Below are 56,272 nucleotides of genomic sequence, written 5' to 3'. Positions count from 1 at the left end.
GCTGCCGGTGTAGGTGGCGTGGCGCTCGATCAGCATCTTGAGCAGGGCTTCATCGGCCATGCCCAGGTGACGCACATCGACGCGGCCGTGGGACTCGAGCTCGTCGCCGGACTCGGACCCCTTGCGGGCCTCGATCTCCTCCTCGACCGGCTCCAGGGCCACCTGGGCCATGTTGCAGCGGGACTCGAAGGTATTGTCTTCGTCGAACACGTAGGCCACGCCGCCGGACATGCCTGCCGCGAAGTTGCGGCCGGTCATGCCGAGCACCACCACGGTGCCGCCGGTCATGTATTCGCAACCATGGTCGCCCACGCCTTCCACCACGGTGGTGGCGCCGGAGTTACGCACGGCAAAACGCTCACCGCCGACACCCGCAAAGTAGGCTTCACCTTCGGTGGCACCGTAGAGCACGGTGTTGCCGATGATGATGTTGCTCGGCGTATCGCCACGGAAACCGGCCGCCGGACGCACGATGATGCGACCACCGGACAGGCCCTTGCCGACGTAGTCATTGCCTTCACCCACCAGTTCGAGGGTCAGGCCGCGGGACAGGAAGGCGGCGAAACTCTGGCCAGCCGTACCGTTGAGGCGGATATGCACAGTGTCGTCGGGCAGGCCGGCGTGACCGTACTTGGCCGCGAAGCGCCCTGACAGCATGGCGCCGACGGTGCGGTTGATGTTGCGCACGGGGATCTCGAAGGAGACCTTCTCGCCGTTCTCGAGGGCCGGCTTGGCCAGCTCGATGAGCTTGTTGTCCAGCGCCTTGGCCAGGTTGTGGTCCTGGGTTTCGGTGTGGATGCGCGGCACATCGGCAGGCACGTTGGGCATGTGGAAGATGCGGCTGTAGTCCAGGCCACGGGCCTTCCAGTGCTCGATGCCGGCACGCATGTCGAGGAGATCGGCACGGCCGATCAGGTCGTCAAACTTGCGCACGCCCAGTTGAGCCATGAGCTCGCGGACTTCTTCGGCAATGAAGAAGAAGAAGTTGACCACGTGCTCGGGCTGACCGGAGAAGCGCTTGCGCAGGGTCGGATCCTGCGTGGCCACGCCCACCGGACAGGTGTTGAGGTGGCACTTGCGCATCATGATGCAGCCTTCGACCACCAGCGGGGCGGTGGCGAAGCCGAATTCATCCGCACCCAGCAGGGCGCCGATGACCACGTCGCGACCGGTCTTGATCTGGCCGTCCACCTGCACGCGGATACGGCTGCGCAGACGGTTGAGGACCAGGGTCTGCTGGGTTTCGGCCAGGCCGAGCTCCCACGGCGAACCGGCGTGCTTGATGGAGGACCAGGGCGAGGCACCGGTACCACCGTCATGGCCGGCGATCACCACGTGGTCGGCCTTGGCCTTGGCCACACCGGCCGCCACGGTACCCACACCGACCTCGGACACCAGCTTGACGGAGATATCCGCCACGGGGTTGGTGTTCTTCAGGTCGTGGATCAGCTGGGCCAGATCCTCGATGGAGTAGATGTCGTGGTGCGGCGGGGGCGAAATCAGGCCGACGCCGGGCACGGAGTGACGCAGGAAACCGATGTACTCGGAGACCTTGTGGCCGGGCAGCTGACCGCCTTCACCGGGCTTGGCACCCTGGGCCATCTTGATCTGGATCTGGTCGGCGTTGACCAGGTATTCGGTGGTGACACCGAAGCGGCCGGACGCCACCTGCTTGATCGAGGAACGCAGGCTGTCGCCGGCCTGCAGCTGCAGGTCACGCTCGATACGGCTGGCACCGATGATCTCGGACAGCATGGTCGGCTGGTTGATCGGGATGAAGCGCTTCGGATCCTCGCCGCCTTCGCCGGTGTTCGAGCGGCCGCCAATCCGGTTCATGGCCACGGCCAGCGTGGTGTGCGCCTCGGTGGAGATGGAACCCAGAGACATGGCGCCAGTGGCAAAGCGCTTGACGATCTCCTTGGCGGGCTCGACCTCTTCCAGCGCCACCGGAGCACCGGCGGGCTTGAGTTCGAACAGGCCGCGCAGGGTCATGTGACGCTTGCTCTGATCATTGATGATCTTGGCGTATTCCTTGTAGGTGTCGAACTTGCCAGAGCGGGTGGAGTGCTGCAGCTTGGCAATGGCGTCCGGCGTCCACATGTGTTCGTCGCCGCGGATACGGTAGGCGTAGTCACCGCCGGCGTCGAGCATGTTGGCCAGCACCGGATCGGCGCTGAAGGCCTGCTGGTGGAGGCGGATGGCCTCTTCCATGACCTCGAACACACCAATGCCCTCGACCTGCGAGGAGGTGCCGGTGAAGTACTTCTCGATCAGACCCTTCTGCAGGCCGATGGCCTCGAAGATCTGCGCGCCGGTGTAGGACATGAAGGTGGAGATGCCCATCTTGGACATGACCTTCATGAGGCCCTTACCGACACCCTTGATGAAGTGCTTGGTGTACTTCTCGGCGGTTTCGACATCGCCACCAGCGATCTGGGCCAGGGTTTCCAGGGCCAGATAGGGGTGGACGGCTTCGGCACCGTAGCCAGCCAGCACGGCGAAGTGGTGGGTTTCACGGGCGGAGCCGGTTTCCACGACCAGGCCGGTGCGGGTGCGCAGGCCCTTGGCCACCAGGTGCTGGTGAACCGCGGAGGTGGCCAGCAGGGCCGGGATGGCCACGTGCAGCGCGTCCACCTTGCGGTCGGAGACGATCAGGATGTTGGAGCCATTGAGCACCGCGTTCTCGGCTTCCGCACACAGGGAGGCCAGACGGGCTTCGACACCTTCCTTGCCCCAGGCCAGCGGGTAGCAGATGTCCAGTTCGGCCGAACGGAACTTGTTCTCGGTGTAACGGGCGATCTCCCGCAGCTTCGCCATGTCGGAGAAGGTCAGCACCGGCTGGGGGACTTCCAGGCGGTACGGGGGATTGATCTCGTTGATGCCGAGCAGGTTGGGGCGCGGGCCGACGAAGGACACCAGCGACATGACCAGTTGCTCGCGGATCGGGTCGATCGGCGGGTTGGTCACCTGGGCGAAGAGCTGGCGGAAGTAGTTGTAGATCGGCTTGGACTTGGCGGACAGCACGGCCAGCGGGCTGTCGTTACCCATGGAGCCGGTGGACTCTTCACCGCTCTTGGCCATCGGCTCGAGGATGAACTTGATGTCTTCCTGGGTGTAGCCGAAGGCCTGCTGACGATCCAGGACGGACGCGGCGTACTCGGGGGCCACGACGCTCTCGGGCTCGGCACAGGCGTCGAGGCGGATGTTGATGCGGCTGATCCACTCCTGGTAGGGCTTGGCGGCGGCGAGGGAATCCTTGATTTCCTTGTCGTCGATGATGCGGCCCTGCTCCATGTCGATCAGGAACATCTTGCCCGGCTGCAGACGCCACTTCTTGACGATTTTTTCGTCGGGGAAGGGCAGCACACCGGATTCGGAGGCCATGACCACGTAGTCGTCATCGGTGACGAAGTAACGGGCGGGACGCAGGCCATTACGGTCGAGGGTGGCGCCGATCTGGCGGCCGTCGGTGAAGGCCACCGCAGCGGGGCCGTCCCACGGTTCCATCATGGCCGCGTGGTATTCGTAGAAGGCGCGACGCTTCTGGTCCATGAGGGTGTGCGATTCCCAGGCTTCGGGAATCATCATCATCATGGCGTGGGCCAGGGAGTAACCGCTCATCACGAGCAGTTCGAGGGCGTTGTCGAAGGACGCCGAGTCGGACTGACCCGGGTAGATCAACGGCCACAGCTTCTGCAGGTCATCACCCAGCAACGGAGAGTGAGTACCCTTTTCACGGGCACGCATCCAGTTGTAGTTGCCGCGTACGGTGTTGATTTCGCCGTTGTGGGCGATGTAGCGGAACGGATGAGCCAGGTGCCAGGTGGGGAAGGTGTTGGTGGAGAAGCGCTGGTGCACCAGGGCCAGCGCGGAGATGCAGCGCGGATCCTGGAGGTCGAGGTAGTACTGACCAACCTGATCGGCCAGCAGCAGACCCTTGTAGTTGATGGTCCGCGCCGACATGGACGGCGTGTAGAACTCCTTGGAGTGCTTCAGCTTGAGGCTGCCAATGGCGTTGGCAGCACGGCGGCGGATCACGTAAAGCTTACGCTCGAGGGCTTCGGTGACCATCACGTCGGGGCCACGACCGATGAAGATCTGACGGATCACCGGCTCCTTGGCCTTGACGGTCGGCGACATGGGCATGGCGGGGTCGGTGGGCACGTCGCGCCAACCGAGCACCACCTGGCCTTCGGCACGGGCAGCGCGCTCGATCTCTTCCTCGCAGGCGAGGCGGGAGGCGTGCTCCTTGGGCAGGAAGACCATGCCGACACCGTAATCACCGGCGGGCGGCAGCGTCACGCCCTGCTTGGCCATCTCTTCGCGGAAAAGGGTATCCGGAATCTGGATCAGGATGCCGGCGCCATCGCCCTGCAGCGGGTCGGCACCGACCGCACCCCGGTGGTCCAGGTTCTTGAGGATCTCGAGACCTTGATTGACGATCTCGTGAGTTCGGTTGCCCTTGATATGTGCGATGAAGCCGACACCACAGGCGTCATGTTCGTTGGCGGGGTCGTAAAGACCCTGCTCCAGGGGAAGATCCATCTTGTTTTTCCTCGACACAACACACACCGGCACCAGCATTCCTGCGGCACCGGACATTCAAACTGCGGAAAGTCGCCCCGTCCGAACCGTGAAAAAGCCGGCGGATGCTGGCCAGCCGGCTACGCTCGATCCCGACGAGGAGACCGTTCAAACACATTGGGCGAGGGTCGAATATACCGCCGCAGGCGCCCGTTCTTCAAGGAATTTTTGCGCTGCCGCATGGCAGCCCGGCCTCAATGGATCTCGCCGACGGCAAACAGGCGCCGATGCTCACGCATCGCATAGCGATCGGTCATCCCGGCGATGTAGTCAGCGATGGCCCGTGGCTTGTCGGTACGGGCCATCAGCTGGTATTGGGGCGGCAGCAGGCGGGGATCGCTCATGAACGCCCCGAAGAGGTCCTGGATGATGCGCCGCGCCTTGTCGGTCATGCGCAGCACCTGATAGTGATGGTACAGGTTGTCACGCAGAAAGGTCTTGAGAACACGCAGCTCGGGCAGCAGGCCAGGGCTGTAGGCTACGAGCCGCGGAGCGGCCCTCACGTCATCAAGGGTGCCGACACAGGCGTCGGCGATATTGCTGCGGGTCTGCTCGATCAGGTCGACTGCCATCATGTTCACCATCCGCCGGATGGTTTCGTGAATCAGCCGCCGACCACCAATGCCCGGATAAGCCGCTTCGACGATCTGCCGCTTATGTACGAATATTGGCACGGCTTCGAGCTGTTCGAGCGTGATCAGCCCGGAACGCAGGCCGTCATCCACATCGTGGTTGTTATAGGCGATCTCGTCAGCCAGATTGGCCAGCTGGGCCTCGAGGGAGGGCTGACGCCCTTCGATAAAACGCCTGCCGATGTCACCGAGCAGCTCGGCATTCTTGGGCGAACAATGCTTGAGAATGCCCTCCCGGGTCTCGTGCATGAGATTGAGACCGTTGAATTCGGCGTAGCTTTCCTCAAGCAGATCAACGGTTCGAAGGGACTGGAGGTTGTGCTCAAAACCGCCAAAATCCTTCATGCAGGTATTCAGCGCCTCCTGGCCGGCATGGCCGAAGGGGGTGTGACCGAGATCGTGGGAAAGGGCCACAGCCTCGGCCAGATCCTCGTTGAGGTGCAGGGCGCGGGCAATGGAGCGGGTGATCTGGGCGACCTCGATGCTGTGGGTCAGGCGGGTGCGAAACAGATCCCCTTCATGGTTCACAAACACCTGGGTTTTGTATTCAAGCCGCCGAAACGCGGTGCAGTGCACGATCCGGTCCCGATCACGCTGAAACTCGCCCCGAGCCGTAGGGGGCGCTTCAGCAAGCTGGCGGCCCCGGCTGTTGGCTTCCGTGACGGCGTAGGGCGCCAGCTGCGTCATTGCCTGGTCAACCGGATCTAGGCGCAACACGCTTCAATGCTGGCCCGCATCTGGGCCGGGCTTGCCTCGGAACTGATCACCGCCCGGCCAACCCCCTTGAGGAGCACGAGCCGGAGCGTGCCATCCGACACCTTTTTGTCATGGGACATGAGTTCCAGGTAGCGATCAGCGCCAAGCGCCGGTCCGATCACGGGTAGCCCTGCCCTCTCGTGGATGAGCTTGACCCGCACCACTTCATCGTCGGTGAGCCAGCCGAGTCGCCGGGAGAGATCGGCGGCCATGATGGTGCCAGCAGCGACGGCTTCGCCGTGCAGCCACTCGCCGTAACCCAGCCCCGTCTCGATGGCATGACCAAAGGTGTGGCCGAGGTTGAGCGTCGCCCGCTCACCCTGCTCGGTTTCGTCAGCGGCCACCACCTCGGCCTTGTTGCGGCAGGAGCGTTCGACCGCCTCCGCAAGGGCCTCCGGATCCCGCGCGAGGAGACGCTCCAGATGGGATTCGATCCAATCGAGAAAGGGCAGATCACGGATCAGGCCGTACTTGATGACTTCAGCCAGCCCTGCCTTGAGCTCCCGATCCGGCAGGGTATTGAGAACTTGCGTATCGGCGAGGACCAGCCGGGGCTGATAGAAGGCGCCGATCATGTTCTTGCCGAGGGGATGATTGATGGCGGTCTTCCCCCCCACCGAGGAATCCACCTGAGACAGCAGTGTTGTCGGTACCTGAATGAAGGGCACGCCCCGCTGGTAGGTGGCAGCGGCAAATCCGACCATATCCCCGACCACACCGCCGCCGAGGGCGATCAGGGTGGTGCTGCGGTCACAGCGCGCGGCGAGCAGTCCGTCGAAGATGAGGTTCAGAGTCGGCCAATCCTTGTTGGCCTCGCCATCGGGCAGAACAATCTCAGTCACCTGCAGCCCCTGAGCCCGCAGGCCCGCTACGAAAGCTGCAAGGTAGAGCGGACCGACCACATCGTTGGTGACAACGGCAACACGCCGCGTCTTGAGATAGGGCAGGATGAGAGCCGGGTCACCGATCAACCCAGCGCCGATCCGGATCGGATAGCTTCGCTCGGCGAGCTCGACGTTCAATGTGCGCATAGGATCTGCAGTTCTTTCTCGATCATCCGGACCATGGCATGGGGCGTTCCTCGCCCACCTTCGACGATGATGTGTGCGGCTTCGCGGTAAAGAGGATCGCGGGCAACGAAGAGTTGCTGGAGGCGCCCCCGCGGATCGGGCACCTGCAACAGCGGACGACTACGGTCGTGACGGGTGCGCTCCCAAAGTATGTGCGGAGGCACATTGAGGTAGATCACCACCCCCCGCGCCGACAACAACTCCCTGTTGATGGGGTTGATCACCGCACCACCACCGGTGGCCAGCACCAGGCCGGATTCCTGGGTGAGCGCGTCAAGGGTGCAGGTTTCGCGTTTGCGAAACCCATCTTCCCCCTCGATCTCGAAAATCGTCGGAATCTTGACGCCGGTACGCTGTTCGATTTCGTGATCGCTGTCGACAAACCGAAGGCCGAGGCGCTTGGCAAGCTCCCGGCCTACGGTTGTCTTGCCGGAACCGGGCATTCCGACCAGAACAATACATTTGGGATGATTCATGCCCCGCCCCATGGGACCGGGGCTCGGCTAGGAATCCCCGGAACAGTCATCAGTTAATCGTAAGGTTGGCGCCGCTTGCGCTCCCGCTCGGAGAAGTCACGGTGATGCCGATAGAGCCGGTCAACGGCGTCGTGCACTTGGAGCCTTCGACTATGACGGAGTGGAAAGTCCCCCCCGGTGCATTGGTATTCGATATCTTGTCGTTGCCCGGGGGGAACGAAACCGTAGCCTTTACCGTTTCTCCCGTGTCATTCGTGTAGGTCACATTCGAAGTGGCCGTCAGCGTAGCCCCTGCAGGGAGCGGGTTGTTGTTGATGTCCGACATGCGGAACGTAAACGAACCCGTACAAACCTGCGGCACCGTTCTCGGGAAGGTGAAAGTAGACGGGGTCACGGTCCCGATTACATGACTGGAGAGCACGAACACCAGATTCCGGCGTACGTGAGCGTTGCCCCACACTCCATCACAAGTACCCGCCTTGTAGGGCGCGCTGGCATATCGCCCATCACCTGGATAAGCCGGGCACGCGGAGGTGTTCAAGGCACTGAACTGGATCTCCCGCTCACCTGAAGCCCACACCTTGTCCTCGGTGTTATCGACGAAAGCATCACCCAGATCGCGGAAAACCTCACCCGAATCATAGATGTTGTTCTGATTCTGATCGTCAAAGCTCTCCTCGCCTTGGGCATAGGCAAGGATGGTCACTCGACCGGCCTTAACAGAAAAAGTAGAGGGCTCGCTATCGACACGAGGACGGAACTCGCCGCTGGTAACAGTGACGCTGCACGAGCCGGCTGCAGTGACGCAGGAAGGCTGAATGCCCGCACCTTCACTGATGAAATTGATAACCGTCCCATCGGCCACCGGGTTTCCCAGCCGGTCGAATGCGAACACGTTAGCACTTGTCGTCGTACCATCCCGATTCCACCCCTCGATATTGAAGGTCCCGATCGAAAGGGAGAAACGATCCTGAGTCGGACGGCCCGTAGAGATCGTGAGATTGGTGGATTGCGTGACGATGGTCGGATCATCCACCAGCGCTGCAGTCACCCAGACCGGTGTCGGTACGGAACCTGCAGAGACCGTTACGCTCACCAGACCGGAGGCATCGGAGGTTGCCTGCACTGCGCCTGAGCTCTGATTGTTAAGCTTGATTCCACCCACACGAGTGGAAAGATCGAAACTGACAGCCTTGGAGGCAACCGGATTGTTTGTGCTGTCCACAACCTTGAAGGTCACGACAGAACTGGACGACAACCCTGCTCCGCCCGTACCCGCAAGGGCCATCGAGGAAGGATTGGCCGAAACGTAACCGATGTTCGACGCCTTCGGCGCAGCCACAGCGATCGTGGTCTGAGCCGATGTTCCCTGCAGGGAGGCGGTGATGATGTCGGAGCCGGCACAGCCTTTGTCGGTGTAGGTCGCTGTTGCAACACCATTGATCGTCGCAGCGCTCTTGGTGATGCTGGCCTTGCCGTTGCTGTCACAGCCTGACGAGAAGTTGACTGTAAGTGGCGTCGTCGTAAGTGCACCATTGAAGAACACCTGGACCGAGACTGAGGTGCTGCCGTAGGCACTCAGAGAACTGGAGTTCGCCGAGAGATTGGACAGGGTCACAGAGCCCGGGCTGACGGCATACGCAATTTTCTGAGTGACCGAAGCTCCATCCACATCGACGGTGGCGGTAACCTCTGCGGCCCCGCTGGACGCCAGATCGGCAGCCAGCAGATTGATCGTGGCGAGACCATTCGCATCGGTCAGGCGGGTACCCGAGGCCGGGTCAAAGATCGCCAGGGACGAATTGGTGGAAAACGTGACCACCCGGTTTGCCAGCGGCAGCCCGGTGGCCGACACTAGCACCGCGCGAACCGTCAGCGGCTTTCCCGATGTCAGGTTATTGGTGGCTACGCCCGTTCCGGCGTCCACCAGAGTCATGGTGACCTTCGGAGTCTGCGTGGTCGTGCCGCCGTCGGTTCCCGTCCCATTGCAAGTCAGAAAGCCCCCAGGGCAACTGGTGGAACCACCGCCTCCGCCGCCGCCGCCGCAACTGACCAACGCCAGCGCAATCAGGGACGGGCCGATGAGTCGGGCATGGGAGCGGACAGCCGCTGAGAAAAATTCACGCATTGAAAAATCCATTCAGGCCAGTGATCAGCGCAAACCCAGCTGATCGTTGATGATGCGGGGCGTAATGAAAATGAGCAGCTCGGTCTTGTTGTCGGTCCGCTCGTTACTGCGGAACAGGTAACCAAGCACGGGAAGATCGCCCAGGAAAGGAATTTTAACCGTATTGTTGGACACGTCCTGCGTGTAGATGCCGCCAATCACGATGGTGCCACCATTTTCCACCACGACTTCGGTCTTCACATGCTTGGTGTCGATCGGCACGTTGCCGTTGGCCACAGGACGATCGTAACGGGGTTGGTCCTTGTTAACCTCGATACTCATCATCACCTTGCCATCCGGCGTGATCTGAGGCTTGACCTTGAGCGCCAGGTTGGCCTTCTTGAAGGAGACGGTAGGCGCTGTTGTTCCACCCCCCTGGGTCTGGAAGGGCACCTCCGTACCCTGCTCGATGAGAGCCTCGACCTTGTCTGCCGTCATGACGCGGGGCCTGGACACCACCTTACCCCTGCCATCAGCCTCGAGTGCAGACACCTCCATGTCGATGAAACGGGTTGCTGCGCTGTTCCACAGAGCAAGGGAAAAAGCGCCAGCCTGTTTGCCGTTAATGGTCGAGGCCGGCAGGTTAACAGCCAGCGACTCGTTGAAGTTGGGCACCGTGGAGATTTGACCCGCCTGATAGCCCGTCGAGGATAGCGTCCCGGACCCGAAAGTATTTCGGTACACAGAAACGCCACCATCCGTCTTTCCAAGCAGCCCGCCGGTCTTGCCGCCAAAACCGAGGCGCACGCCAAGGTTTCGGGTAAAGGTGTCCGTGGCCTCCACAATCTGCGCCTCGATAAGCACCTGGCGCACCTCCACGTCGATCTCGGCGATCAGGCGGCGCAGTTCTTCCAGCCGCGAGGCCACGTCATTGACGAAGATCTTGTTGCTACGCTCATCGGGTACTACGCTGCCGCGCTTGGAGAGCACGCTTTGATCCTTGCTTTTAAGGAACTCCGCAACGTTCTTGGCCTTGTGATAATTGATCTGGAAGCTCTCCGTACGCAGAGGCTCAAGATCACCGATCTGCGCCTTGGACTCGAGATCAAGCTTTTCCCTGGCTGCGAGTTCGTCCCGCGGTGCAATCCAGATCACGTTGCCGTTCTTGCGCAGATCCAGGCCACGGGCCTGGAGAATGATGTCCAGAGCCTGATCCCAAGGCACGTCCTTCAGACGCAGGGTCAGGTTGCCCTGAACGGAATCACTGGTGATGATGTTGAAGTTGGTGAAGTCGGCAATCACCTGAAGCACCGAACGCACGTCGATGTTCTGGAAATTGAGGGACAGCTTCTCTCCACCGAAGCGCGCCTTGCCCGCCCCCTGAGTCAGCTTGTTCGGGTCTTCCTTGACAGGCTTAACCTCAAGCACAAACTGGTTGTCGCTCTGGTAGGCGTTGTGCTCCCAGAGGCCACGGGGCGTTACCGTCATGCGCACATTGCCGCCCTGGGCCTGGGTAACCACCGATGAAACCGGCGTACCGAAATCCACTACATCAAGTTTGCGGCGAAGCTGCTCGGGAACGTCTGTCTTGAGGAAGTCGACGATCAGGCTGGTTCCCTGCTGGCGGATGTCGATACCCGCATTGGGGTCGGAAAGATCGACCACCAGACGGCCCTCTCCATCTTTCCCTCGACGGAAGTTGACGTCACGGATAGCGTGTTTCTCGTTTTGTCCGGCCACCGCCGGCGCAAACTGGGTGGCCTGGGGAACCATCCCCGTGGCTTCCTTGAAAGGTCCGGAGGCCAGGGTGATGAAGACATCCCGCTCCTCGATCCGCGTCTCGTAGGGATAAACCCGGGAGAGGTTCAGTACCAGCCGGGTACGATCCCCCACCTGCACGATATTCACGCTGCGTAGATCACCGGTATTCAGAACCTGACTGTTCCGGCCAAGGCCATTGGCCGTATCCGGAAAGTCGAAGGCAATCCGCGCAGGATTGGCCACACTGAAGCTGCCAGGCGCCGCCGCCAACGGCTGCGCCATGGTCAGTTTGAGAACGATGCTGCCTCCCTGCTCTGCAGCAACCATCTTCTCGATTCGATTGCCAGCCGGTACGGCAGCCTCGGTAACTTGAGCTAGCACAGGCGCCGCAGGGGCCATGCATCCCAGCACGGCCGCTACGGCCAATGCGCCAAACCTGAAGCTACAACGTCCCATTTTCATTTCTTCGCCTCCTGAGGCGCCTGCTCCTGCAGTTGCAGCGTGCTGATACGCTCGGTCCATTCGCCACCGGCGTCCTCGACGAGCTCTTTCAAAGTGATTTCGGACTCGGATATGGCCGTGATCTGGCCGTAGTTCTGCCCGAGATAGTTTCCAAGCTTGACCTGGTGCAGGGTTTTGTCTGCCGCGACAATGGCATGGGACTGGCCCCGTTTGATCAACACCCCTACCATCTTCAGTGACTCGAGAGGGAAGGACTCCAGGGGCTCCTTGCGACGATTGGCATCGGGCATGAACATTCCCGACTTCTTGTCCGGCTCAAGCTTTGCCGCGCGGAAGGGATCAACCTTGGCCGCCCCCTCGTAAAGCACCTCTGTCGCCTGCTGGATCGGGGGCAGAGGCTTAAGGTTGGGCTTGAGATCTTTCGAGGACTCAGTCATCCAGTGCCGCAGATCATCTTGCTGATCCGAGCACCCCGGAAGAACGAGGAGGGCTGCCAGGGGCAGCATCAAGGTCAGTCGCATGATCCTCACTTGGGCGCCTTTTCCTTGGCTTTTTCCCTGCGCAGCCGGGCAACTTCCTCGTCATCCAGATAGCGGTAGGTGATGGCAGTGGCGTCGAACTTCAGGTTGCCCTCCTTCATGGCCTCGATGGCAATGTCATTAAGGGTCACGATACGAGGCATCTGGGCAACGTCACTGACAAACTCGCCAAGATCGTGGTAGTTGCCGGTAACACGCACTGCAATCGGCAACTCGGCATAGAAGTCCTTTGAACCTTCGGAACCCGGCTTAAACAACTCAAACTGAAGACCACGGCCCAGACCTGCCTGGTTGATGTCGGCCAGGAGCGACTCGATCTCGGAACGATTGGGCAATTGCTTGAGCAAGGCACCGAACTGCCGATCAATCTCGCTGAGTTGCCTGCGGTACTCTGCCAGATTCACGGCCTGCCGTTTTTTGTTCAGCCAGTCTTCCTTGAGAGCCAGTTCTTCCCTTTCCCGGGTCTCCAGCATTGCAAACTGATCACTCCAGTCAAACCACCATCCGCCTGCAACGATTGCCGAAAACAGGGCGAGCAGGGTGACCACCCGCGGCAGCACGGGCCACTGTCCGGGATCATTGGGATCAAGCCCCCTGAAATCCCGCTGCAGGGTCTGCAGATCGAAATTGCGCAGGCGCTCCAGCGACTCTTTAAGGCCCATTATGGTTTTCCCTTCGGGGCCGGTGCAGACGCACCCTTTTCCTTGACCAGATCGACGTCTGCCGCCTTGGCGCGTTCGATGTTTACGTTGAGATTGAATTCGCTCACCCGGCGGGTGTTCATTACTGCAGCCTTGACCTCAACAAGATCGGCGCGCTCCAGATGGGGCGATGCCTCAAGATTACGCATCAGATTGGACACCCGGGCGTTGGACTGCGCGTAACCAATCAGGTTGATCTTCGCGCCTGTCTGCTTGAGCGACTTGAGGTAGACACCTTCAGGCATCTGTTGGGCAAGTTCGTTGAATATCTGCACGGTTTCAGTCCGGTTGGTCTGCAGAGACTCGATGACCTGCTTGCGCGACAGCAGCGCTTCGGCCTGCTCGCGCAGACCCTTGATCTCGGAGATTTCCTTGTCGAGGACGGCGATCTCCCGCTTCAGGAAAGCGTTCTTGGCTTCCTGCCCCTCGACATAACCCGTAATGATGGAGTGGCCGACAAACCAAACCAAAAGACCGGCCAATGCAGTCAGCGCAGCCAGCAAAACAAACTGCTGGCGCCGAGCCTTGCGTTTTTCCTCCCGATGGGGGAGCAGGTTGATGCGGATCACGAATCAAACCTCCGCAGGGCGAGGCCACAGGCCACGAGCAGCGCCGGGGCATCCGCCGACAGATTCTTGGGACGGATTTTGGAGCCAAGGCTCATGCCCGCAAAGGGGTTGGCAATATGCGTATCAACCTGAGTCCGACCCGCAACGGTTTCGGCAAGCCCTGAAATCACCGCACACCCTCCCGCCAGGACGATGTGATCCACCTGATTGAATTGGGTCGAGGTAAAGAAGAACTGCAGGGCACGGGACACCTCCAGCGCCATGGCATCCATGAACGGCCTGAGAAGATCCCCCTCATAGCTCTCTGGGAGAGCTCCCGTCCGCTTGCTACTTTCGGCCTCTTCAAGCGACATACCGAAGTGCCGCATGATGTCCTGGGTCAGCAGGAAACCGCCAAAGGCCTGCTCACGGGCATAAACCTGCACGCCGTTGCGCAGGACAGACACGTTCATGACGTTGGCCCCCGCATCCACGAGGGCGATGATCTTGTCGTGACCAGCATCAGGAAGATCGGCCTGAACAAGATCGAATGCCGAAAGCGCGGCGTATGACTCGACGTCCATCACCAAGGCCTTGAGCCCTGCGGCCTCCGCCGCGGCGACCCGATCTTCAACCTTTTCCTTGCGTGACGCGGCAATCAGCACCTCATCCTCGTCGGCACCGGAAGCTGCCGGCCCCACCACCTGGAAGTCGAGATTGACCTCGTCAAGGGCAAAAGGGATGTACTGGTTGGCCTCTGACTCGACCTGAACTTCCAGCTCCTGATCACGCAGGCCCGCCGGCAGAATGATCTTCTTGGTGATGACCGCAGATGCCGGTAATGCGAGGGCCACGAACTTGGTGCTGGTGCCCAGCCTGCGCCATCCCCGGCGAATCGCATCGGAGACAGCCTCCAGATTGGCAATGTTGCCATCCGAAACGGCATCCCTGGGCAGGGCCTCGATCGCGTACCGCTCTACCCGGAACCCTCCCCCGGAAGCGGCGGCCAACTCGACCATCTTGACCGACGACGACGAAATGTCGACACCGATCAGGGGGCGCGCCCCGGGGCTGAGAAAGGATAGGTCGATCACAAAAAGTCCTGAAAATTCTTTACGTTAGGCGCAATTACAACAATCTACTTGAAATCCTAACAACAACCATGACAGGTGTAAAGCAAGTGCCGGTAAAACACCGATTCATGCAACGGGCGTCAAAACGCCCCGCCTCGTATAATGCGGGACTTTTATCTGCTTCCCGCTCCCGACATGCGCTGGGTACTCTACCCCTTCGTTGCCCTCCTCGGCCTGATTGCCATTGGCGTCGCGGTCCTCGCCCTCGCCGTGGCTTTCGCCTGGCCCACCCTGCCGTCGCTGGAAGCTCTTACTGACTACCACCCCAAGATCCCGCTGCGGATCTACACCGCGGACGGTGAGCTGATCGGCGAGTACGGCGAGGAGCGTCGCGCCTTCATCCGCATCCAGGATGTGCCGCCCGTTCTCAAGCACGCCATCCTCGCGGCGGAAGACGACCGCTTCTACCAGCACCCTGGCGTGGATTTCGCCGGCATCCTGCGCGCCGCCGGCGCCAACCTGGCCACCGGCAGCAAGCGCCAGGGTTCGTCGACCATCACCATGCAGGTGGCACGCAATTTCTTCCTGACCCGGGAGAAGACCTATTCGCGCAAACTTTACGAGGTCCTCCTCGCCTTCAAGATCGAACAGAACCTCACCAAGGACCAGATCCTCGAGGTGTACATCAACCAGATCTTTCTCGGGCGACGGGCCTACGGCTTTGCTGTGGCCTCGCACACCTATTTCGGCAAGTCCATCCGTGATCTGAACGTGCCCGAGGCCGCGATGCTGGCCGGCCTGCCCAAGGCGCCCTCCGCCTACAACCCCGTCGTCAATCCAAAGCGGGCGGCACAGCGCCAGCAATACGTGCTGCGTCGCATGGCCGAACTGGGCTTCATCAGCGACACCGAGCATCGCCAAGCCGTGGAAGCGCCCCTCAAGGTGGTCAGCAGCGCTGCCGACCTGGGGGGCAGCGCCGACTACATTGCCGAGATGGCCCGGCAGATTGCTTACGAACAATATCGGGAAGAGGCCTACACGAAGGGCATCAAGGTCATCACGACCATTCTCAAGGCCGAGCAGGAAGCCGCCTACAAGGCGCTCCGCCGCGGCATCCTGGACTACGACCGACGTCACGGTTATCGCGGCGCTGAAAGCTATGCGGACCCGAGCCGCCTGAACACCCAGCACACGGAATCGATGGACGAGATCCTGTCCGAGATCCCCGACTACGACGACATGCTGGCCGCCATCGTCACCCAGGCGGGAGGCGGATCGGTCACCGTATACCGCTACGGGGAATCCATCCGGATCAACGGCGAAGGCCTGCGCTTTGCATCCAGCATGCTCGGTGACAAGGCCCCGCCCAACAAGCGTATCCGGCCCGGCGCGATCGTACGCATCACCCGGGGGGAGAACCGCTGGGAGATCACCCAGCTTCCCGAGGTCGAAGGCGCGCTCGTGGCCGCCGACCCCCAGACCGGTGCCGTACGCGCCCTGGCCGGCGGCTTTGACTTCAACCGCAACAAGTTCAACCACGCCACTCAGGCCTGGCGGCAACCCGGTTCGAGCTTCAAGCCCTTCATCTATTCCGCTGCCTTCGAGAAGGGCTACGGGCCAAACAGCGTGGTGGACGACTCCCCCCTCTCCTTCCCGGCCGGAGAGACCGGCAGCCAATCCTGGGAGCCCAAGAACTACGACGGACGCTACGACGGCCCGATCTCGATCCGCTCAGCCCTGGCACGCTCCAAGAACATGGTGTCGATCCGCCTGCTCAAGTCCATCGGCCCCCGCTACGCCCAGGACTACATTTCCAAGTTCGGCTTCGATCCGGAACGCCACCCCCCTTACCTGACCATGGCACTGGGTGCCGGGTCGGTGACGCCATGGCAGATGCTGCGTGGCTACTCCGTGTTTGCCAACGGCGGTTACCGGGTGGAGCCCTTCCTGGTCAAGGAGATACGCGACGAGGCCGGCAACGTGCTCGCCCGCGTGGACCCACCGATCGCGGGCGAAACCGCCGAGCGGGTCATCGATGAACGCAACGCCTACCTCATGGATTCGGTCATGAAGGATGTCGTGCGCCGGGGTACGGCAACGAAAGCGATGGTGCTCAAGCGCGGCGACCTGGCCGGAAAGACCGGCACCACCAACGAATATGTCGACGCGTGGTTCTGTGGCTACCAACCCACTGTCGCGGCCGTCGCGTGGATCGGCTTTGACCAGCCACGCAAGCTCGGCAATGGCGAAACAGGGGGTGCAGCGGCGCTCCCCATGTGGATCAACTACATGCGCAAGGCCCTCGAAGGCGTCCCGGAAACTTATCCGCAAGCACCCAAGGGCCTGATCCGCATTCAGCCGGCGGGCAGCCCGAGCGAAGAAATGATCTACCAGGAGAACCTGCCCGCAGCCCCTCCGGAAGCACCGCCGGAACCCACTGGCGTGCCGACCGAAGAAGCGCCGGCCGCACCGGGAGCCGCCACCAACTGACCGGAGGGGATCAGCCCGCCAGGCTGATCCCCTCCCCCGCCTGCTCGGACATGCAACGGGACAACACGGCATAGAAATCAGCGCCATCGCGGGTCCCCACCCAGCGCCCCTCGACGGGTCGAAAATGGAAGCCGCCGGACTTGGCGGCCAGCCAGATCTCCCGGGCAGCAGAGTGACGATTCACGATGATCTTGCTACCGTTCTCGAACTCGATCTCGACGATCCCACCGGGCTTGACCTCGTAATCGATGTCCGCCGTACAGTCGTCCAGGAGGCGCTCCAGGCGGTCCAGCTCCGCTTCCGCCAGGGCATTGAAGTCTGCTTCATCCATCGTCTGATCCCTTGTTCTGTTAACATTCCCGTTTTTGCGCGGAACCCATGCGAACCTTCGCCATTGCCGCCGCGGCCTGCGGCTTACTCATGCTGACCGCTTGCGGCATCAAGGGCCCGCTGCATTATCCGCAGATTCCCAAGCCCGCAGCCAAGGCCACCACACCTGCCGATACAAGGCCGACGCCCAGCCGGGCGCCTGGCATGGATCATAACAAACCCGTCTCCCAGGACCCCGCCCAATGACGACTGCCCTGCCCGTGCCGACGCTAGAAGCCGGCCCCGCCGGCCTGACCCTTGAAGGGGTTGCCCTCGCCGACATCGCCGAGCGCTTCGGCACACCCACCTACGTCTATTCCCGCGCCGCCCTCACCGCCGCCTACGAGGCCTACCAGCAGGCCCTCGGCCAGCGCAAGGCGCTGGTCTGCTATGCCGTCAAGGCCAACTCCAGCCTCGGCATCCTGTCGGTCTTCGCCCGGCTTGGCGCCGGCTTCGATATCGTTTCAGGGGGCGAACTGGCGCGGGTGCTGGCGGCCGGTGGCGACGCCGGCAAGGTGATCTTCTCCGGCGTCGGCAAGACCCGCGATGAAATGCGCTACGCCCTCGAAGCGGGAATCGGCTGTTTCAACGTTGAGTCCGCCGCCGAACTCGACCGACTCAACGAAGTCGCCGCCAGCATGGGCAAACGTGCGCCGATTGCCTTCCGCGTGAACCCGGACGTCAATCCCAACACTCACCCCTACATCTCCACCGGCTTGCGCAGCAACAAGTTCGGCGTCGCCTTCACCGAAGCCCTGGACCTTTATCGCAAGGCCGCCACGCTGCCCCACATCGAGATCAGCGGCATCGACTGCCACATCGGCTCCCAACTCCTCGATCCCGCTCCGATGGCCGAGGCCACCGACAAGATCCTCGGTTTGGTGGACCAGCTGGCCAGTGAGGGCATCAAGCTCGACCACATCGATCTGGGCGGTGGCCTCGGCATCCGCTACCGGGACGAAGAGCCGCCCACCCCCACCGAGTATCTCAAGCCGCTGCTGGAGCGCTTTGCCGACCGCGACGAAGCCCTGTGCTTCGAGCCGGGCCGCTCCCTGGTGGGCAACGCCGGCCTGCTGCTGACGCGCATCGAATACCTCAAACCCGGCGTCGAGAAGAACTTTGCCATCATCGACGCGGCCATGAACGACCTGGCCCGGCCGGCGCTTTACGACGCCTACCACGAGATCGTCGCCGTCGCCCCGCGCAGCCTGCCCGCAACCCGCTACGAAGTGGTCGGCCCGATCTGCGAGAGCGGCGACTTCCTGGGTCACGACCGGGATCTTGCCGTTGATACAGGTGACCTGCTGGCCATCCTCTCTGCCGGCGCCTACGGCATGACCATGAGTTCCAACTACAACACCCGCCCGCGGGCTGCCGAGGTGCTGGTGGACGGGGACACGGTGCATGTCATCCGCGAGCGGGAGACCCTCGAACACCTGCTGAGGGGCGAACGCCCGCTTCCCTGACCCCCCACTCCTGCCGCCCGATGGCCACGATCATGCGTTTCGCGCCCCGCGTCACCCTGCTCTTTGCCCTCGGGCTTGCCGGCTGCGGCAACAAACCCGAGCCGGCATCCGACAAGCCCGCCGGCCCGCCGCCCACCCTCATCACGGCGACCGTCGCCCGCAGCGCGGCCCTCGACATCACCGAGGACACCCTGGGGACGCTGGAGGCCCTGATCGACCCCAGCATCGGCGCCGAGGTGGCAGGTCGGGTCACCCGGGTGGTGGCCCATAGCGGAGACAAGGTCAGGCGCGGACAGCTGCTCGCCGAACTGGATGCCTCCGACTTCGCCATCCAGACCCGGGTCGATGGTGCCGAGATTGCCCGCCTGGAAGCCCTGGTGGCCCAGGCCGAGCGCTTCGCCGAACGTCAGCAAGACCTCGTCGCCAAAGGCTTCATCTCGCGCAATGGCGCCGAAGACAGCCTGGCCCAGCGGGATGCCCTGCGCGCCCAGCTGGCCACCGCCCGGGCACGGGAAAGTGCTTCCAGAAACGATCTCGGGCGCACCCGGGTCGTGGCGCCGGTGGATGGCATCATCGAAACCCAGATCGTCTCCCCCGGCGACTATGTGAAGGTGGGCGATCCGCTCTTCCGCCTGATCTCCAACCGCATCCTGCGCGCCCACCTGCCCTATCCGGAATCTGCTGCAGGCCGCATCCGCGCCGGCCAGCCGGTACGTCTGAGCCTGCCCCACCTGCCGGGCAAGGTGATCGAGGGCACGGTGGAAGACGTGAAGCCCACCATCAACGACAGCAGCCGGGCCCTGGATGTCCTCGTCCGGGTCAGCAACGACGGCAGCCTGCTTTCGGGGGGCACCGTCAATGCGTCCATCGTCACCGGGCACAAGGCCGCAGCGGTGATGGTGCCCGAACAGAGCGTGGTGCTACGCCCGGCCGGCAAGGTGGTTTATGTGATCGCCGGCGGCAAGGCCGTCCAGCGGGTGGTTGAAGTGGGCGCCAAACGCGATGGCCGGGTGGAGATTGCCAAGGGTCTGGCCGATGGCGAAACCGTCGCCGAGGACGGCGCAGGCTTCCTGAGTGACGGTGCCGCCGTCAACGTCAAGGCAGCGCCCGCCCGCAAGCCATGACCCTGCCCGAGCTTTCCATCAAGCGCCACGTGCTGGCGTGGATGATGAGCGCCGTGCTGGTGCTGGTCGGGGTGATCGGCTACCAGCGGGTCGGCATGGACCGCTTTCCCTACATCGAATTTCCGGTGATCTCGATCACCACGGCACTGAAGGGCGCCAACCCGGACATCGTCGATTCGAGCATCACCAACGTGATCGAATCGGCGGTCAACAGCGTGCCGGGCATCGAGCACGTGCAGTCCACCTCATCGCCCGGCGTCTCGGTGGTCAACATCACCTTCGCCCTTGAAAAGAAGGTGGACGTGGCCTTCAACGAGGTCCAGTCCAAGGTCAATCAGGTGCTGCGCCGCCTGCCCAAGGATGTGGACCCGCCGGTCATCGCCAAGGTCGAGACCAACGCCCAGCCCATCATGTGGCTGGCCCTGCAGGGCGACCGCACCCAGCAGCAGCTCAACCAGTACGCCCTCAACGTGCTCAAGAAGCGCCTGGAGACCATCGACGGCGTGGGCGAGGTGCGCCTCGGTGGTCGCCGTGACCGCACCATACGGGTCAACCTGCTGCCGGACCGCATGGCAGCCCATACCATCACTGCCCAGGACATCAGTGACGCCTTTGCCCGGGAGCATGTGCAGCTTGCCGGCGGCTTCGTGGTCGGCCAGAAAACCGAAAGCCTGCTCAAGCTCGACCTGGAGTTCCATCAGGTCGGCGAGCTACGGGGCCTCATCGTTGCCTGGCGCAACAAGGCACCGATCCGTCTGGGTGACGTGGCCGAGATCGAGGACGGCCTCACCGACAACCGCCAGCTGGCCCGCTTCAACGGCAAGACCACCGTGGGTCTGGGCATGGTGAAAATCGCCAACGCCAACACGGTGGCCATCACCGAGCGCATCCTGGAGCGTGTGGAACGGGAGCTGCGCCCGGCCCTGCCACCGGGCATGAGCCTGTCGGTGGTCTCCAATGATGCGGTCTTCATCCTCGAGATCGTGGACTCCCTCAAGGAGCACCTGATCGAGGGCACCCTGCTGGCCTCCCTGGTGGTTTGGATCTTCCTGCGCTCGGTGCGCTCCACCCTGATCATCGCCCTGGCCATCCCGGTGTCCCTGATGGGCGCCATCGCCGTCATCTATTTTGCCGGTTTCACCCTCAACTCCCTGACCATGCTGGCCCTGCTGCTGCTCATCGGGGTGGTGGTGGACGACGCCATCGTGGTGCTGGAGAACATCTTCAGGCATCGGGAAGAGCTGGATCCGGACCCGGTATCGGCCGCCATCAATGGCAGCAACGAGGTGGTCTTCGCCGTCATGGCCGCCACCCTGTCGCTGGTGTGCATCTTTGCACCGGTGGCCTTCATCTCCGGGATCATCGGCCAGTTCTTCCGCAGCTTTGCCCTGGTGGTCACCTTTGGCGTGCTGGTTTCCCTGTTCGTGTCCCTCACCCTGACGCCCATGCTGTGCGCCCGCTACCTGCGGGTCGAGAAGCAGCACGGCCCCATCTACCGGGCCTTCGACCGCCTTTTCGCCGGCCTGGACGCCATCTATGTGCGCCTGCTGGAAGGCGCCCTCACCCATCGCCTGTGGGTGCTGCTGGCCACCCTGGCCGTGGTGGGCTCCAGCGCCTTCTTCTTCACCCATGTGGGCAAGGCCTTCACTCCGGAACAGGACGAGGGACGCTTCCTGGTGTCCCTGCGCACGCCCCTGGGCTCGAGCATCGACTACACCGACAGCAAACTGCGCGAGGTGGAAGCCATCCTCGACCAGCACCCGGAGATCCGCTCCGAGTTCGCCCTGATCGGCCTCGGCACGGCCGGGCAGGTCAACCAGGGTACGGTGGTGGTGCGCATGGTTCCGCGGGAGGAGCGCAGCGTGAAGCAGCAGGACGTGATCCCGCTGCTGCGCAAGGAGTTCAGCCAGGTCGCTGGCGCCCGGGTGTTTGCCGCACCGTATCCGATGGTCCAGGGGCAGCGGGGCGAGCCGCTGCAGTTCGTGCTGACGGGTGAGAACCTGCAGGAACTCGGCCGCCATGCGGTGGCCCTGCAGCGCAAGCTGGCCACCATCCCCGGCATTGGCCGCATGGACACCGACCTGCAGCTCGACCTCCCTCAGCTGGCCTTCGCGCCCGACCGACTGCGCATCGCCGACGCCGGCCTGAGCACCCAGGACGTGGCCCTGGCCATCAACATGCTCACCGGCGGCGTGGACATCGCCAAATACAGTGACGAGCCCGGCGACGGCCAGCGCTACGACATTCGGGTGAAGGCTCGGGAAGGCAGCTTCACTCAGCCATCCGATCTGTCGAAGATCTTCCTGCGCAACAAGTCGGGCCAGCTGGTGCGCCTCGACAGCGTGGCCAGCTTCCGGGAAACCCTGGGGCCGGCCGTCGTCGGGCGATTCGACCTGCAATACGCCGCCACTTTCTACGCCTCCCCGACCCTGCCCCTGGGTGAAGCGGTGGACGTGGTCAAGCGCAGCGCCGCAGAGCTGCTGCCCACGGGCTACCAGGTCAAGCTGATCGGCCAGGCCGAGGAGTTCGGCAAGACCCAGAAGTACATGAGCTTCACCTTTGCCCTGGCCCTGACCCTGCTCTACATGGTGCTGGCCAGCCAGTTCAACAGCTTTGTCCAGCCCTTCATCGTGATGCTGGCCCAGCCCCTGGCCATCGTCGGCGGCGTGGCGGCCCTGTGGGCCACGGGCCACACCCTGAACATCTACTCGATGATCGGCCTGGTGCTACTGATCGGCCTGGTGGCCAAGAATTCGATCCTGTTGGTGGACCTCACCAACCAGCGTCGCGACGAGGGCCTGCCCGTGGACACCGCCCTGCGCAATGCCTGCCCGATCCGCATGCGTCCGGTGCTGATGACGTCCGCCACGGTGATCCTGGCCCTGGCCCCGGCGGCGCTGGGCTTTGGCGCCGGCAACGAGACCAACCAGCCCCTGGCCATTGCGGTGATCGGCGGCATGGTCAGTTCGACCCTGCTGACCCTGGTGGTGGTGCCGGCGGTGTATTCGCTGGTGGAAGGCTGGCGCGAGCGACGCCGAAAGACTGTGCCGGATCCGGCGCGGGGGTAGATCGGGGGCGCGGGGCGGTGATGGCCGCCCCAGGGCTCATCCGGCTATGCCGGCGCCCCGGACACGACGCTGACGGAAGCCTTGCCAGCAGGCGTCTCAAGCCAGCGCAGCAGGATGCGATAGGTATCCAGGTCAAAGGATCGGGCTGGCGGTGCGGCGATGAGCGCGGCCAGGGCAGATTCGTCTTCCACCGTCCCCAGCACACACCACGCATCCAGCAGGTGGAAGGCCAGGCGGCCGGTCTCGGGGTGCGCCTCCCGGACTATCACCGCCCCCCCCCAGGGCCAGCGCTTCAGGCGCAGGCTCTCCAGCACCTTAAGAAGGCGTTCGTCGTGCTCCGCCGGGCTTTCCTTGCCGGCGCACACGCCGGCACAGCGTTTGGCCGAGTGGGCCAGGCAGGGGCCGTCATTCCAGGGCTCCGTGCCAAGGCGCCTGGGGCACAGACGGTAGAGACTGGCGAATTCGCGCAGGGCAGCGTCCGCCTCCTTCTTGCTGCGAAACGCCCCATATAGCGCAGCCCCGGCCAGGGGGTCGGCACCATTCAGGCTCTCCCGCAGCAACACCGGGCCGCGTTTGCGGGCCGGGTCATAACGCAACCCGAACACCGCCTCTGCATCCCGCAACTGGCGATTCTCGGCGGGTTTCAGCTGACGCAGCAAGCGAGATTCAAGGAGCAGCGCCCCCAGCTCACCCGCTGTCACATGCCAATCCACCCGCCGCACGTTCTGGGCGATCTTGGCTTCCTTGCTATTGCGATGCTCGGACGAGAAATGGCTCATCACCCGGGAGCGCAGGCTGACGCCGCGGCCCACATAAACCGGAAGATCATTCTCGCCATGAAAAACATAGACCCCCGGACCTTCGGGGATACCCTCGAGCACGCCCTCCGGCAGACCAGCTGGCCGACTTGGCGCCTTCATGGCCTTGACGATGGCCATGTCGAGCACATTCCGCTCGAAGGTGGCGGCGACGATGCCGGCAAACTGGTAGAGGGCTTCGGTATCGCCCATGGCCCGATGGCGGGCCGAGCAGGTGAGGCCGTGACGCTCGATCAGCGCGTCCAGCCCGTGCTTGTGGTGCTGGGGGTACAGGGCGCGGGACAGCTTGACGGTGCACAGCACCGGCGCGTCGAAGCGCTCGCCAATGCGCTGGAATTCGTTCTTGATGAAACCGTAATCGAAGCGGGCATTGTGAGCGACGAAGATGCAGTCGGCAAACAACCGCCGGACCTGTGCGGTCAGCTCGGCAAAGGCCGGCGCATCGGCCACCATGTCATCGGTGATGCCGACCAGGGCCTGGATATTGTCAGGAATGGGAATGCCCGGATTGACCAGGCTTGACCAGCGTTCAACCAGCTCGCCGTCCTCGACCCGCAGGACAGCAATCTCGGTAACTCGATCAACCACCGGATTGGCTCCGGTGGTTTCGACATCAATGAAGGCGAGCCGTGGCGCGAACAATCCGCCGCTTAACCTTCAGTCGAGTAGGGATAGGCCTTGGTCGGAACCTGGCCCTCGGCGTACTGCCGGGTGGTCTCGGCGTTCTGGGGCTTGTCCCACCACAGGGCACGGCCCTTTTTCTGCTCTTCGCGCTCTTCCGGATGCTTCTCCATCCATTCGCGCATGAACTTGGTGTGCTCGGATTCGTAACCTGCCATGTCTGATCTCCCTTTTAGCGGCGTGGATTCTAGCAGCCTCAGGCGCTTTTCTGGTCGCCCTTGAGACGGTTGATACGGACCACCTCGGGGATGTTGCGCATCCCGCGGATGACCTTTGCAAGGTGCAGGCGATGGGTCACCTGCAGGGTGATGTAGATGGTGGAGTAGGCGCCCTGCTCCCCATCGGTGCTCACGTTCTGGATGTTGCAGTCCTGCTCGGAGATGGCGTTGGCGACCTTGGCCAGCACCCCGCGCACGTTCTGGGTGAGCAGTTTGAGGGTTACGTCGAAGAGGCGGTCGGACGACGCCTCCCACTCGACATCGATCCAGCGATCCCGCTCGCTGCGCAGCTTGCGGGCCTGGGGACAGTCGTGCATATGCACTTCGAGGCCCTGGCCCTTGCGGATGATACCGACAATGGGATCGCCCGGAATGGGGCGACAGCAGCGGGCCAGCTGCACCGCCACACCCTCGGTGCCACGGATCAGGATGGCGCCGGCGGGCTTGGGTTTGACCACGTCGGCCCGGCCCGACTCCACATCCTGGATCTCGGCCAGGCGGCGCGCCACGATGGCCGGCAGGCGGCGCCCGAGACCAATGTCGGTCATCAGCTCGCGGCGATTGGGCAGTGTGAATTCCTTGAGGAAGCGGTCCCAGGCAAACATGCTCACCTGGCCCAGGGTCAGGCCATGGGGCCGCAGGGCCTGGTTGAGCAGGCGCTCGCCCAGGGTCGACGCTTCTTCCTGCTGGGCGTTCTTGAGGAAATGCCGGATCTGGGCTCGCGCCTTACCGGTACGCACATAGCTCAGCCAGGCCGGATTGGGGCTGGCGTGGGCCGCAGTGATGATCTCGATCTGGTCACCGTTATGCAGCTCGGTGCGAAGGGGCATCAGTTCGCCGTTGATGCGCCCGGCCACGCAGCGGTTGCCCACATCGGTGTGCACTGCATAGGCAAAATCCACCACCGTTGCGCCCCGTGGCAAGGCAAAGATCTTGCCCTTGGGGGTGAAGGCGTAGACCTCGCCGGGAAAGAGATCGACCTTGACGTGCTCCAGGAATTCGCTGGAATCGCCCGAGGTGGACTGGAGCTCGAGCAGGGACTGCAACCAGCTATGGGTCTTGTGCTGGAGCTCGGTGAGGGTCTTTTCGTCTTCCTTGTACAGCCAGTGGGAGGCCACGCCGCTTTCGGCGATATGGTTCATCTGGTGGGTGCGGATCTGCACCTCGACCGGGGTACCGAAAGGCCCGATGAGCGTGGTGTGCAGGGACTGGTAGCCGTTTCCCTTGGGGATGGCGATGTAGTCCTTGAACTTGCCGGGCACCGGCTTGTAGAGGGCATGCAGCGCACCGAGGGCCCGGTAGCACGTCTGGATGTCGGGGACGATGACGCGGAACCCGTAGATGTCGAGCACCTGGGAAAAGCTCAGGCGCTTCTCGGCCATCTTGCGGTAGATGCTGTAAAGGTGCTTCTCGCGCCCGCGCACCTCGGCCTGGATGTCCCACTGGGGGAGGCGCTCCTCGATGGCGACGAGGATCTTGCCGACCACTTCACGCCGGTTGCCGCGGGCCGCCAGGATGGCCTTGGACAGCACGCTGAAACGCATCGGGTAGCGGTGCTTGAAGGCCAGCTCCTGGAGCTCGCGATACAGGCTGTTGAGCCCCAGCCGGTTGGCGATGGGCGCGTGGATCTCCTGGGTTTCGCGGGCGATACGGCGTCGCTTGTCGGGACGCATGTGGTCGAGCGTCCGCATGTTGTGCAGACGGTCGGCCAGCTTGATGAGGATCACCCGCAGGTCGCTGGCCATGGCCAGCAGCATCTTGCGGAAGTTCTCGGCCTGGGCTTCTTCCTGGGACTGGAACTCGATCTTGTCGAGCTTGGAGACCCCATCAACCAGCTCTGCCGTGGTGCGTCCGAAGCGCTCGGAGATCTCGGCCTTGGTGATGTGGGTGTCCTCCATCACGTCATGGAGGAGGGCCGCACACAGGGCCTGTGCATCCAGGTGCCAGCCAGCGAGAATCTCGGCAACAGCAACCGGATGGGAAATGTAAGGCTCGCCGCTCTTGCGCACCTGCCCGTGATGGGCATCGGCAGAAAAATGGTAAGCGGCTTCGATGCGGCCCACGTCCTCCGGACGAAGGTAGGCCGCTACCTGGGCCCTCAGGCGTCCGAAATCGAGGGGCAGGACACAGGAGGGAGGAGGCTGGAAAACGCCGCTACCACTGACGGGGATCGGGGCGGCGGATTCCATGACATCACTCTCTCGGGAAAGGCGCTCAGGCCTGACCGCGGTTGAGGATTTCAGCCCCGACCTTGCCGGCGGCAATTTCGCGCAGGGCGATCACGGTGGGCTTGTCCTTGTCGTGGCGGTCCAGGTCCACCTGGGGGGTGGCGCCGGCCGTCAGCTGACGGGCACGATAGGTGGCCGCCAGGGTGAGCTGGAAGCGGTTGGGAATTCTTTTCAGGCAGTCGTCGACGGTAATGCGGGCCATATCAATCCTGTTCCAGGTAATGGAAAAACTCCGGCTTGCGTGCCTCCTGGTTGGCGTAGCGAAGCCGTGATGCTCGCACCACCGCAACCAGATCTTCGAGGGCGACGGGCAAGTCTTCGTTGATTATAACGTAGTCGAACTCGGCCACATGGCGCATCTCGCCCCGGGCGCCAAGCACCCGGCGTGCAATGACATCCTCGGAGTCGGTGCCACGGCCGCGCAGGCGTCGCTCCAGCTCCTCCAGCGACGGGGGCAGGATGAACACCCCAACCGCCTTCGGGAAGACCTTGCGCACCTGCTGCGCGCCCTGCCAGTCAATCTCCAGCAGGATATCGTTGCCACCCGCAATCTGCGCCTCCAGCCAGGCCCGGGAAGTCCCGTAGTAATTGCTGTGGACCTCGGCCCACTCAAGGAATTCACCCTTGTCGCGCAGGGCGCGGAAGGTGGGCACATCGACAAAATGGTAATGCGTGCCATCCACCTCGCCGGCGCGCGGTTCGCGGGTGGCGTAGGACACCGAGAGCTTGACCAGGGGGTCGCGGGCCAGCAGGCCGCTGACCAGGGTGGTCTTACCGGCGCCGGAGGGGGCGGTAACGATAAACAGTGTGCCGGGCATGGGGCCTTCTCCTACTCGATGTTTTGCACCTGCTCGCGCATCTGTTCGATGGCCAGCTTGAGTTCGACGGCAATGGCCGTCATGTCGGCAGCCATGGCCTTGGAACCCAGGGTGTTGGCCTCGCGGTTCAGCTCCTGCATCAGGAAATCCAGGCGTTTGCCGGCCGAACCACCCACCTTCAGGATCCGCTCCACCTCATCCAGGTGGGTGGACAGGCGGGACAGCTCCTCCGCCACATCCACGCGCTGGGCGAAGAGTCCGACCTCGAGGCGGATGCGGTCGTCGTCGAGGGTAGCTGCCGCATCCCGCAGGCGGGTGGCAAGCTTTTCCTGATATTCGGCGACCAGCGCCGGCACCCGGGGCTGCACGGTAGCCACCAACTGACGCATGTGGGCGATGCGCCCGCGGATCATCTCGGCCAGCTTGTCGCCCTCACGCCGACGCGTGGCAATCAACTCATCCAGGGCCACGGCAATGGTTGCGGCGATTTCCGGCTGCATGGCCTCGAAGGTCACGCTGTCGTCAGCCAGAATACCGGGCCAGCGCAGCACTTCGACCACCGACAGGGGTGCCGCCTGGGGCAGCTCGGCCTGGATGGCGGCCTGGGCCGCCTTCAGTTGTCCCAGCACCATGCCGTTGATGGAAATGTCGCGCGCTGCGTTATCCTTGGCCTGCAGATTGAAACGGCACTCCACCTTGCCCCGCCGCAACTTGGCGGTGATCGCCTCGCGCAACATGGGCTCGGCCTGGCGCAGGTCATCATTGATCCGGAAGGCAAGATCGAGATAGCGGGAATTGACACTCCGCAGTTCGAGATGCAATGCCACGCGGCCCAGGTCGCGAGTCTGGACGGCATAACCCGTCATGCTGTGAATCATCATTTTTTCCCGAGATAGAGCGGCAATCCGCGGCTACACTAGCGAGTCAGATTGCCACCAAAAGACGAAGTGTAGCGCCCCGCCTGATGGCCACTCAACAGAACTGCGCCCTCCCGTCCGGATTTCAGCTCGACCACTACCGGGTCGAGCGGCAGCTTTCGCTGGGTGGTTTTTCCATTGTGTACCTGGCCTACGACCAGGACGGCACGCCTGTCGCCATCAAGGAATACCTGCCCAACTCCCTTGCTCTGCGGGCCGAGGGCGAAGTCACGCCCCATGTCACTGAAGCCCACCAAGGGGCCTTCCGCTACGGCATGAAGTGCTTCTTTGAAGAAGGGCGGGCCCTGGCCAAGCTGGTGCACCCCAATGTGGTGCGGGTGCTCAACTTCTTCCGCGCCAACGGCACGGTGTACATGGTGATGCAGTTCGAACGAGGCCGGACGCTCCACGACTACGCCCAAAAGAACAAGAACAACGTCCGCGAGCGCTTCATTCGCGGTGTCTTCACACGCATGCTCAATGGCCTGCGCGAGGTGCACGCCCACAAGCTGCTGCACCTGGACATCAAGCCCTCGAACATCTATCTGCGGGCCGATGGCACCCCGGTGCTGCTCGACTTCGGCGCGGCCCGGCAAACCCTGATGTCGGACACGCCCATCCTGAAACCGATGTACACGCCCGGCTTCGCTTCCCCGGAGCAGTTCAACAACCGGGACGCCCTCGGCCCTTGGAGCGACATCTACAGCGTAGGCGCCAGCATGTACGCCTGCCTGGCTGGCAACTCACCTCAGCGCTCGGATGAGCGCGTCAACAGCGACAACGTCGTTCCAGCAACCGAGCAGTGGGCGGGCAAATACTCCCACCACTTTCTGGCGACCATCGACTGGTGCCTGCAACTCGATCCGCTGAAGCGCCCGCAGAGCTGCTTCGCCCTGCAGAAGGTGCTTGCACAACGCCACCGCGAAGCGCCCCCCGTTCAGAAAACCTGGCTTGAAGGGCTGGGCTCACGATTAAAGACAATGATAGGCCGTACATGAGATTCACCATTTTCCAGGAGAGCCGGGTCGGCAAGCGGCGCACCAACCAAGACCGCGTCGCCTATTCGTACACGCGGGACGCACTGCTGCTGGTCCTGGCTGACGGTATGGGCGGCCACCTTTATGGCGAAGTCGCAGCCCAGATCTCGGTGCAGTTCATCGCCCAGTCCTTCCAGCAGGAAGCCCGCCCCAAGGTCACCGATCCGATCCTGTTCCTGTCGCGGGTGCTCAGCAATGCCCACCACGCCATCCTCGATTACGCCTTCGACAAGCACCTGGCCGACATTCCCCGCACCACCATCGTTGCCTGTCTGGTGCAGGAAGGCGTGGCCCACTGGGCCCACGCGGGCGACTCGCGCCTCTACCTGATCCGCAAAGGCAAGCTGGTTACCCAGACCCGAGACCACTCACGGGTTCAGCTGATGCTCGACCAAGGCCTCCTCGACGCCGAAAGCGCCGCCGTGCACCCGGGCCGTAACCGCATCTTCAGCTGCCTGGGCGGCAGCCACCCGCCACAGATCGAATTCTCCCGAGGTACCCCCCTCATCAATGGAGACGTCATCGCCATCTGCTCGGACGGCGTCTGGGGGCCTCTCGATAGCGACACCCTGGTTCAAACCCTGGCCGACGGCCGGGTCATGGACGGTGTCCCGCAGCTCATGGACGAAGCCGAGGCCCTCGGCGGCGCCCAGTGCGACAACATGACCCTGATCGCCATGACCTGGCACGACGACCACCAGGAAGACACCCCCGACACGGTCTCCACCCGTACCATGCCCGCCGATGCCTTCACCACCCAGATGGAGGGCTTCGGACGTAACAAGCGCGACCAGGAAGATCTCAGTGAAGACGAGATCGAACGCGCCATCCGTGAAATCAACGCAGCCATCCATAAATTCAAATGACCGACACCCCCTTCGCCCGCCCCAGTGGCCGCACGCCTGCCCAGCTCCGCCCCGTCCGCATCACCCGCGGCTTCACCCGCCATGCCGAAGGGTCGGTGCTCATCGAGTTTGGTGATACCCGCGTGCTGTGCACCGCCAGCGTCGAAGAGTCCGTGCCCCCTTTTCTGCGCGGCAAGGGTCAGGGCTGGTTGACCGCCGAATACGGCATGCTGCCCCGCTCCACCCACACCCGCAGCGCCCGTGAAGCCGCCAAGGGCAAGCAGAGCGGTCGCACCCAGGAGATCCAGCGCCTGATCGGACGCAGCCTGCGTGCCGTGGTGGACATGGCCGCCCTGGGCGAGCGTCAGATCACCATCGACTGTGACGTGCTGCAAGCCGACGGCGGCACCCGCACCGCCTCCATCACCGGCGCCTGCATTGCCGTCCATGAAGCCCTCGACGGCCTCGTCAAGGCCGGCAAGCTGCCCGCCAACCCGATGCGCGACTTCGTCGCCGCCATCTCGGTGGGCATCTACAAGGGCGTCCCTGTCCTCGACCTGGACTACCCGGAAGACTCCGACTGCGAAACCGACATGAACGTGGTGATGACCGGCTCGGGCGGCTTTGTTGAAGTCCAGGGCACCGCCGAAGGCGCGCCCTTTTCCCGCACCGAACTGAACAGCCTGCTGGAACTGGCCGGCGCCGGCATTGCCGAACTCGTCGTGGAGCAAAAAAAGGCTCTCGGCATTCCAGCCTGAGCGCCACGAAAGCGAGGCACCCCATGAAACAACTCGTCCTGGCCAGCGGCAACGCCGGCAAGCTCAAGGAACTCTCCGCCCTGCTCGCACCCCTCGGCATCGAAGTGCTGCCCCAATCGGCCTTCAACGTCACCGAGGCCGAGGAGCCCCACCCGAGCTTTGTCGAGAACGCCATCGCCAAAGCCCGCCATGCCGCCCGCAGCACCGGCCTCCCGGCGCTGGCCGATGACTCGGGCCTGTGTGTCGAAGCCCTGGGTGGCGCACCGGGCGTGATCTCGGCACGCTTTGCCGGCGAACCCAAGTCAGACGAACGTAACAACGCGCTACTGCTTGAAAAGCTCGCCGGCCAGGCCGACCGCCGGGCGCGCTTCTACTGCGCCCTGGCCCTCGTCCGCCATGCTGACGACCCACAACCCCTCATCGCCTGTGGCGAGTGGCACGGCGAGATTCTCGCCACACCCCGCGGCACGGCCGGCTTCGGCTACGACCCACTCTTCCTCGTCAGCGAGCTTGAGCAGACCGCCGCCGAGATCCCCGCCGAGCTCAAGAACGTCCTGTCCCACCGGGGCAACGCCTTCCGGCAACTGCTCGACAAGCTGCGCGCCGAACCCATCTGATGAACCCCGGCGCCAACAAGGGCGCTGCCACCCACCCCGCCCCGATGTCCGAAGCCCGCATCATCCCGATCACGCCCCGAGCCACCCCTCGCCCGCCCACCGCGGGCCAGTGGGAATCCCGGCTCACCGCCTCGCCCCCGCTGGCGCTCTACGTGCACTTTCCCTGGTGCGTGAAGAAGTGCCCCTACTGCGACTTCAACTCCCATGGCGTTCGTGATGATGGCATTCCCGAAGCCGCCTATATCGAAGCCCTGATCGCGGATCTGGAGGGAGCGCTGCCCCAGGTGTGGGGCCGGCGTGTACATAGCATCTTCATCGGCGGGGGCACCCCCAGCCTGATGAGCCCGGATGGGCTGGACACCCTGCTCACCGCCATCCGCATGCGCGTGATGCTCGACCCGATGGCCGAGATCACCCTCGAGGCCAATCCGGGCACCGTCGACGCGGGCCGCTTCCGGGCCTTCCGGCAGGCCGGCGTCAATCGGCTTTCAGTGGGCATCCAGAGCTTCAACGAAGGGCATCTCCAGGCCCTCGGGCGCATTCACGGCCGTGCCGATGCCATCGCCGCCGCCGAAGCGGCGCTCACCCATTTCGAGGCGGTCAACCTCGACCTGATGTATGCCCTGCCCGGCCAGAGCCTGGCCGAAGCGGAAGCCGATCTCGCCATGGCCATCGCCCTGGCGCCCCAGCACCTGTCCTGCTATCACCTGACCCTGGAGCCGAACACCGCCTTCGCCGCCAACCCGCCCGCCATCCCGGACCCGGACGCCTCCGCCGACATGCAGGACCTGGTGGAAGCCCGGCTGGCCGGGGCCGGCTATGGCCACTATGAGACGTCCGCCTTCGCCCGCCCCAACCGGGAATGCCGGCACAACCTCAACTACTGGACCTTTGGTGATTACCTGGGGATAGGTGCCGGTGCCCACGGCAAGCTCTCTTCCCACGAAGGCATCGTTCGGGAAGCCCGGCCGAAGCACCCGGCAGCCTACCTGGCGGCGCGGGACACCGGCGCCTTTGTCCAGGAAAGACGCGCCATCGGGAGCGCCGAACTGCCCTTCGAGTTCATGATGAACGCCCTGCGCCTCAATCAGGGCTTCCCGCGCCGGCTGTTTGCCGAGCGCACCGGCCTGCCCTTCGAAGCCGCCGAAGCTGGCCTGATCAAGGCCACCCGGCAAGGGCTGATTGAAGCCGACGGAGAGACCCTTCGCCCGACAACACAGGGACGCCACTTCCTGAACGAGCTGCTGATGCTCTTTTTGCCAGGCTGAACCGTCAGCGCGAAGCCAGCGCGCCAATTCCGGCAGGTGCAGCCCCAAGCCTCACCACCTGCGGCATAATCCGCGGTGTTCCTGCCCGACCTTCTCCATGCTCTCAGCACCCGCTTCGTCTGTCGTTGCTCCCGACCCTTCCAGCCTCGGGCAAGTCTTCACCCCCGAACGCGTCGTCCGGGCCATGCTGCGCCTTCGCCACAATGCTGGCCGAGTGCTGGAACCCTCCTGCGGTGACGGCGCCTTCCTGCAACACCTGCACCGCGCCGTGGGCATCGAGCTGGATGCACGTCAGTGCCCACCAGGCGGCCACAACATGGACTTCTTCGCTTACCCGGAAAGTGAGAAGTTCGACACCGTGATCGGCAACCCACCCTATGTGCGCTACCAGGACATCGCCCCGAGCACCCGGGTCCTGCTGCACCAGGACGGTTTCGATGGCCGCAGCAACCTATACCTCTTCTTCATCGAGAAATGCGTACGGCACCTGGCGCCAGGGGGCGAGCTGATCTTCATCACCCCGCGGGATTTCCTCAAATCCACCAGCGCCCGTCGCCTCAACCGCTGGCTCCATGAGCGCGGGACCATCACCCACGCCATCGAGCTGGGTGACGCCCGCGTCTTTGCCGACGCCCTGCCCAACTGTCTGATCTGGCGCTACGAGCTCGACAACCTGTCCCACAACACCGCCTGGGCCCAGATTGGCCAGGGCGATGACGTCGCCCACAGCCTGGACCACCCCCACTGGCAATACCGGCACTTTTCCGAATGCGCGGGCCACCTCCTGTTCAGCCGCGGCGAGTACAGCCTCAGCTTGGCCGATGTGGCGGCTGTTAAGGTGGGGGCCGTGTCAGGTGCCGACCAGATCTACGTCAGCGACCTCCACGGCAACCGGGATTTCGTCAGCTCCGGCACCATCGCCAGCGGGCAGACCCGCCGCATGATCTGGTGCGAACCCGGCCAGCCCGCACCCGATGCACTGCTCCCCCACCGGGATCGCCTGCTGGCCAGGCGCATTCGCCCCTTCGACGCAACCAACTGGTGGCAATGGGGCCGCGGCTACCCGCAGACAGCAGCACCGCGCGTCTACGTGAACTCCAAGACGCGCCGGCCGCAGCCCTTCTTCACCCACCCCTGCCCGAATTTCGACGGCGCCGTGCTCGGCGTGTTTCCGCATCGGACAGACCTGGATCTCGCCGCTTTCCGGGATGCGCTGAACACCGTCGACTGGGCCGATCTGGGCTTCGTCTGCGATGGCCGCTACCTGTTTACCCAGCGCAGCCTCGAGAACGCCCCCCTGCCCAACGCCTTTGAGGCCTTCCTTCCCCCCACGGCCTGAAAACGCACCGTCAAGGGGCGTAAACGGCGGATGGTGTAACATCCCGCGAACAATCACAGGCCGCGCAGGTCCACGACGCACTCCCTTCCGTCGTTACCCGACGCATCGCCCACCCGAGAACAGTTCGCGAGGTCCCATGGTTCCCCATCTCACCACCGCGCTCACCGGCCCCCTGCTGGAGCTGGAGCGCCATTTCCTCGACAACGCCTGTGCCATCGAGCGCTGGATGCGCACCCAGTGGCAGGAGCATCTGCCGCCCTTCTACGGTTCCACTGACCTGCGCAACTCAGGCTTCAAGCTGGCGCCGGTCGACCTCAACCTGTTTCCGGGCGGCTTCAACAACCTCAACGACGCCTTCATGCCCCTGTGCGTGCAGGCGGCCCAGGCCGCCATCGAACGCATCTGCGTGGGTGCCGGCTCGATCCTGCTGATCCCCGAGAACCACACCCGCAACCAGTTCTACCTGCAGAACGTGGCCAAGCTGGTGTCCATCCTGCGCCTGACCGGCCTCGAAGTCCGTCTCGGCAGCCTGCTCCCCGAGATCACCGCGCCCACCGTGGTCGAACTCGCCAACGGCAGCAGCCTGACCCTCGAACCCCTGGAGCGCCACGGCAGCCGCCTCGGCCTGAAGGACTTCAACCCCTGCGCCGTGCTGCTCAACAACGACCTGTCCGCCGGCGTTCCCGACGTCCTGCAGAACCTCCACGACCAGTGGGTCATTCCGCCGGTCCATGCCGGCTGGCACTCCCGGCGCAAGTCCAACCACGCCGCCGCCTACGACCGCGTGGCCCAGGACTTCGGCAAGGCCATCGGCATCGACCCGTGGCGCATCAACCCGGCCTGGGATACCTGCGGCGGCCTCGATTTCCACGCCCGTGCGGGTGAGCAGGAGCTGGCTGACAAGGTTGCCACCATGCTCGACAACATCCGCGCCAAGTACAAGGAATATGAAGTCACCGACGAGCCCTTCGTGGTGGTCAAGGCCGACGCCGGCACCTACGGCATGGGCGTCATGACCGTCAAGGACGCCGCCGAACTGATCGGCCTGAACCGCAAGCAGCGCAACAAGATGAGCGTGGTGAAGGAAGGCCTGGAGGTACACGACGTGATCATCCAGGAAGGCGTGCACACCTTCGAGACAGTCAACAATGCCGTTGCCGAACCGGTGGTCTACATGATGGATCACTACGTGGTCGGCGGCTTCTACCGGGTGCACACCCAGCGCGGCCGCGACGAGAACCTCAACGCCCCGGGCATGCACTTCGAACCCCTGGCGTTCGAGGCTCCGTGCAGCCTGCCAGACTGCACCCAGGGGCCGGACGCACCGCCCAACCGCTTCTACGCCTACGGTGTGGTGGCCCGTCTGGCCCTGCTCGCCGCGGCTGTCGAGATCGAGGCCACCGAACCGGCTGCCGTCCTCGAAGAAGCTGCTGCCTGAGCCCGCTCCATGAAACTCGCCTTCATCCTCGACCCCCTCGACACCCTCAAGGCCTACAAGGACTCCAGCATTGCCATGATGCGGGCCGCCGCCCGGCGCGGCCACCAGGTCTTCGCCATCCAGCGCGAAGCCCTGTTGTGGGATGGCGGCGAGGTGTCGGCCAGGGCCCTGGCCATCACGCCCACCGATGACGATCACGCCTGGTACAGCGCCGGTGACGAAACCGCGCTGCCCCTCACCGCCTTCGATGCAGTGCTGATGCGTCAGGACCCGCCCTTCGACTTCGAATACGTCACGGCCACCTGGATGCTCGAACGGGCGGCCCAGGCCGGCGCCCGGGTCTTCAACCACCCGCGTTCGATCCGCGACCATTCCGAGAAGCTCGCCATCACCGAGTTCCCCCAGTTCACCCCGGCCACCCGGGTGGCCCGGGCCGCTGTCGACATCAATGCCTTCATCGACGCCCATGGCGACACCATCCTCAAGCCCCTCGACGGCATGGGCGGTAGCCAGATCTTCCGGGTGCGGGCCGACGACCCCAACCGCAACGTCATCATCGAGACGCTCACCCAGGACGAACGCCGGACCATCATGGCCCAGGCCTACCTGCCCGCCATCTCCGGCGGTGACAAGCGGGTGCTGATCATCGGTGGCAAGGTCATCCCCTACGCCCTGGCCCGCATCCCCATGGCCGGCGAAACCCGCGGCAATCTGGCAGCCGGCGGGCGTGGCGTGGCCATGCCCCTGACCGACGGCGAGCGCGCCATCGCCGACCACCTGGCCCCCATCCTGTGGGCGCGCGGCCTGCTCATTGTCGGCCTCGACGTGATCGGCGACCGCCTCACCGAGATCAACGTCACCAGCCCCACCTGCATGGTCGAGATCACCGCCCAGATGGGTTTCGACGTGCCCGGCGCCGTCATCGACGCCCTCGAGGAGGCATGCGCCTGACCCGTCGCCTCGCCGGCTGGCTGCTGGCCTTTGGCCTCGCCCTGCTACTTGCCGGCTGCAACCGGGAACACCTCCACCAGCAGGAATCCTATGTGTTCGGTACCCGGGTGGAGGTGATCACCTGGGGTGCCTCCGAACAGGATGCCCGCGCCGCCACCGCGGCCGTATTGCAGGAATTCGACCGCCTGCACCGGGCCTATCACGCCTGGGAGCCCTCCGAACTCACCGCCCTCAACGCCGCCATTGCTGTAGGCACGGCACAGATCCCGGTATCACCGGAGCTGGCGGCCATGCTCACCGACGCCCAGGCCATCGCCAGTACCGGTGACGAGCTCTTCAACCCGGCCCTTGGCCAACTGATTGCCCTGTGGGGCTTTCACACCGACACCTTCACGCCCGCTCGCCCCGCCGCCGACGCCCTCGCGGCAGCCATCGCAGCCCGACCGCGCATGGCCGACCTGACGATCAGCGGCACCACCGTCAGCAGCCGCAACCGGGCCGTCCAGCTCGATCTGGGGGGGTACGCCAAGGGCTACGCCCTCGACCGGGCCGCCACCCTCCTCCGGGAGAACGGTATCCACAACGCCCTGATCAACATAGGCGGCAACATCATGGCACTCGGCAGCAAGGGCGAGCACCCCTGGCGGGTCGGCATCCAGCACCCGCGGGAACCGCGCCCCCTGGCCAGCCTGCCCTTGCGCGACGGGGAGGCCATCGGCACCTCCGGCGACTACCAACGCTTCTTCGAGCTGGATGGCGAGCGCTACTGCCACCTCCTCGACCCCCGCAGCGGCCTGCCTGCCCGGGGCACCCAGGCCGTCACCGTGCTTATCACCCCACGCGCCCACGCCGGCACCCTCTCGGATGCCACCAGCAAGCCCGCCTACCTGGCTGGCGAGCGCTGGCGCGAATACACCCGGCGCTTCGGCATCAACCATGCGCTGCGGGTCGACGCCCAGGGACGGATCGAAGTGACCCGTGCCCTGCGTGACCGCCTTCAGTTCGACAAGGGCATCACGCCGGCAAACGTCATCGACTGAGGCAACAAGCCCCCAGCACCTCCGGGTTTTTCCGGCTTGCCGGGTCAGCCCCATCGGATAGAATGCCCCCATGATCGGCATCCTTCTCATCACCCACGGCAGCCTCGGCGAATCGCTGATCCAGTGCGCCTGCCACGTGATGAACCGCCGTCCACCCCAGATCATGCAAATGGGAGTATCCGGCCAGGACGACCCTCTGGATGCCCTGCCCCTGGCGCGCCAGCTGCTCAGCCTGGTAGACAGCGGTGACGGTGTGCTCGTCCTCACCGACATACTGGGTGCCACGCCAGCCAACATTGCTGCCAAGCTCCTGGAGCCCGGGCGCGTCGAGGGTGTGGCAGGAGCCAATCTGCCCATGCTGCTGCGAACCATCACTTACAGGGAACGCAGCATGGATGTACTGGTCAAGAAAGCAGTGGCCGGCGCCTGTGAAGGCGTCGTGCATATGAAATAGCAGTAGAAGCACGCACACAGGCGACCACCGGCAAGCACATCAAGAACCGGGTTATGCCATACGCACACCGAGGAAGACAGGAAGAACCGAACCATGCCGCGTCAGGAAGCAGAAATCATCAACAAGCTGGGCCTCCACGCCCGCGCCTCCGCCAAATTGACCCAGACCGCCAGCGCCTACCAGAGCGAAGTCTGGCTGGAGCGCAACGGCAAGCGGGTCAATGCCAAAAGCATCATGGGCGTCATGATGCTGGCCGCAGCCAGAGGCAGCACCATCACCATCGACACCAATGGAAACGACGCGGATGAGGCCATGAGCGCCTTGATCGCCCTGATCGCCGACAAGTTCGGGGAAGGGGAATGACGCGGCCGCCCCGCCCGACGGCGCGGGAGGACGAGCGATGAGCTTCACCGTACACGGCCTGGCCGTGTCCCAGGGCATTGCCATCGGCCATGCCCACCTGGTCTCCCACGCCCTGCTGGAAGTCGCCCACTTCACGATTGCCCCCAAGCACGTGGAGGCCGAAGTCACGCGCCTGCACAACGCCGTCACCCGGGTGAAGGTCGAGCTCGCCGGGCTCAAGGCAGCCACCGGCGCCGGCGCCGCACCCTCAGAGGTGGACGCCTTCGTCGGCATGCACATCATGTTCCTCGAAGATCCGATGCTGGTGGAGGCGGCCGAACAGCTCATCCGCACACGGCGGGCCAATGCCGAATGGGCGCTGGTCCAGCAGATGGAACAGCTGGTGGAGCAGTTCGAGGCCATCGAGGACGCCTACCTGCGCGAGCGCAAGTCCGACGTGGTGCAGGTGGTCGAACGGGTCGTCAAGGTTCTCCTCGGCCACCCCGGTCACCTTCCGCCCAAGCGCAAGGACGGCCTCGGCACCATCGTCGTCGCCCACGACCTGTCCCCCACCGATACCATCGGCTTCAAGGATCACGCCGTCGCCGGCTTCATCACCGACGTGGGCGGCCCCACCGGCCACACCGCCATCGTCGCCCGCAGCCTGTCGATCCCGGCCGTCGTCGCCCTGCGCCACATCCGCCATGTGGTGAAGGACGACGAGCTGATCATCATCGACGGCACCCGCGGCGTCGTCATCATCGACCCCGACGAGCGCGTCCTCGAGGAATATCGCCTGCGCAAGGCGGCCGTCGAACTCGAACGCTCCAAGCTCAAGCGCCTCAAGTCCACCCGGGCCGCCACCCTCGACGGCGAGGAGGTGCAGATCCTCGCCAACATCGAGCTGCCCCCCGATGCCGTTCAGGCCAAAGGTGTCGAAGCCGATGGCGTGGGCCTGTTCCGCACCGAATTCCTGTTCATGAGCCGGGAAACCTGGCCAGACGAGGACGAGCAGTTCGATGCTTACCGCACCGTGGTCAAGACCATGGCCGGCAAGCCGGTCACCGTACGCACCCTCGACGTAGGTGCCGACAAGGAACTCGAAGGTGCCACCCGCACCGAAGACAATCCGGCGCTGGGCCTGCGGGCGATCCGCTTCTGCCTGGCCGAGCCCAAGATGTTCCTGACCCAGTTGCGGGCGCTGCTGCGCGCCAGCCACTACGGCAAGCTGAAGATCCTGATCCCCATGCTGGCCAGCAGCAACGAGATCGACCAGACGCTGGTTCTCCTCGACAAGGCCAAGGCCCAGCTGCGCGAACGCAAGATCAAGTTCGACGAGGCCGTACCGGTCGGCGGCATGATCGAAGTCCCCGCCGCGGCCCTGTGCCTGGGTGCCTTTACCCGGCGTCTGCAGTTCCTGTCCATCGGCACCAACGACCTGATCCAGTACACCCTGGCCATCGACCGGGGCAACGAGGCCGTCGCCCACCTCTACAACCCGCTGCACCCGGCCGTGCTGCGCCTGATCCACCAGACCATCCAGGCCGGCATCAAGGCCGGCATTCCGGTGTCTGTGTGCGGCGAGATGGCCGGAGACCCCGAATGTGCCCGGCTGCTCATCGGCATGGGCCTGCGCCAGTTTTCCATGCACCCGGCGCAGATCCTGGAGGTCAAGCAGGCCATCCTGCGGGCCGACGCATCCGACCTGACCCCCAAGGTGCAGCGCCTCCTCAAACTGGACGATCCCGACCGGGTGCGCGAGGCCGTGGAAAAGCTCTAGCCCCGGCGCCCCGGTGCAGGTTTGACTTGTCACCGGGCCTCGCGCTAATCTCTGGTCTCAGCGCCGATTTGAACCCTTCAGCTTGCGGGCGCTTTACAAGTACGGCTAAAGCGACGGCAGCCCAGTCAGCGACCGTTCGCCGGCTGGGTTTTTCGTTTCCGGGACGAAACTGAGATGAAAGAACAACAATCCGTCGGAATCGTGGTGCCGCAGACGGCCCACTTCAGCGACCCGCTTCCCCTCAAGAGCGGTGGCGTGCTGCCCCAGTATGACCTGGTCTACGAGACCTATGGCACCCTCAACGCCGCCCGCAGCAACGCGGTGCTGGTGTGCCATGCCCTGTCCGGCTCCCACCATGTGGCTGGCAGGTACGCCGACGGCGGCGCCGAAGGCTGGTGGGACAACCTGGTCGGCCCCGGCAAACCCCTCGACACCCGCCGCTTCTTCGTCATCGGGGTCAATAACCTGGGCGGCTGTTACGGCAGCTCCGGACCCAACTGCATCAATCCGGCCACAGGCAAGCCCTGGGGCGCCGACTTTCCCTTCGTCACCGTCGAAGACTGGGTTGATGCCCAGGCCCGGCTGGCCGACCGGCTCGGCATTGAGCGTTTTGCCGCCGTGGTGGGCGGCAGCCTGGGCGGCATGCAGGCCCTGTCGTGGACGCTGCAATACCCCGACCGGGTCGCCCACGCCCTGGTGATTGCCTCGGCCCCCAAGCTCACCGCCCAGAATATCGCCTTCAACGAAGTAGCCCGCCAGGCCATCCTGAAAGACCCGGAGTTCCACGGCGGCCACTACTACGAGCACGGCGTGGTCCCCACCCGCGGCCTCGCCCTGGCCCGCATGATCGGCCACATCACCTACCTGTCCGATGACGCCATGGGCCAGAAATTCGGCCGCGCCCTGCGCCACGACAAGCCGGTGTTCAGCTACGACGTCGAGTTCGAGATCGAGTCCTACCTGCGCTACCAGGGCGACAAGTTTGCTGGCTTCTTCGACGCCAACACCTACCTGCTCACCACCAAGGCCCTCGACTACTACGATCCGGCCTTCGACTATGCCGGTGATCTGGTGGCCGCCCTCGGCCGGGCCAAGGCCGACTACCTTGTCGTTTCCTTCAGCACCGACTGGCGCTTCGCCCCGTCACGCAGCCGCGAGATCGTCTACGCCCTGATGCACAGTGATCGCCGGGTCAGCTACACGGAGATCGACTGCCCCGCCGGCCACGACTCCTTCCTTCTCGACGACCCCCAGTATCACGGCATCCTGCGGGCCTATATCGACAACATCCAGGTGTAAGAGGCGCGCCATGAGCTTCCAGCGTTACGACTACGACGTGATCGCCAACTGGATCGAACCGGGCGAGCGCATCCTTGACCTGGGCTGCGGTGACGGCAGCCTGCTGCGTTATCTCGCCGAAGTCCGCCAGGTACGCGGCTACGGCGTGGAGAACGACCCCGAGCGGGTCCTGGCCTGCGCCCGCAACGGCATCAACGTGATCCAGATCGACATGGAAGAAGGGCTCGCCGGCTTCGACGACGGCTTTTTCGACCATGTCATCATGAGCCTGTCCCTGCAGGCCATGCACAACACCCAGGGCATCCTGAAGGAGATGCTGCGCGTCGGCCGCGAGGCCGTGGTGAGCTTCCCCAACTTTGCCTACTGGCGCCACCGCCAGGCCATCCTCAACGGCCACATGCCGGTGTCGAAGAACCTGCCGCACCAGTGGTACAACACGCCCAACATCCGCTTCTTCACCATCGCCGACTTCGACGACCTGTGCGCCCAGGAAGGTATCGCCATCCATGAACGGCTGGCCTTCGACGAGGACAAGGTGATCACCGACGAACCCAACTTTCTGGCCAGCGTCGCCCTCTACCGCCTCGGCCGGAGCGAAGCACCGACAGGCTGACGGCCAGGAGGGGATTGCCCTATCATCTCCGCAGATCGCATCCATTCCCGGAGAGTGTAATGAGTACCCCCCAAGCCGGCATCCTGCTGCCCCTGCCCCCCCTCGCCCGCTACCTCGCCTTCAATCTCGAGCCCGGCACCGACGTGGCCGCCGGGCTCGCCGCCCTGCAGGACATCGTCGATGGAGCACGCACCGTCGCCGGCATCGGCATGGCCCCCCTCGGCGCCCTTGGCCGCAAGGTTGCGGGTCTCAAGCCCTTCCCGCCCCTGTCCGGCCCCGGCGTCGACATCCCTTCCACCCCCTTCGCCCTGTGGCTATGGCTGCGCGGTGACGACCGGGGCGAGCTCCTGCACCGGGCGCGCCACATCGAGACGGCGCTGGCTCCGGCATTCACCCTGGCGGATTCGTGGGATGCCTTCAAGCACGACGGCGGACGCGACCTGAGCGGCTACGAAGACGGCACCGAGAACCCGGAGGGCGACGCAGCTACCGCCGCCGCCATCGCCGCCGACGGCTCCAGCTTTGTCGCCGTCCAGCGCTGGACCCACAATTTCAGCCACTTCGAGGCCATGCAGCCCGAGGAGCGCGACCACTGCATCGGCCGCCGCCGCAGCGACAACGAAGAGCTCGACGACGCGCCCGAATCGGCCCACGTCAAACGCACCGCGCAAGAGAGCTTCACCCCCGAAGCCTTCCTCGTCCGCCGCTCCATGCCCTGGGCCGAAGGCCGCAACGCCGGCCTGATGTTCGTCGCCTTCGGCCACAGCGTCGACGCCTTCCAGGCCCAGATGCGACGCATGCTAGGCCTGGAGGACGGCATTGTGGATGCGCTGTTCCGGTTTACCCGGCCGGTATCGGGTGCGTACTTCTGGTGTCCACCGATGGTGGCCGGGAAGTTGCAGTTGCCGCTCTGAGCGCCATCCGAGGCAGGCACTGATGGCATATCCCGCCATGCGGTGCCCCACACGCCCTCATCCCCGTACCCTTACCCGACGCACTAGGAGCCCACTCATACCCAACATCGCCAGCAGGGCTGTCGCCGGCTCCGCAAGTTGGCGAAACGAGCACTATTCGTGTGGCCCAGCCCGTCGGCATTTCACAATCAACCGACGGGCGCTTTGCTCGCCCCCAATACGCGGTTGAAGGCTTAAAGTGCGGGGCCTACCGCGCTGAAGTCAAAACGATGCCCGACGCCATGCCCCACCCCAGCCAATCGGAATGGCACATCTGGTTCGACGGATCGGCCTACCCAAACCCTGGCCGGATCGGGCTGGGGGTGCTTGTGGTCAGTCCGGGGGGGCAACGACAGGAGTATTCGGGCGTCGCGGCCCAGGGCGGCTGCAATAACGTGGCGGAACTGCTGGCCCTGGGCAAGGCCCTCGATATGGCCCGGGCGTCGGGAGCCCGTCATGTCCTGCTACAGGGTGACAGTGACTTTGTGGTGCGTCATATCAACGGGCTGGACACTACAAAGGTCATCCGGCTGCGCGAGATCATCCTGCGCACCCAGGATCTGATGACCGGCTTTGCGGAATGCCGCCTGACGTGGATCCCGCGACATCGCAACCGGGACGCGGACCGCCTGTCGCGGGCCGCCCTCGGCCTGCCCGACAAGCCGGGGCTACACCCCGGCCTGCTCCGGCGGCGGCGCTGACTTCTCCTGCAACAGCCTCGCCGCAATCAACCCATTCACCAGCCCGAACAGCGTCGCCGCAAGGGCGAACACCGGGACCAGGTAGAACACGCCGTCATGGGGGACCAGCCAGGCCCGAGCCACCAGAAGTTGCCCGCCGATGTGAGCGAAGGCGGCCATCACGCTCTGGCTGACCGGCCCGAAGGCTCGCCCCGGCAGGTGCATCGCGAGGCCCAGCACCGCCAGGCTGGTCACACTGCCGACCAGGCTCAGGAAAAAGCCTGGTGCCAGAAACTGCCCGAGGAGCAGACTGCTGACGAGCACCCGCAGCAGCGCCACCCACACGGCCTCACGCCAGCCCCAGCGGGCCAGTACCACCAGGGTGATGATGTTGGCGAGGCCGGGCTTGACCCCGGGAAGGGGCAGCGGAATAGCCGCTTCGGCAACCGTCAGGACGATGGCTGCCGCTGCATGGCGAGCCACCCGATGGTCCTCGGCCGAGGGCCTCAGGATGATCTCAGTAGTTGATGGAGTCATAGTCGGCGGTGCGGCCCGACAGGGCCAGGCTGACCTGGTTGGGGGCGCAGATCGCCACCGCGCCGGCGCTGCTCAGCCATCCCTGGCGCACGCAGTACTGGCGCGGCCCGGGATCCGCGGCAACCCTCGCCCGGCCGGGCTGAATCTCGATGCGGGTGGCCCCGAGGGGGCCGGGCACCTCAAGGATGCGGGTGGCGTTCAGATCCACTTCGGCAAACACCCGGCCACCGGCCTTGATGATGGCCTTGTCCGGGCGCCCGCCTTGCCACAGGGCCACGGCCGACAAGCCGCAGGCTGCCAGCGCAGCGGCCAGCACCAGCACATCACCCCACTTCAGATGGGCGGCCCAGGCCGCCAGCCAGCCACGCAGGGCGGGCCCGGGGATCATTTCAGGGAGCGATGCCGGACGTGGACGCGGGCAGTCTCACGGAAGTGTTCAGCCAGCTTTTCGGCGACATAGACAGAGCGGTGCTGCCCACCGGTGCAGCCAATGCCGATGGTCAGGTAGCTGCGGTTGTCGTTGACATAGGCGGGCAACCAAGAGGCCACGAAGCGGTAGATGTCCTCCACCATCTGCCCCACTTCGGGCAACTTGGCGAGAAAGTCGATGACCGGGCCGTCCTTGCCGGTGAGGGGACGCAGCACCGGGTCGTAGTGGGGATTGGGCAGGCAGCGCACGTCGAAGACCAGGTCGGCATCCAGCGGAATGCCATGCTTGAAGCCGAAGGACTCGAACAGCACGGTGATCTGGCTGCCTGCCTCCATGTCCATGAAGCCCTTGACCCAGTTGCGCAGGGTATTGGCCGACATGTCACTGGTATCGATGCGCTGCCCCAGCTCGGCAATCAGCGCCAGAGCCTCCCGTTCACGGGCGATGGCCTCACCCAGGGTGCTGCATTCGTCGCCGAGGGGATGCTTGCGCCGGGTTTCCGAGAAACGGGCGATCAGGGTGTCGTCACGGGCATCGAGAAACAGGATGCGCAGGTCGCTGACCATGGCGCGCAGGGCTTCGACCTGCCGGGGAAGAGCGGCGATGCTGGCACCGGAGCGCACATCCACCGCCACCGCGATACGCTGATAGCCCGCACCTCGCAGATGGGAGACAAGCTGCGGCAACAGGGCCGAGGGCAGGTTGTCGACCACGTAGTGGCCACAATCCTCCATGACATTGAGGGCGACGCTCTTTCCGGAACCGGACAGACCGCTGATCAGAACGAGTTGCATGAGATTACCTGTTGAAAGGAGGGCGGCTGATCTGCTTGCCAGCCTGCCATCGAGAAGTGACAAATTGTCACCTTCTTTCGAAACAGCATAAACAACTTCCTCAAGCCTGGCTGCCTCGTTTCTCCCGGAAATCAGCACTTTCGTTAATTTATGTCACAACCAGAAAATGGCCTTTGCGGCGAGCCACTCCGGCTCGCTCCAGTTCGCCCACCAGCCAGGTGGCCAGGGCATCGGGGGACAGGCCCAGGAAGCGGCGGTTGGCCTCCCGATACAGGTGCACCTCGGCCAGGTAAGCCGGCAGAGCATCCAGATCAATGCTCCGCTGCTCCAGCAACATGAAGGTGATGCACGCACGGATGGCGTTGCGGGCCATCCGTGCGCCGTCCTGCTCGAAAGCCTGCAGCCGCGAGAAGGCCGCGCGCAAGGCATCGTCGACCTCGACGAAGGGCGCACCATGGCCGGGTATCACCAGATCCACCGGCAGGCGGGCGATGGCCTCGAGGGTTTCACGCACGGCCTCAATGCCCCCGCCCGCGCCGATGACCTCGGCAAACAGGATGCCGAAACCGTCCCGCCACAAGGCATCGCCAGAGATCAGCAGGCGGGCGTCAGGCGCGTGGAAGACGAGGGCATCCATGTCGTGTCCGGGTGCCGGCAAGGCCTGCCATTCCAGCCCCCCCATTACCAGGCGTTCACCGGGTGCCAGCGTGAAGTCGGCCTTGAAGGGCTCACCCTGTTGGGCCGCAACGCTCAGCAGCAGGGCCTCCTCGTCCCAGCGCGCCACCGCGTCGGCCATGCCCTCGGGCACGCCGATCCGGCAGGCAAAGGCACGCTGCACGGCCGCGTTGCAGCCGATATGATCGGAATGGGAGTGGGTGTTGATGAGTCGGGCCAGACGCCGGCCGGCGAGCACGTCGCCCACCAGCGCGACGGTCTGGGCCGCATGGCTCACGTAGCCGCTGTCTACCAGGGTAGCCTCGGGCCCGTCGAACAGCAGCACATTGTTGGCCGACAACCAGCCACGCTCGATGACATCAATGTCGGGCGGCAGGCTCACGGCCCCATGCACGCTCATGGCCCGGCCTCAATCCGAGGACGCTACCCGCTCGCCGGGCATGGGATGGATGCTATCCACTCCCGCATCGGTATCGCCGCTCCCCGCCGAGTCCGTCTCGCCAAAGATGACCTCGGCGCTGCGGCCGCAGCCGATGCAGTAACCGTCCTCGATTTCGCAGATGCCGATACAGGGGTTATCGTCGCTCATCGCCCGTCCTCAATCCCGAACGCATTCGCCGCGCAGGCCCAGTTCGAAGAGATCGGCCGCAGCCCGGCGCGAGGCCACCTCACCCAGAATGGCCTGCTTGCGAGCGTCGCTGGCACGGCTCCATTCGGTGATCTCGGGGATGCTGCGATAACAACCTTCACAGTAGCCGCTGGCTTCGTTCATGCGGCAGACGTTGATGCATGGGGACGGAATACTCATGGGGGACTCTTGGGGAAAGCGTGCCCGCCGCTACGTGGCGACAGGTCATGGATGGAAAGGCCTTGATCTGCTTATCGCAGACCGCAGCCCCTATGGCAAGGGCCGGGCAGGGCGCGCAGCGAACAGTCGCCGCACGAAACGCCACAACATCACGATCAGCAGGACGGCCAGAACGCAAAACACTACCAGGGCCGCCAGAAAAAGCAGGGGCTTGTGGAAGAGCGTCCACACCCCGCCGGCAAACAGCACGTCTTCCCCCAGGGAGGCCACCACGTTGCTGACCGGCTCCGGGGACGTATTGATGGCAGCCCGGGCGCCGGCCTTGGCCAGGTGCGTGCCGGCGGCCAGTGTTCCGCCGAGGAGCCCCATGGCAAGCTGCAGGGCACCACCCTGATCACCCATCACTGCGGCCGCCAGCGCCGCCCCGGCCGGGATGCGGATGAATGTATGCACCGCATCCCAGATGGAATCCAGCCAGGGCAGCTTGTCGGCAAAGAACTCAACCAGCAGGAGCAGACCCGACACCCCGAGAATCAGGGGATGGGCCAGCATGCCCAGCCCGCCTGGCAGCTGCACACCGGCAAAGCGCTCCAGGGCGCCGAGCACGAACACCAGGGCATACAGGCGCAAGCCGCTGGCCCACCCCAGCCCCGCCGCCAGCGCGGCCAGGGACGCCAGATCCACCGGCACATCGCGCCAGTCGAGGAGCGGCTTGACGCCCTCGGCCAGGGCGTGCAGGTCGGGGCTGGCGAGGTCCATGGGCTCAGGCCTTCAGGTACTGCGCGTGGTGGGCCAGGTGGTCCGCCATGAAGGTGGAGATGAAGTAGTAGCCGTGGTCATAGCCCGCATGCCGGCGCAGGGTAAGGGGCTGGCCATCGGCACACACCTGCTCGAAGCGGTCAGGGTTGAGCTGGGTGGGCAGGAACTGGTCGGACATGCCCTGATCGATCAGGATGGGCGGGCAACGCCGGCCATCCTCCACCAGGGTGCTGGCATCGTGTTCGCGCCACACGGCACGGTCATCACCCAGGTAGCCGCCAAAGGCTTTTTCACCCCACGGGCACAGACTGGGCGCGGCAATCGGTGCGAAGGCCGATACCGACCTGTACACGTCCGGATGACGCAGGGCCAGGGTCAGGGCACCGTGCCCCCCCATCGAGTGGCCGAAGATGCCGCAGCGGGCCGGATCGGCGGGAAAGCGGCTCGCCACCAGCTGGCGCAACTCACCAGTGATGTAGCTCTCCATGCGCCAGTGGCGGGCCCAGGGCTCGCGCACCGCGTCCAGGTAGAAGCCGGCGCCCACGCCGAAGTCCCAGCTCTCCGCCTCGCCGGGCACGTTGGCGCCGCGGGGGCTGGTATCCGGAGCAACCAGCATCAGACCCAGCTCGGCAGCCATCCGCTGGGCGCCGGCCTTGATCGGGAAGGTTTCTTCCGTACAGGTCAGCCCGGCCAGATAGAACAGTACCGGCACCGGGCCGGCGGCAGCCTGGGGAGGCACGAACACCGCGAACTTCATCGGCAGGCCGATGGCCCGCGAGTCGTGGCGGTAAAAGCCCTGCCGGCCGCCGAAGCAGCCGTGTTCGGAGAGGGTCTCGAAGCCGGTGTCGCCCATCTCAGTACAACACCACCGAGCGGATCGACTCGCCCTTCTTCATCAGGTCGAAGCCATCATTGATCTGATCGAGGGTGAGCGTGTGGGTGATCAGATCATCGATGTTGAGCTTGCCCTCCATGTACCAGTCCACGATCTTGGGCACGTCGGTGCGGCCGCGGGCGCCGCCAAAGGCAGAGCCCTTCCACACCCGGCCGGTGACCAGCTGGAAGGGACGCGTGGAGATCTCGGCACCGGCCTCGGCCACACCAATGATCACCGACTGGCCCCAACCCTTGTGGGTGCATTCCAGCGCCTGACGCATCACCTTGGTGTTGCCGATGCACTCGAAGCTGTAGTCGGCGCCGCCGTCGGTCAGCTGGACGATGTGATCGACCACGTTCTCGACCTCGCTCGGATTGATGAAGTGGGTCATGCCGAACTTGCGGGCCATGGCTTCACGGCCGGGGTTGAGGTCCACACCGATGATCTTGTCGGCACCCACCATCTTGGCGGCCTGGATCACGTTGAGGCCGATGCCACCGAGGCCGAACACCACCACGTTGGCGCCGGCTTCCACCTTGGCGGTGAACAGCACGGCGCCCACGCCGGTAGTCACGCCACAGCCGATGTAGCAGACCTTGTCGAAGGGCGCGTCACTGCGGATCTTGGCCAGGGCAATCTCGGGCACCACGATGTAATTGGAAAAGGTGGAGGTGCCCATGTAGTGCAGAATGGGCTTACCGTCCAGGCTGAAGCGGCTGGTGGCATCCGGCATCAGGCCGCGGCCCTGGGTGCTGCGGATCTTCTGGCACAGGTTGGTCTTGCGCGACAGGCAGAACTTGCACTCGCGGCATTCCGGGGTGTACAGCGGGATCACGTGGTCGCCGGTGCGCAGGGACTTCACGTCCGGGCCCACATCGACAACCACGCCAGCACCTTCGTGGCCGAGGATGGCCGGGAACAAACCTTCCGGATCGGCCCCGGAGAGGGTGTAGTAGTCGGTATGGCAAATGCCGGTGGCCTTGACCTCGACCAGCACTTCGCCAGCCTTCGGACCTTCCAGATCAACGGTTTCGATACTCAAGGGAGCGCCGGCCTTCCAGGCGACAGCAGCACGGGTCTTCATGGGGAGTTCTCCTTGGGGACAGGCAGATTTTCAGAGTTGTTTTTCGTCGCGGATGCGCTTGCCCACGGCCGGGGGGTGGTAGGCCCCCATGGCGCGTAGCAGGGCATACACATTGTCTTCAACCAGCAACAGGCCGCGGTTCTCGGCCTTCATGAAACCTTCACCAACGCCCCGGTCCATCATCTGGATCAGAGGCTGGTAATAGCCTTCGCAGTTGAGCAGCGCCACCGGCTTGTTGTGGAAGCCCAGCTGGGCCCAGGTGAGGATCTCGAACAGCTCCTCGAAGGTGCCCAGGCCGCCGGGCAGGGCGATGAAGCCGTCGGCCAGTTCGGCCATGCGGGCCTTGCGCGAGTGCATGGAGTCCACCACCTCGAGCCGGCTCAGACCTTCATGGCCGACCTCCCACTCAAGCAAGGCCCGGGGAATCACCCCCACCACCTTGCCACCGGCGGCCAGGCAGGCGTCGGCGATGATGCCCATCAGGCCCACGTTGCCGCCGCCATACACCAGCTCGATACCCCGCTCGGCGAAGGTCTTGCCGAGGGATTCGGCTGCGGCCCGGTAGGCCGGATTGATGCCCGGGCGGGAGCCACAGAAGACGCAGATCCGGCGCATGTCAGAAGGGGCCCCGGGCCAGCCAGCGTTCGAGCTGGGGCAGGCGGTCATTGCCCCAGAAGCCCTCGCCTTCGACGATGAAGAAGGGCGAACCAAACACGCCGCGGGCCTCCGCCAGATCGATCTCGGCCTTCAGGCGGGCCTTGGTGGCCGCATCGGAGAAGGCAGCGGAGACGTCCTCCCGGTCAAGCTTGAGCGCGTCGGCGATCTCCAGCAGCACGGCCGTCTCGGCAATGTTGCGGCCGTCGACAAAGTAGGCACGGAACACCGCGTGGGCAAAGGCACGGGCCTCGTCCGGGTTGCGGTCACTGAGCCACTGAAAGGCGCGGGCGGCATGCTCGGTATGCACCGGGTAGGGCACCGGCTCCTTGTAGGGGATGCCGAAATAGGCGGCCGAGCGCTCCACATCACGCCTGACGTACTCGGTGCGCATCAGCGCCGCGGGGATCTTCATGCCGCCCTGAGGCTGAAACTGGGCATCCAGCACGATCGAATGCCACATCACGGCCCGGCCGTGCTTCGCGCCAAGGGCATCAATCTGCTCAGAAGCCAGGTAGCCGTAGGGCGAAGAAAAGTCGAAGTAGAAATCGATGGGTGCAGACATGGGGTCTCCGGAGTTCGGGGTTCGGAAATGCGCAGTCGGCATTATCCACGGGAGTACTCAAAAGCCCCCTTCGGCCAGCCAGCGCTCCAGTTGGGGCAGCCGGTCTGCACCCCAGAAGGCCTCACCATCGACGAAGACGAAGGGCGAGCCGAACACCCCGCGGGCCAAGCCGAGATCCACCTCCGCCGCCAGGCGGGCCTTGATTTCGGTGCCGGCCAGCACCGCCGACAGCTCGTCGCGGTCGACACCCTGCGCGGACGCGATGTCGAGCAGGGCGCCCAGATCGGAGATATTCACGTCGTCGACAAAATAGGCGCGATAGGCGGCCAGACCAAAGGCTTTGGCGCGGGCCGGATTGCGATCATTGAGCCACAGAAAGGCCCGCGCAGCATGCTGGGTGGGGATGGGAAAAACGCTGGGCTGCCGGAAGGGCAGGCCAAAGTAGCGGGCGGAGCGTTCGATGTCGTGCAGCGAGTAGGCGCCCTTGAGGGGGATCGTCGGCAGGGGCGCCAGGCCCGTCACCTTGAAAGTAACCCCCAGCAGGAAGGGGTGCCACAGCACCGTGCGCCCGTGGCGAGCAGCCAGGGCATCGATCTTCTCGGCGGCAAAATAGCCGTAGGGCGAAGAAAAGTCGAAATAGAAATCGATGGGCGCAGCGGGCTGCGAGGGCTCGGTCATGACGTTTTCCTCCGTTTCAGGCCCCTGGGGCCACAGGGTCATCTGGGCACAGCGAAACCAAACCAGGCCCGGGTTCAGGCCTCAAGAGCTTCGAGCGCGGCAAAGTAACGCGGCATCAGATCGTCGCGACGGCTCACGTTGATGCCCAGATCGCGAATCAGGCCATCCTTCAGGCCGTACACCCAGCCATGCACCGTCAGGCGCTGACCCCGCTTCCAGGCGTCCTGCACCACGATGGTCTGGCAAACATTCACCACCTGCTCGAGGGCATTGAGCTCACACAGGCGGTCGTGCCGCATGTCGGGCGGCAACAGGTCGACGCGGTCAAGGTGCTTGACGTGCACATCCTGCACATGGCGCAACCACAGATCCACCAGCCCCACCCGCTCGCGCTTGAGCGCCGCCTTGACGCCACCGCAGCCATAGTGCCCCACCACCATGATGTGCTTGACCTTCAGTACATCAACGGCGAACTGGATCACCGACAGGCAGTTGAGATCGGTGTGCACCACCACGTTGGCCACGTTGCGATGCACGAAAACCTCGCCCGGCAGCAGGCCGATGATCTCGTTGGCCGGCACGCGCGAATCGGAACAGCCTATCCACAGGTACTCGGGGTTCTGAAGGGTGGACAGCTTTTCGAAGAAACCGGGGTCCACCTGGCGCATGCGTCGCGACCAGGCGAGGTTGTAGTCGAAGAGGTGGAACAGGTTCTCGTTCTTGACCTCGGACTCGGACCAATTCTCCAGATCAAGGGCCAGGAACATCGTGCCCTCGACCGGCGTCGGGTAGTAGGCGGGCGCCTCGGTGAAACCCAGCTCGCGGTAAAGCTTCACAGCGATGCGCATGGCCGGCAGCGTATCCAGCATGACCTTGCGGTAACCCAGGGCTTTGGCCGCCTTGATGGCCGCCAGGGCCAGCTCACGCCCCACGCCATTGCCCCGCTGCTCTGGCTCGACGTAAAGGCGCGTCATTTCGCAGACGCCCTCGGTCGCAGCACGGAGGCCGACGCAACCGGCGGGCTGCCCATCCACCTCGGCAAAGAACAGGCGCCCCATCGGTGCTGAATAGGCACCGGGCAGCGAGGCCATTTCCTCGGCAAAATTCTGGTAGCCCAGATCCACGCCCAGCCAGCCCGCGTAGTTGCGGAAGAACTGCCGGACGTGTTCGATCTCGGCATGGTCATTCTCGTCAAGGATGCGCAGGGTTACAGCCATCGATCACTCTTCCTTCAATTTCAACAGCCCGACACGATACCCTGCCACGCCATTCGTTTCATCAGGAACCTGCGCCACCGGAGGCCTTCAGGCGCCCTTCTCCTTGCGCCCATGCATGGCCATGATGGTCTGCTGCATCACGGCACAAAGCGTCCATTGCTCGGCCTTGATGGCAAAGACCTCGGCCTTGGTAATGATCAGCGTGCGTCCCGAGCGGATCACCTCGCCCCTCGCCACCATACGCTCACCGTCAGCCGGAGCAATCAGGTTCAACTTGTACTCGACGGTCAGCACGCTGCTGTCCGCAGGGGTGAGGGTGTTGGCAGCGTAGCCGGCGGCCGAATCAGCAATCATCCCCACCACACCGCCATGGATGAAGCCGTGCTGCTGGGTAATCTCTGCCTTATAGGGCAAATGGATTTCAGTGTAGCCGGGCTCCACCACCGCCAGCCGGGCGCCAATCAAGTGCATAGCCTGCTGGAGATCGAAGCTGGCCCGCACGCGCTCAGCATAACCGGGGTCACGGGGATGGAAGGGCTCAAGGGGCGGGCGGGTCATGTCGGGTCTCCTCGGGACGGGCTATCTCACGCGGCAGTTTTTTATAACGTTTACGTAAACGTAATTTTAATGGTAAAAAATCAACCGCTCTCTCGCAAACGGGCAACCAGTTCGGCACGGGCCTCGGCCGCGCCCTCGGGATTCTCGGCCAGCAGCTCCCGGCATTGCTTTTCGAGCATGCCGATCTCGCCGAGGACAGCAATGATGTCCTCGCGCTGCTGTTCAATGGCGCGCCGACGTTCGGCGAGCACGGACAGGAAGCGGCTCAGCTGCTGAGTGGAGTTGCGCACACCGTCGTACATGCCCAGCAGTTCGCCGATCTCGGCCAGTGACAGGCCAAGCCGCTTGCCGCGCAGGATGAGACGCAGCCGGGTGCGGTCACGCCTCGCGTAGATGCGGTTGCGCCCGGCCCGGGTTGGGGCCAGCAGGCCTTCATCCTCGTAAAAACGGATGGCCCGCGGGGTGATGCCGAATTCACGAGCGAGTTCGGTAATGGTGTAGGTTTCTTCCTGGCTCATGGGTCCGGCGCAAACGTGCTGACACAAAGAAAACGAGGGCCAGTAAAGCAGATTTCGCAGCCACGGGCAACGCGACCAAGCGAAACGACTATCCGTACAAAACAGGAGAACAGAACGATGGCCCCAATACTGGACTACCCCTTCGACACACTTCCCCCAACGGGGGAAACCCGGGAAGTCGCACCCGGCGTGCACTGGATCCGCATGCCCCTGCCGTTTGCCCTCAACCACATCAACCTGTGGCTGATCGAGGATGGCGGTGGGGTCGTGATTGTCGACACCGGCTACGGCCTCGAAGCCAGCCAGGACGCCTGGGACACCATCCTCGCCGGCCTCGGCCGGCCGGTGACGCGGATCATTGTCACTCACTGCCACCCCGACCACCTGGGCCTGGCCCAGTGGCTCTCCGAGAAGACCGGCGCCCCCGTGACCATGACTCTGGGCGAGTTCCTCGGCGGACATGCCCTGTGGAACCAGCTGCCTGGCTACAACACGACCGCCATGGTGGCCCAGTTTCGCCAGCATGGCCTCGACGAGGCGCGCTGCACGGCGCTGGCCAGCCGCGGCAATGCCTACAAGCGTGGCGTGCCATCCCTGCCGGCCAGCTATGAGCGGGTGATCGACGGCGACAGCCTGGAGATCGGCGGCCGCAGCTGGAAGGTGATCGTGGGGCATGGCCACTCGCCCGAACACATGTCACTGTATTGCGAATCCGCCGGCGTGCTGATTTCCGGCGACATGCTGTTGCCCCGCATCTCCACCAACGTGAGCGTTTTTGCCGCCACCCCGGATGACGATCCGCTGGGACGATTTCTCGATTCGATCCGCAGTTTCAAGCAGTTGCCGGTAGCCACGCTCGTGCTACCATCCCACGGGAGCCCGTTCCGAAACATCGGTCTGCGCGTGGATCAGCTCGTCGAGCACCACGACGACCGTTGCGCGGAACTTCTCGCTGCCTGTTCTGTGCCACGCTGTGCGGGGGAGCTTCTTGCGACCCTTTTCCCGCGAGAACTGGACACGCATCAGGTCATGTTTGCCATGGGGGAAGCCATCGCCCACCTGAACCATCTCGCGCGCAAATGGGAGGTGTGCCGGTCAGTAGGAAGCGATGGAATTGTCCGTTTCATCAAAAGCCATCAATAAAGGAGAGCCCGAGAATGGCTGCGCCCGAAAAAGAAGTCGCCAAGTCCGAACTGCCGGACCCTAAAGAAGTCGCCAAGACCTACGCCGAAGTTGCGCAACGGGCCTCCAAATTGCTGGCCGATCACATCCAGAAGCAGGTCAAGAAGGGGATCAGCGCCCCCGCCGACGAACTCGGCATCGCCCAGGCCTTCATGGACATGATGGGCAAGCTGCTGGCTAACCCCTATCGCCTCGCCCAGGCCCAGATGAACCTGGTGTGGGACTACTTCTCCCTCTGGCAGCACTCCATGATGCGCCTCACCGGTGTTGGCGCCGGCACCCCGGTGGCCACACCGGCCAAGGACGACAAGCGCTTCAAGGACGAAGAATGGCAGGAGCACTTCCTGTTCGACTTCATGAAGCAGTCCTACCTCATCGCCGCCCGTCATATTCACGACACCGTGAGCAGCGTTGACGGCCTGGATGATCAGAGCCAGAAGAAGGTCAATTTCTACACCCGTCAGTACATCGACGCCCTGTCCCCCTCCAACTTCGCCCTGACCAACCCGGAAGTCTTCCGCGAGACGGTCAAGAGCCACGGTCAGAACCTCATCAAGGGTCTGAACAACCTGCTGCGCGACGTCGAAGACGGCGGCGGCAACCTGCGCGTCAAGAT

Annotated in this window: 54 protein-coding genes and 1 pseudogene (1 of these 55 cut by a window edge); 23 read left to right on the top strand and 32 right to left on the bottom strand. The window is 64.1% G+C overall.

What is annotated here, in order from left to right; genetic code table 11:
* The 10 genes from ACIQ09_RS02825 to ACIQ09_RS02780 all read right to left on the bottom strand — a co-directional run.
* On the bottom strand, window positions 1-4,545 hold the 5' portion of the coding sequence (locus ACIQ09_RS02825; protein ID WP_398305781.1) for a glutamate synthase-related protein. Its footprint begins 132 nt before the window's first position; only the first 4,545 of its 4,677 coding nucleotides appear in the window; the start codon lies at window positions 4,543-4,545; the stop codon falls past the left edge of the window.
* A gap of 233 nt (window positions 4,546-4,778) precedes the next feature.
* The gene (locus ACIQ09_RS02820; RefSeq protein ID WP_398305831.1) at window positions 4,779-5,903 is read right to left on the bottom strand and encodes a deoxyguanosinetriphosphate triphosphohydrolase; all 1,125 of its coding nucleotides are present in this window, start codon (window positions 5,901-5,903) and stop codon (window positions 4,779-4,781) included.
* A gap of 17 nt (window positions 5,904-5,920) precedes the next feature.
* A complete protein-coding gene (gene aroB, locus ACIQ09_RS02815; RefSeq protein WP_398305778.1) occupies window positions 5,921-7,003 on the bottom strand; it encodes a 3-dehydroquinate synthase in 1,083 nt (360 codons plus the stop codon).
* A complete protein-coding gene (locus ACIQ09_RS02810) occupies window positions 6,991-7,518 on the bottom strand; it encodes a shikimate kinase (protein ID WP_398305775.1) in 528 nt (175 codons plus the stop codon). The genes aroB and ACIQ09_RS02810 overlap by 13 nt, the downstream gene beginning before the upstream one ends.
* Window positions 7,519-7,567: 49 nt before the next feature.
* Window positions 7,568-9,646: a hypothetical protein gene (locus ACIQ09_RS02805; RefSeq protein WP_398305772.1), complete on the bottom strand. Its 2,079-nt coding sequence runs from the start codon at window positions 9,644-9,646 to the stop codon at window positions 7,568-7,570.
* Window positions 9,647-9,670: 24 nt separating this feature from the next.
* Entirely contained in the window at window positions 9,671-11,842 is a 2,172-nt protein-coding gene (pilQ, locus tag ACIQ09_RS02800) for a type IV pilus secretin PilQ (RefSeq protein ID WP_398305828.1), read from the bottom strand.
* Window positions 11,843-11,844: 2 nt separating this feature from the next.
* Complete coding sequence (locus tag ACIQ09_RS02795; protein WP_398305769.1) at window positions 11,845-12,369, bottom strand: pilus assembly protein PilP; 525 nt, start codon at window positions 12,367-12,369, stop codon at window positions 11,845-11,847.
* Between the two features lie 5 nt (window positions 12,370-12,374).
* Window positions 12,375-13,049 (bottom strand): type 4a pilus biogenesis protein PilO, encoded by a 675-nt coding sequence (locus tag ACIQ09_RS02790; protein WP_398305766.1) that lies wholly within the window; start codon window positions 13,047-13,049, stop codon window positions 12,375-12,377.
* On the bottom strand, window positions 13,049-13,657 hold the full coding sequence (locus tag ACIQ09_RS02785) for a PilN domain-containing protein (protein ID WP_398305763.1): 609 nt from the start codon (window positions 13,655-13,657) through the stop codon (window positions 13,049-13,051). Before ACIQ09_RS02785 ends, ACIQ09_RS02790 begins: the two co-directional genes overlap by 1 nt.
* Window positions 13,654-14,730 (bottom strand): pilus assembly protein PilM, encoded by a 1,077-nt coding sequence (locus tag ACIQ09_RS02780; protein WP_398305760.1) that lies wholly within the window; start codon window positions 14,728-14,730, stop codon window positions 13,654-13,656. Before ACIQ09_RS02780 ends, ACIQ09_RS02785 begins: the two co-directional genes overlap by 4 nt.
* A 174-nt stretch (window positions 14,731-14,904) precedes the next feature.
* Here ACIQ09_RS02780 and ACIQ09_RS02775 point away from each other — a divergent pair, with 174 nt between their 5' ends.
* Window positions 14,905-17,199 carry a penicillin-binding protein 1A gene (locus tag ACIQ09_RS02775; RefSeq protein ID WP_398305757.1) on the top strand — a complete coding sequence of 765 codons (2,295 nt, stop codon included), beginning with the start codon at window positions 14,905-14,907 and terminating at the stop codon, window positions 17,197-17,199.
* 10 nt (window positions 17,200-17,209) lie between these two features.
* Here the strand turns inward: ACIQ09_RS02775 and cyaY are convergent, their stop codons facing one another.
* Window positions 17,210-17,530, bottom strand: a complete 321-nt coding sequence (gene cyaY, locus ACIQ09_RS02770) for an iron donor protein CyaY (RefSeq protein ID WP_398305754.1) — start codon at window positions 17,528-17,530, stop codon at window positions 17,210-17,212.
* A gap of 47 nt (window positions 17,531-17,577) precedes the next feature.
* Here cyaY and ACIQ09_RS02765 point away from each other — a divergent pair, with 47 nt between their 5' ends.
* The 4 genes from ACIQ09_RS02765 to ACIQ09_RS02750 are packed head-to-tail and all read left to right on the top strand — an operon-like array spanning window position 17,578 to window position 23,226.
* Entirely contained in the window at window positions 17,578-17,775 is a 198-nt protein-coding gene (locus tag ACIQ09_RS02765) for a lipoprotein (protein WP_398305751.1), read from the top strand.
* A complete protein-coding gene (gene lysA / locus ACIQ09_RS02760) occupies window positions 17,772-19,034 on the top strand; it encodes a diaminopimelate decarboxylase (protein WP_398305748.1) in 1,263 nt (420 codons plus the stop codon). Before ACIQ09_RS02765 ends, lysA begins: the two co-directional genes overlap by 4 nt.
* Window positions 19,035-19,066: 32 nt before the next feature.
* On the top strand, window positions 19,067-20,158 hold the full coding sequence (locus ACIQ09_RS02755) for an efflux RND transporter periplasmic adaptor subunit (protein ID WP_398305745.1): 1,092 nt from the start codon (window positions 19,067-19,069) through the stop codon (window positions 20,156-20,158).
* Complete coding sequence (locus ACIQ09_RS02750; RefSeq protein WP_398305742.1) at window positions 20,155-23,226, top strand: efflux RND transporter permease subunit; 3,072 nt, start codon at window positions 20,155-20,157, stop codon at window positions 23,224-23,226. The genes ACIQ09_RS02755 and ACIQ09_RS02750 overlap by 4 nt, the downstream gene beginning before the upstream one ends.
* Before the next feature lie 44 nt (window positions 23,227-23,270).
* On the opposite strand, the gene ACIQ09_RS02745 is transcribed toward ACIQ09_RS02750, so the two are convergent.
* From ACIQ09_RS02745 to ACIQ09_RS02720, 6 genes are read right to left on the bottom strand one after another with little or no spacing between them, the layout of a single operon-like run.
* Window positions 23,271-24,686, bottom strand: coding sequence for an exonuclease domain-containing protein (locus ACIQ09_RS02745; protein ID WP_398305739.1), 1,416 nt, complete (start codon window positions 24,684-24,686; stop codon window positions 23,271-23,273).
* A gap of 8 nt (window positions 24,687-24,694) precedes the next feature.
* Entirely contained in the window at window positions 24,695-24,883 is a 189-nt protein-coding gene (locus ACIQ09_RS02740) for a DUF3460 family protein (protein ID WP_398305736.1), read from the bottom strand.
* 38 nt (window positions 24,884-24,921) lie between these two features.
* Complete coding sequence (locus ACIQ09_RS02735; RefSeq protein ID WP_398305733.1) at window positions 24,922-27,132, bottom strand: RelA/SpoT family protein; 2,211 nt, start codon at window positions 27,130-27,132, stop codon at window positions 24,922-24,924.
* A 25-nt stretch (window positions 27,133-27,157) separates the two neighbouring features.
* Window positions 27,158-27,373 (bottom strand): DNA-directed RNA polymerase subunit omega, encoded by a 216-nt coding sequence (gene rpoZ / locus ACIQ09_RS02730; protein ID WP_398305730.1) that lies wholly within the window; start codon window positions 27,371-27,373, stop codon window positions 27,158-27,160.
* A gap of 1 nt (window position 27,374) precedes the next feature.
* Window positions 27,375-27,989 carry a guanylate kinase gene (gene gmk / locus ACIQ09_RS02725; protein ID WP_398305727.1) on the bottom strand — a complete coding sequence of 205 codons (615 nt, stop codon included), beginning with the start codon at window positions 27,987-27,989 and terminating at the stop codon, window positions 27,375-27,377.
* An 11-nt stretch (window positions 27,990-28,000) separates the two neighbouring features.
* The gene (locus ACIQ09_RS02720) at window positions 28,001-28,867 is read right to left on the bottom strand and encodes a YicC/YloC family endoribonuclease (protein ID WP_296566318.1); all 867 of its coding nucleotides are present in this window, start codon (window positions 28,865-28,867) and stop codon (window positions 28,001-28,003) included.
* An 86-nt stretch (window positions 28,868-28,953) separates the two neighbouring features.
* On the opposite strand from ACIQ09_RS02720, the gene ACIQ09_RS02715 reads away from it, so the two are divergent.
* From ACIQ09_RS02715 to ACIQ09_RS02640, 16 genes are all read left to right on the top strand, one after another.
* Entirely contained in the window at window positions 28,954-29,904 is a 951-nt protein-coding gene (locus ACIQ09_RS02715; protein ID WP_398305724.1) for a serine/threonine protein kinase, read from the top strand.
* Window positions 29,901-30,809 carry a PP2C family protein-serine/threonine phosphatase gene (locus tag ACIQ09_RS02710; RefSeq protein ID WP_398305721.1) on the top strand — a complete coding sequence of 303 codons (909 nt, stop codon included), beginning with the start codon at window positions 29,901-29,903 and terminating at the stop codon, window positions 30,807-30,809. The genes ACIQ09_RS02715 and ACIQ09_RS02710 overlap by 4 nt, the downstream gene beginning before the upstream one ends.
* On the top strand, window positions 30,806-31,546 hold the full coding sequence (rph, locus tag ACIQ09_RS02705; RefSeq protein ID WP_296410163.1) for a ribonuclease PH: 741 nt from the start codon (window positions 30,806-30,808) through the stop codon (window positions 31,544-31,546). Before ACIQ09_RS02710 ends, rph begins: the two co-directional genes overlap by 4 nt.
* 23 nt (window positions 31,547-31,569) lie before the next feature.
* Window positions 31,570-32,163, top strand: coding sequence for an RdgB/HAM1 family non-canonical purine NTP pyrophosphatase (gene rdgB, locus ACIQ09_RS02700; RefSeq protein ID WP_398305716.1), 594 nt, complete (start codon window positions 31,570-31,572; stop codon window positions 32,161-32,163).
* Between the two features lie 44 nt (window positions 32,164-32,207).
* On the top strand, window positions 32,208-33,431 hold the full coding sequence (hemW, locus tag ACIQ09_RS02695) for a radical SAM family heme chaperone HemW (RefSeq protein WP_398305825.1): 1,224 nt from the start codon (window positions 32,208-32,210) through the stop codon (window positions 33,429-33,431).
* Between the two features lie 97 nt (window positions 33,432-33,528).
* A complete protein-coding gene (locus ACIQ09_RS02690; RefSeq protein ID WP_398305713.1) occupies window positions 33,529-34,770 on the top strand; it encodes an Eco57I restriction-modification methylase domain-containing protein in 1,242 nt (413 codons plus the stop codon).
* Window positions 34,771-34,906: 136 nt separating this feature from the next.
* Window positions 34,907-36,208: a glutamate--cysteine ligase gene (gshA, locus tag ACIQ09_RS02685; protein ID WP_398305710.1), complete on the top strand. Its 1,302-nt coding sequence runs from the start codon at window positions 34,907-34,909 to the stop codon at window positions 36,206-36,208.
* A 9-nt stretch (window positions 36,209-36,217) separates the two neighbouring features.
* Window positions 36,218-37,159 carry a glutathione synthase gene (gene gshB / locus ACIQ09_RS02680; protein ID WP_398305707.1) on the top strand — a complete coding sequence of 314 codons (942 nt, stop codon included), beginning with the start codon at window positions 36,218-36,220 and terminating at the stop codon, window positions 37,157-37,159.
* Entirely contained in the window at window positions 37,150-38,199 is a 1,050-nt protein-coding gene (locus tag ACIQ09_RS02675; RefSeq protein ID WP_398305705.1) for an FAD:protein FMN transferase, read from the top strand. Before gshB ends, ACIQ09_RS02675 begins: the two co-directional genes overlap by 10 nt.
* A gap of 70 nt (window positions 38,200-38,269) precedes the next feature.
* The gene (locus tag ACIQ09_RS02670; RefSeq protein ID WP_398305702.1) at window positions 38,270-38,653 is read left to right on the top strand and encodes a PTS sugar transporter subunit IIA; all 384 of its coding nucleotides are present in this window, start codon (window positions 38,270-38,272) and stop codon (window positions 38,651-38,653) included.
* A 93-nt stretch (window positions 38,654-38,746) separates the two neighbouring features.
* Window positions 38,747-39,016 carry an HPr family phosphocarrier protein gene (locus tag ACIQ09_RS02665; protein ID WP_398305700.1) on the top strand — a complete coding sequence of 90 codons (270 nt, stop codon included), beginning with the start codon at window positions 38,747-38,749 and terminating at the stop codon, window positions 39,014-39,016.
* 37 nt (window positions 39,017-39,053) lie between these two features.
* Window positions 39,054-40,775: a phosphoenolpyruvate--protein phosphotransferase gene (ptsP, locus tag ACIQ09_RS02660; protein WP_398305697.1), complete on the top strand. Its 1,722-nt coding sequence runs from the start codon at window positions 39,054-39,056 to the stop codon at window positions 40,773-40,775.
* Between the two features lie 174 nt (window positions 40,776-40,949).
* On the top strand, window positions 40,950-42,074 hold the full coding sequence (locus ACIQ09_RS02655) for a homoserine O-acetyltransferase (protein WP_398305694.1): 1,125 nt from the start codon (window positions 40,950-40,952) through the stop codon (window positions 42,072-42,074).
* A gap of 10 nt (window positions 42,075-42,084) precedes the next feature.
* Window positions 42,085-42,687: a methionine biosynthesis protein MetW gene (gene metW / locus ACIQ09_RS02650; protein WP_398305691.1), complete on the top strand. Its 603-nt coding sequence runs from the start codon at window positions 42,085-42,087 to the stop codon at window positions 42,685-42,687.
* Window positions 42,688-42,746: 59 nt separating this feature from the next.
* Window positions 42,747-43,601, top strand: coding sequence for a Dyp-type peroxidase (locus ACIQ09_RS02645; RefSeq protein WP_398305688.1), 855 nt, complete (start codon window positions 42,747-42,749; stop codon window positions 43,599-43,601).
* Window positions 43,602-43,870: 269 nt separating this feature from the next.
* A complete protein-coding gene (locus tag ACIQ09_RS02640; protein ID WP_398305685.1) occupies window positions 43,871-44,341 on the top strand; it encodes a ribonuclease HI family protein in 471 nt (156 codons plus the stop codon).
* On the opposite strand, the gene ACIQ09_RS02635 is transcribed toward ACIQ09_RS02640, so the two are convergent.
* From ACIQ09_RS02635 to ACIQ09_RS02565, 15 genes are all read right to left on the bottom strand, one after another.
* Window positions 44,309-44,857 carry a Gx transporter family protein gene (locus tag ACIQ09_RS02635; RefSeq protein ID WP_398305682.1) on the bottom strand — a complete coding sequence of 183 codons (549 nt, stop codon included), beginning with the start codon at window positions 44,855-44,857 and terminating at the stop codon, window positions 44,309-44,311. The two genes, ACIQ09_RS02640 and ACIQ09_RS02635, sit on opposite strands and share 33 nt — an antisense overlap.
* Window positions 44,838-45,245: a NusG domain II-containing protein gene (locus ACIQ09_RS02630; protein ID WP_398305679.1), complete on the bottom strand. Its 408-nt coding sequence runs from the start codon at window positions 45,243-45,245 to the stop codon at window positions 44,838-44,840. The genes ACIQ09_RS02635 and ACIQ09_RS02630 overlap by 20 nt, the downstream gene beginning before the upstream one ends.
* The gene (gene rapZ / locus ACIQ09_RS02625) at window positions 45,242-46,081 is read right to left on the bottom strand and encodes an RNase adapter RapZ (RefSeq protein ID WP_398305676.1); all 840 of its coding nucleotides are present in this window, start codon (window positions 46,079-46,081) and stop codon (window positions 45,242-45,244) included. The genes ACIQ09_RS02630 and rapZ overlap by 4 nt, the downstream gene beginning before the upstream one ends.
* Before the next feature lie 148 nt (window positions 46,082-46,229).
* A complete protein-coding gene (locus ACIQ09_RS02620) occupies window positions 46,230-47,156 on the bottom strand; it encodes an MBL fold metallo-hydrolase (protein ID WP_398305673.1) in 927 nt (308 codons plus the stop codon).
* A gap of 9 nt (window positions 47,157-47,165) precedes the next feature.
* Window positions 47,166-47,345: a DUF1289 domain-containing protein gene (locus ACIQ09_RS02615; protein ID WP_398305670.1), complete on the bottom strand. Its 180-nt coding sequence runs from the start codon at window positions 47,343-47,345 to the stop codon at window positions 47,166-47,168.
* A 9-nt stretch (window positions 47,346-47,354) separates the two neighbouring features.
* Window positions 47,355-47,564 (bottom strand): DUF1289 domain-containing protein, encoded by a 210-nt coding sequence (locus ACIQ09_RS02610; protein ID WP_398305667.1) that lies wholly within the window; start codon window positions 47,562-47,564, stop codon window positions 47,355-47,357.
* Between the two features lie 90 nt (window positions 47,565-47,654).
* Window positions 47,655-48,323, bottom strand: coding sequence for a DUF4126 domain-containing protein (locus ACIQ09_RS02605; RefSeq protein WP_398305664.1), 669 nt, complete (start codon window positions 48,321-48,323; stop codon window positions 47,655-47,657).
* A 4-nt stretch (window positions 48,324-48,327) separates the two neighbouring features.
* Window positions 48,328-49,176 (bottom strand): S-formylglutathione hydrolase, encoded by an 849-nt coding sequence (gene fghA, locus ACIQ09_RS02600; protein WP_398305661.1) that lies wholly within the window; start codon window positions 49,174-49,176, stop codon window positions 48,328-48,330.
* Window position 49,177: 1 nt separating this feature from the next.
* Window positions 49,178-50,284, bottom strand: a complete 1,107-nt coding sequence (locus ACIQ09_RS02595) for an S-(hydroxymethyl)glutathione dehydrogenase/class III alcohol dehydrogenase (RefSeq protein ID WP_398305658.1) — start codon at window positions 50,282-50,284, stop codon at window positions 49,178-49,180.
* 30 nt (window positions 50,285-50,314) lie between these two features.
* Complete coding sequence (locus ACIQ09_RS02590) at window positions 50,315-50,899, bottom strand: TIGR00730 family Rossman fold protein (protein WP_398305655.1); 585 nt, start codon at window positions 50,897-50,899, stop codon at window positions 50,315-50,317.
* Between the two features lies 1 nt (window position 50,900).
* A complete protein-coding gene (locus tag ACIQ09_RS02585) occupies window positions 50,901-51,503 on the bottom strand; it encodes a 2-hydroxychromene-2-carboxylate isomerase (RefSeq protein WP_398305652.1) in 603 nt (200 codons plus the stop codon).
* A gap of 57 nt (window positions 51,504-51,560) precedes the next feature.
* Window positions 51,561-52,181, bottom strand: a complete 621-nt coding sequence (locus ACIQ09_RS02580; RefSeq protein WP_398305649.1) for a 2-hydroxychromene-2-carboxylate isomerase — start codon at window positions 52,179-52,181, stop codon at window positions 51,561-51,563.
* Window positions 52,182-52,255: 74 nt separating this feature from the next.
* Window positions 52,256-53,398, bottom strand: coding sequence for a carbonate dehydratase (can, locus tag ACIQ09_RS02575; protein ID WP_398305646.1), 1,143 nt, complete (start codon window positions 53,396-53,398; stop codon window positions 52,256-52,258).
* Between the two features lie 87 nt (window positions 53,399-53,485).
* The gene (locus tag ACIQ09_RS02570; RefSeq protein ID WP_398305643.1) at window positions 53,486-53,956 is read right to left on the bottom strand and encodes a PaaI family thioesterase; all 471 of its coding nucleotides are present in this window, start codon (window positions 53,954-53,956) and stop codon (window positions 53,486-53,488) included.
* Window positions 53,957-54,036: 80 nt separating this feature from the next.
* The gene (locus ACIQ09_RS02565) at window positions 54,037-54,474 is read right to left on the bottom strand and encodes a MerR family DNA-binding transcriptional regulator (RefSeq protein ID WP_398305640.1); all 438 of its coding nucleotides are present in this window, start codon (window positions 54,472-54,474) and stop codon (window positions 54,037-54,039) included.
* A 117-nt stretch (window positions 54,475-54,591) separates the two neighbouring features.
* On the opposite strand from ACIQ09_RS02565, the gene ACIQ09_RS02560 reads away from it, so the two are divergent.
* On the top strand, window positions 54,592-55,617 hold the full coding sequence (locus tag ACIQ09_RS02560) for an MBL fold metallo-hydrolase (RefSeq protein ID WP_398305637.1): 1,026 nt from the start codon (window positions 54,592-54,594) through the stop codon (window positions 55,615-55,617).
* Window positions 55,618-55,631: 14 nt separating this feature from the next.
* Window positions 55,632-56,272, top strand: a pseudogene (locus tag ACIQ09_RS02555) (class I poly(R)-hydroxyalkanoic acid synthase); the annotation flags it as partial.

The organism is Zoogloea sp. (assembly GCF_044344315.1).
Classification (GTDB): domain Bacteria; phylum Pseudomonadota; class Gammaproteobacteria; order Burkholderiales; family Rhodocyclaceae; genus Zoogloea.
This window is presented reverse-complemented; position numbering and strand designations above follow the sequence as displayed.

Coding starts and splice junctions, on each gene's coding strand:
- ACIQ09_RS02820 (WP_398305831.1), bottom strand. CDS start 5,903: ATGACGCAGCTGGCGCCCTACGCCGTCACGGAAGCCAACAGCCGGGGC.
- aroB (WP_398305778.1), bottom strand. CDS start 7,003: ATGCGCACATTGAACGTCGAGCTCGCCGAGCGAAGCTATCCGATCCGG.
- ACIQ09_RS02810 (WP_398305775.1), bottom strand. CDS start 7,518: ATGAATCATCCCAAATGTATTGTTCTGGTCGGAATGCCCGGTTCCGGC.
- ACIQ09_RS02805 (WP_398305772.1), bottom strand. CDS start 9,646: ATGCGTGAATTTTTCTCAGCGGCTGTCCGCTCCCATGCCCGACTCATC.
- pilQ (WP_398305828.1), bottom strand. CDS start 11,842: ATGGGACGTTGTAGCTTCAGGTTTGGCGCATTGGCCGTAGCGGCCGTG.
- ACIQ09_RS02795 (WP_398305769.1), bottom strand. CDS start 12,369: ATGCGACTGACCTTGATGCTGCCCCTGGCAGCCCTCCTCGTTCTTCCG.
- ACIQ09_RS02790 (WP_398305766.1), bottom strand. CDS start 13,049: ATGGGCCTTAAAGAGTCGCTGGAGCGCCTGCGCAATTTCGATCTGCAG.
- ACIQ09_RS02775 (WP_398305757.1), top strand. CDS start 14,905: ATGCGCTGGGTACTCTACCCCTTCGTTGCCCTCCTCGGCCTGATTGCC.
- cyaY (WP_398305754.1), bottom strand. CDS start 17,530: ATGGATGAAGCAGACTTCAATGCCCTGGCGGAAGCGGAGCTGGACCGC.
- ACIQ09_RS02765 (WP_398305751.1), top strand. CDS start 17,578: ATGCGAACCTTCGCCATTGCCGCCGCGGCCTGCGGCTTACTCATGCTG.
- lysA (WP_398305748.1), top strand. CDS start 17,772: ATGACGACTGCCCTGCCCGTGCCGACGCTAGAAGCCGGCCCCGCCGGC.
- ACIQ09_RS02755 (WP_398305745.1), top strand. CDS start 19,067: ATGCGTTTCGCGCCCCGCGTCACCCTGCTCTTTGCCCTCGGGCTTGCC.
- ACIQ09_RS02750 (WP_398305742.1), top strand. CDS start 20,155: ATGACCCTGCCCGAGCTTTCCATCAAGCGCCACGTGCTGGCGTGGATG.
- ACIQ09_RS02740 (WP_398305736.1), bottom strand. CDS start 24,883: ATGGCAGGTTACGAATCCGAGCACACCAAGTTCATGCGCGAATGGATG.
- ACIQ09_RS02735 (WP_398305733.1), bottom strand. CDS start 27,132: ATGGAATCCGCCGCCCCGATCCCCGTCAGTGGTAGCGGCGTTTTCCAG.
- rpoZ (WP_398305730.1), bottom strand. CDS start 27,373: ATGGCCCGCATTACCGTCGACGACTGCCTGAAAAGAATTCCCAACCGC.
- gmk (WP_398305727.1), bottom strand. CDS start 27,989: ATGCCCGGCACACTGTTTATCGTTACCGCCCCCTCCGGCGCCGGTAAG.
- ACIQ09_RS02720 (WP_296566318.1), bottom strand. CDS start 28,867: ATGATTCACAGCATGACGGGTTATGCCGTCCAGACTCGCGACCTGGGC.
- ACIQ09_RS02715 (WP_398305724.1), top strand. CDS start 28,954: ATGGCCACTCAACAGAACTGCGCCCTCCCGTCCGGATTTCAGCTCGAC.
- ACIQ09_RS02710 (WP_398305721.1), top strand. CDS start 29,901: ATGAGATTCACCATTTTCCAGGAGAGCCGGGTCGGCAAGCGGCGCACC.
- rph (WP_296410163.1), top strand. CDS start 30,806: ATGACCGACACCCCCTTCGCCCGCCCCAGTGGCCGCACGCCTGCCCAG.
- rdgB (WP_398305716.1), top strand. CDS start 31,570: ATGAAACAACTCGTCCTGGCCAGCGGCAACGCCGGCAAGCTCAAGGAA.
- hemW (WP_398305825.1), top strand. CDS start 32,208: ATGTCCGAAGCCCGCATCATCCCGATCACGCCCCGAGCCACCCCTCGC.
- ACIQ09_RS02690 (WP_398305713.1), top strand. CDS start 33,529: ATGCTCTCAGCACCCGCTTCGTCTGTCGTTGCTCCCGACCCTTCCAGC.
- gshA (WP_398305710.1), top strand. CDS start 34,907: ATGGTTCCCCATCTCACCACCGCGCTCACCGGCCCCCTGCTGGAGCTG.
- gshB (WP_398305707.1), top strand. CDS start 36,218: ATGAAACTCGCCTTCATCCTCGACCCCCTCGACACCCTCAAGGCCTAC.
- ACIQ09_RS02675 (WP_398305705.1), top strand. CDS start 37,150: ATGCGCCTGACCCGTCGCCTCGCCGGCTGGCTGCTGGCCTTTGGCCTC.
- ACIQ09_RS02670 (WP_398305702.1), top strand. CDS start 38,270: ATGATCGGCATCCTTCTCATCACCCACGGCAGCCTCGGCGAATCGCTG.
- ACIQ09_RS02665 (WP_398305700.1), top strand. CDS start 38,747: ATGCCGCGTCAGGAAGCAGAAATCATCAACAAGCTGGGCCTCCACGCC.
- ptsP (WP_398305697.1), top strand. CDS start 39,054: ATGAGCTTCACCGTACACGGCCTGGCCGTGTCCCAGGGCATTGCCATC.
- ACIQ09_RS02655 (WP_398305694.1), top strand. CDS start 40,950: ATGAAAGAACAACAATCCGTCGGAATCGTGGTGCCGCAGACGGCCCAC.
- metW (WP_398305691.1), top strand. CDS start 42,085: ATGAGCTTCCAGCGTTACGACTACGACGTGATCGCCAACTGGATCGAA.
- ACIQ09_RS02645 (WP_398305688.1), top strand. CDS start 42,747: ATGAGTACCCCCCAAGCCGGCATCCTGCTGCCCCTGCCCCCCCTCGCC.
- ACIQ09_RS02640 (WP_398305685.1), top strand. CDS start 43,871: ATGCCCGACGCCATGCCCCACCCCAGCCAATCGGAATGGCACATCTGG.
- ACIQ09_RS02635 (WP_398305682.1), bottom strand. CDS start 44,857: ATGACTCCATCAACTACTGAGATCATCCTGAGGCCCTCGGCCGAGGAC.
- ACIQ09_RS02630 (WP_398305679.1), bottom strand. CDS start 45,245: ATGATCCCCGGGCCCGCCCTGCGTGGCTGGCTGGCGGCCTGGGCCGCC.
- rapZ (WP_398305676.1), bottom strand. CDS start 46,081: ATGCAACTCGTTCTGATCAGCGGTCTGTCCGGTTCCGGAAAGAGCGTC.
- ACIQ09_RS02620 (WP_398305673.1), bottom strand. CDS start 47,156: ATGAGCGTGCATGGGGCCGTGAGCCTGCCGCCCGACATTGATGTCATC.
- ACIQ09_RS02615 (WP_398305670.1), bottom strand. CDS start 47,345: ATGAGCGACGATAACCCCTGTATCGGCATCTGCGAAATCGAGGACGGT.
- ACIQ09_RS02610 (WP_398305667.1), bottom strand. CDS start 47,564: ATGAGTATTCCGTCCCCATGCATCAACGTCTGCCGCATGAACGAAGCC.
- ACIQ09_RS02605 (WP_398305664.1), bottom strand. CDS start 48,323: ATGGACCTCGCCAGCCCCGACCTGCACGCCCTGGCCGAGGGCGTCAAG.
- fghA (WP_398305661.1), bottom strand. CDS start 49,176: ATGGGCGACACCGGCTTCGAGACCCTCTCCGAACACGGCTGCTTCGGC.
- ACIQ09_RS02595 (WP_398305658.1), bottom strand. CDS start 50,284: ATGAAGACCCGTGCTGCTGTCGCCTGGAAGGCCGGCGCTCCCTTGAGT.
- ACIQ09_RS02590 (WP_398305655.1), bottom strand. CDS start 50,899: ATGCGCCGGATCTGCGTCTTCTGTGGCTCCCGCCCGGGCATCAATCCG.
- ACIQ09_RS02585 (WP_398305652.1), bottom strand. CDS start 51,503: ATGTCTGCACCCATCGATTTCTACTTCGACTTTTCTTCGCCCTACGGC.
- ACIQ09_RS02580 (WP_398305649.1), bottom strand. CDS start 52,181: ATGACCGAGCCCTCGCAGCCCGCTGCGCCCATCGATTTCTATTTCGAC.
- can (WP_398305646.1), bottom strand. CDS start 53,398: ATGGCTGTAACCCTGCGCATCCTTGACGAGAATGACCATGCCGAGATC.
- ACIQ09_RS02570 (WP_398305643.1), bottom strand. CDS start 53,956: ATGACCCGCCCGCCCCTTGAGCCCTTCCATCCCCGTGACCCCGGTTAT.
- ACIQ09_RS02565 (WP_398305640.1), bottom strand. CDS start 54,474: ATGAGCCAGGAAGAAACCTACACCATTACCGAACTCGCTCGTGAATTC.
- ACIQ09_RS02560 (WP_398305637.1), top strand. CDS start 54,592: ATGGCCCCAATACTGGACTACCCCTTCGACACACTTCCCCCAACGGGG.